The sequence below is a fragment of the Aeromonas sp. s12 genome, from assembly GCF_040907925.1.
Classification (GTDB): Bacteria; Pseudomonadota; Gammaproteobacteria; order Enterobacterales; family Aeromonadaceae; genus Aeromonas; species Aeromonas veronii.
The window spans coordinates 1-56149 of sequence record NZ_JBFOCT010000011.1; the positions used below are offsets into that span (position 1 = coordinate 1).

At 59.3% G+C, this 56149-nt stretch carries 54 protein-coding genes, 1 rRNA gene and 1 riboswitch (1 of these 56 cut by a window edge); of the genes, 28 read left to right on the top strand and 27 right to left on the bottom strand.

Annotation, left to right across the window (positions count from 1 at the left end):
* Positions 1-105 precede the first annotated feature (105 nt).
* From rrf to AB5Y67_RS03950, 5 genes are all read left to right on the top strand, one after another.
* Positions 106-220 (top strand): 5S ribosomal RNA (gene rrf, locus AB5Y67_RS03930).
* A 284-nt stretch (positions 221-504) separates the two neighbouring features.
* Positions 505-957 carry a pullulanase gene (locus tag AB5Y67_RS03935; protein ID WP_042080513.1) on the top strand — a complete coding sequence of 151 codons (453 nt, stop codon included), beginning with the start codon at positions 505-507 and terminating at the stop codon, positions 955-957.
* A 211-nt stretch (positions 958-1168) separates the two neighbouring features.
* Positions 1169-3316, top strand: a complete 2148-nt coding sequence (locus AB5Y67_RS03940) for an adenosylcobalamin-dependent ribonucleoside-diphosphate reductase (RefSeq protein ID WP_042080514.1) — start codon at positions 1169-1171, stop codon at positions 3314-3316.
* A 10-nt stretch (positions 3317-3326) separates the two neighbouring features.
* Positions 3327-4010, top strand: a complete 684-nt coding sequence (locus AB5Y67_RS03945) for an NrdJb (RefSeq protein WP_041210370.1) — start codon at positions 3327-3329, stop codon at positions 4008-4010.
* Between the two features lie 220 nt (positions 4011-4230).
* The gene (locus AB5Y67_RS03950; RefSeq protein ID WP_005358170.1) at positions 4231-5601 is read left to right on the top strand and encodes a PhoH family protein; all 1371 of its coding nucleotides are present in this window, start codon (positions 4231-4233) and stop codon (positions 5599-5601) included.
* Between the two features lie 82 nt (positions 5602-5683).
* Here the strand turns inward: AB5Y67_RS03950 and thiQ are convergent, their stop codons facing one another.
* From thiQ to thiB, 3 genes are read right to left on the bottom strand one after another with little or no spacing between them, the layout of a single operon-like run.
* Positions 5684-6379, bottom strand: a complete 696-nt coding sequence (thiQ, locus tag AB5Y67_RS03955) for a thiamine ABC transporter ATP-binding protein (protein WP_199427658.1) — start codon at positions 6377-6379, stop codon at positions 5684-5686.
* Positions 6366-7985, bottom strand: a complete 1620-nt coding sequence (gene thiP, locus AB5Y67_RS03960; protein ID WP_199427665.1) for a thiamine/thiamine pyrophosphate ABC transporter permease — start codon at positions 7983-7985, stop codon at positions 6366-6368. The genes thiQ and thiP overlap by 14 nt, the downstream gene beginning before the upstream one ends.
* A complete protein-coding gene (thiB, locus tag AB5Y67_RS03965; protein WP_199427659.1) occupies positions 7982-8962 on the bottom strand; it encodes a thiamine ABC transporter substrate binding subunit in 981 nt (326 codons plus the stop codon). Before thiB ends, thiP begins: the two co-directional genes overlap by 4 nt.
* Positions 8963-9022: 60 nt before the next feature.
* Positions 9023-9113: riboswitch (TPP riboswitch) on the bottom strand.
* An 89-nt stretch (positions 9114-9202) separates the two neighbouring features.
* Between thiB and AB5Y67_RS03970 the strand changes: the two genes are divergently transcribed.
* The gene (locus AB5Y67_RS03970; protein WP_005339160.1) at positions 9203-9493 is read left to right on the top strand and encodes a PilZ domain-containing protein; all 291 of its coding nucleotides are present in this window, start codon (positions 9203-9205) and stop codon (positions 9491-9493) included.
* Positions 9494-9523: 30 nt separating this feature from the next.
* Here the strand turns inward: AB5Y67_RS03970 and AB5Y67_RS03975 are convergent, their stop codons facing one another.
* The 5 genes from AB5Y67_RS03975 to leuA form a co-directional block, all read right to left on the bottom strand.
* Positions 9524-10453: a transglutaminase domain-containing protein gene (locus tag AB5Y67_RS03975; protein ID WP_199427666.1), complete on the bottom strand. Its 930-nt coding sequence runs from the start codon at positions 10451-10453 to the stop codon at positions 9524-9526.
* A 117-nt stretch (positions 10454-10570) separates the two neighbouring features.
* A complete protein-coding gene (gene leuD, locus AB5Y67_RS03980; RefSeq protein ID WP_199427660.1) occupies positions 10571-11170 on the bottom strand; it encodes a 3-isopropylmalate dehydratase small subunit in 600 nt (199 codons plus the stop codon).
* 12 nt (positions 11171-11182) lie between these two features.
* Positions 11183-12580 carry a 3-isopropylmalate dehydratase large subunit gene (gene leuC / locus AB5Y67_RS03985; RefSeq protein WP_199427661.1) on the bottom strand — a complete coding sequence of 466 codons (1398 nt, stop codon included), beginning with the start codon at positions 12578-12580 and terminating at the stop codon, positions 11183-11185.
* A 33-nt stretch (positions 12581-12613) separates the two neighbouring features.
* The gene (leuB, locus tag AB5Y67_RS03990) at positions 12614-13699 is read right to left on the bottom strand and encodes a 3-isopropylmalate dehydrogenase (RefSeq protein WP_199427662.1); all 1086 of its coding nucleotides are present in this window, start codon (positions 13697-13699) and stop codon (positions 12614-12616) included.
* Between the two features lie 192 nt (positions 13700-13891).
* Positions 13892-15454, bottom strand: a complete 1563-nt coding sequence (leuA, locus tag AB5Y67_RS03995; RefSeq protein ID WP_139493758.1) for a 2-isopropylmalate synthase — start codon at positions 15452-15454, stop codon at positions 13892-13894.
* 408 nt (positions 15455-15862) lie between these two features.
* Here leuA and AB5Y67_RS04000 point away from each other — a divergent pair, with 408 nt between their 5' ends.
* The 8 genes from AB5Y67_RS04000 (at position 15863) to AB5Y67_RS04035 (ending at position 22930) form a co-directional block, all read left to right on the top strand.
* Entirely contained in the window at positions 15863-16483 is a 621-nt protein-coding gene (locus AB5Y67_RS04000; RefSeq protein WP_005349170.1) for a TetR/AcrR family transcriptional regulator, read from the top strand.
* 126 nt (positions 16484-16609) lie between these two features.
* On the top strand, positions 16610-17113 hold the full coding sequence (locus AB5Y67_RS04005; RefSeq protein ID WP_005339149.1) for a phosphatase PAP2 family protein: 504 nt from the start codon (positions 16610-16612) through the stop codon (positions 17111-17113).
* Complete coding sequence (locus tag AB5Y67_RS04010) at positions 17110-18219, top strand: MJ1255/VC2487 family glycosyltransferase (RefSeq protein ID WP_005349173.1); 1110 nt, start codon at positions 17110-17112, stop codon at positions 18217-18219. Before AB5Y67_RS04005 ends, AB5Y67_RS04010 begins: the two co-directional genes overlap by 4 nt.
* A 37-nt stretch (positions 18220-18256) precedes the next feature.
* On the top strand, positions 18257-18409 hold the full coding sequence (locus AB5Y67_RS04015) for a hypothetical protein (protein WP_005341188.1): 153 nt from the start codon (positions 18257-18259) through the stop codon (positions 18407-18409).
* A 390-nt stretch (positions 18410-18799) separates the two neighbouring features.
* The gene (locus AB5Y67_RS04020; RefSeq protein ID WP_005339146.1) at positions 18800-20518 is read left to right on the top strand and encodes an acetolactate synthase 3 large subunit; all 1719 of its coding nucleotides are present in this window, start codon (positions 18800-18802) and stop codon (positions 20516-20518) included.
* A gap of 91 nt (positions 20519-20609) precedes the next feature.
* Positions 20610-21104 carry an acetolactate synthase small subunit gene (ilvN, locus tag AB5Y67_RS04025; RefSeq protein ID WP_005311605.1) on the top strand — a complete coding sequence of 165 codons (495 nt, stop codon included), beginning with the start codon at positions 20610-20612 and terminating at the stop codon, positions 21102-21104.
* A gap of 104 nt (positions 21105-21208) precedes the next feature.
* Positions 21209-21835 carry a LysE family translocator gene (locus AB5Y67_RS04030; RefSeq protein WP_150390595.1) on the top strand — a complete coding sequence of 209 codons (627 nt, stop codon included), beginning with the start codon at positions 21209-21211 and terminating at the stop codon, positions 21833-21835.
* Positions 21836-21970: 135 nt separating this feature from the next.
* The gene (locus tag AB5Y67_RS04035) at positions 21971-22930 is read left to right on the top strand and encodes a LysR substrate-binding domain-containing protein (protein ID WP_368207576.1); all 960 of its coding nucleotides are present in this window, start codon (positions 21971-21973) and stop codon (positions 22928-22930) included.
* Positions 22931-23020: 90 nt separating this feature from the next.
* On the opposite strand, the gene AB5Y67_RS04040 is transcribed toward AB5Y67_RS04035, so the two are convergent.
* The 6 genes from AB5Y67_RS04040 to dusB all read right to left on the bottom strand — a co-directional run bounded on the left by AB5Y67_RS04040 (position 23021) and on the right by dusB (position 28004).
* Positions 23021-24202: a M20 family metallopeptidase gene (locus tag AB5Y67_RS04040; RefSeq protein ID WP_005349180.1), complete on the bottom strand. Its 1182-nt coding sequence runs from the start codon at positions 24200-24202 to the stop codon at positions 23021-23023.
* Complete coding sequence (locus AB5Y67_RS04045) at positions 24202-24651, bottom strand: hypothetical protein (protein WP_005349183.1); 450 nt, start codon at positions 24649-24651, stop codon at positions 24202-24204. Before AB5Y67_RS04045 ends, AB5Y67_RS04040 begins: the two co-directional genes overlap by 1 nt.
* Entirely contained in the window at positions 24648-25466 is an 819-nt protein-coding gene (locus tag AB5Y67_RS04050; RefSeq protein ID WP_005341166.1) for a DUF3100 domain-containing protein, read from the bottom strand. The genes AB5Y67_RS04045 and AB5Y67_RS04050 overlap by 4 nt, the downstream gene beginning before the upstream one ends.
* A 258-nt stretch (positions 25467-25724) precedes the next feature.
* Entirely contained in the window at positions 25725-26603 is an 879-nt protein-coding gene (locus AB5Y67_RS04055; RefSeq protein ID WP_150390284.1) for a DMT family transporter, read from the bottom strand.
* A gap of 112 nt (positions 26604-26715) precedes the next feature.
* Entirely contained in the window at positions 26716-27012 is a 297-nt protein-coding gene (gene fis / locus AB5Y67_RS04060; RefSeq protein WP_005309538.1) for a DNA-binding transcriptional regulator Fis, read from the bottom strand.
* A gap of 26 nt (positions 27013-27038) precedes the next feature.
* Complete coding sequence (dusB, locus tag AB5Y67_RS04065) at positions 27039-28004, bottom strand: tRNA dihydrouridine synthase DusB (RefSeq protein WP_040064999.1); 966 nt, start codon at positions 28002-28004, stop codon at positions 27039-27041.
* 292 nt (positions 28005-28296) lie between these two features.
* Here dusB and AB5Y67_RS04070 point away from each other — a divergent pair, with 292 nt between their 5' ends.
* The 4 genes from AB5Y67_RS04070 to AB5Y67_RS04085 all read left to right on the top strand — a co-directional run bounded on the left by AB5Y67_RS04070 (position 28297) and on the right by AB5Y67_RS04085 (position 33122).
* Entirely contained in the window at positions 28297-29694 is a 1398-nt protein-coding gene (locus AB5Y67_RS04070; protein ID WP_042052508.1) for a TolC family protein, read from the top strand.
* Between the two features lie 73 nt (positions 29695-29767).
* Positions 29768-30772, top strand: a complete 1005-nt coding sequence (locus AB5Y67_RS04075; protein ID WP_199428726.1) for an HlyD family secretion protein — start codon at positions 29768-29770, stop codon at positions 30770-30772.
* On the top strand, positions 30772-31926 hold the full coding sequence (locus AB5Y67_RS04080; protein WP_043851817.1) for an ABC transporter permease: 1155 nt from the start codon (positions 30772-30774) through the stop codon (positions 31924-31926). Before AB5Y67_RS04075 ends, AB5Y67_RS04080 begins: the two co-directional genes overlap by 1 nt.
* Positions 31926-33122 (top strand): ABC transporter permease, encoded by a 1197-nt coding sequence (locus tag AB5Y67_RS04085; RefSeq protein ID WP_199428727.1) that lies wholly within the window; start codon positions 31926-31928, stop codon positions 33120-33122. The genes AB5Y67_RS04080 and AB5Y67_RS04085 overlap by 1 nt, the downstream gene beginning before the upstream one ends.
* Positions 33123-33232: 110 nt before the next feature.
* Here the strand turns inward: AB5Y67_RS04085 and AB5Y67_RS04090 are convergent, their stop codons facing one another.
* The 3 genes from AB5Y67_RS04090 to AB5Y67_RS04100 all read right to left on the bottom strand — a co-directional run bounded on the left by AB5Y67_RS04090 (position 33233) and on the right by AB5Y67_RS04100 (position 35626).
* Complete coding sequence (locus tag AB5Y67_RS04090) at positions 33233-33868, bottom strand: NAD(P)-dependent oxidoreductase (protein ID WP_199428728.1); 636 nt, start codon at positions 33866-33868, stop codon at positions 33233-33235.
* A gap of 133 nt (positions 33869-34001) precedes the next feature.
* Positions 34002-34856, bottom strand: a complete 855-nt coding sequence (locus AB5Y67_RS04095; protein ID WP_005349200.1) for a DnaA/Hda family protein — start codon at positions 34854-34856, stop codon at positions 34002-34004.
* A gap of 71 nt (positions 34857-34927) precedes the next feature.
* Positions 34928-35626, bottom strand: a complete 699-nt coding sequence (locus AB5Y67_RS04100; RefSeq protein WP_199428729.1) for a DnaT-like ssDNA-binding domain-containing protein — start codon at positions 35624-35626, stop codon at positions 34928-34930.
* A 240-nt stretch (positions 35627-35866) separates the two neighbouring features.
* Between AB5Y67_RS04100 and AB5Y67_RS04105 the strand changes: the two genes are divergently transcribed.
* Positions 35867-36838 carry a response regulator gene (locus AB5Y67_RS04105; protein WP_199428730.1) on the top strand — a complete coding sequence of 324 codons (972 nt, stop codon included), beginning with the start codon at positions 35867-35869 and terminating at the stop codon, positions 36836-36838.
* A gap of 74 nt (positions 36839-36912) precedes the next feature.
* Here AB5Y67_RS04105 and AB5Y67_RS04110 read toward each other — a convergent pair whose 3' ends face one another.
* From AB5Y67_RS04110 to AB5Y67_RS04130, 5 genes are all read right to left on the bottom strand, one after another.
* On the bottom strand, positions 36913-38310 hold the full coding sequence (locus AB5Y67_RS04110; RefSeq protein ID WP_021231963.1) for a peptide MFS transporter: 1398 nt from the start codon (positions 38308-38310) through the stop codon (positions 36913-36915).
* 213 nt (positions 38311-38523) lie between these two features.
* Positions 38524-39435 (bottom strand): UTP--glucose-1-phosphate uridylyltransferase GalU, encoded by a 912-nt coding sequence (galU, locus tag AB5Y67_RS04115; protein ID WP_139405564.1) that lies wholly within the window; start codon positions 39433-39435, stop codon positions 38524-38526.
* Positions 39436-39530: 95 nt separating this feature from the next.
* Positions 39531-39851 (bottom strand): ComEA family DNA-binding protein, encoded by a 321-nt coding sequence (locus AB5Y67_RS04120; protein ID WP_199415538.1) that lies wholly within the window; start codon positions 39849-39851, stop codon positions 39531-39533.
* 377 nt (positions 39852-40228) lie between these two features.
* A complete protein-coding gene (gene pta, locus AB5Y67_RS04125) occupies positions 40229-42409 on the bottom strand; it encodes a phosphate acetyltransferase (RefSeq protein WP_005339119.1) in 2181 nt (726 codons plus the stop codon).
* A gap of 55 nt (positions 42410-42464) precedes the next feature.
* Entirely contained in the window at positions 42465-43667 is a 1203-nt protein-coding gene (locus AB5Y67_RS04130; RefSeq protein ID WP_005349210.1) for an acetate kinase, read from the bottom strand.
* Positions 43668-43971: 304 nt separating this feature from the next.
* On the opposite strand from AB5Y67_RS04130, the gene yfbV reads away from it, so the two are divergent.
* Positions 43972-44412: a terminus macrodomain insulation protein YfbV gene (gene yfbV, locus AB5Y67_RS04135; protein WP_005339116.1), complete on the top strand. Its 441-nt coding sequence runs from the start codon at positions 43972-43974 to the stop codon at positions 44410-44412.
* Between the two features lie 60 nt (positions 44413-44472).
* Here the strand turns inward: yfbV and AB5Y67_RS04140 are convergent, their stop codons facing one another.
* The 3 genes from AB5Y67_RS04140 to AB5Y67_RS04150 all read right to left on the bottom strand — a co-directional run bounded on the left by AB5Y67_RS04140 (position 44473) and on the right by AB5Y67_RS04150 (position 46159).
* Positions 44473-44973: a YfbU family protein gene (locus AB5Y67_RS04140; protein ID WP_199428629.1), complete on the bottom strand. Its 501-nt coding sequence runs from the start codon at positions 44971-44973 to the stop codon at positions 44473-44475.
* 163 nt (positions 44974-45136) lie between these two features.
* The gene (gene bcp / locus AB5Y67_RS04145; protein ID WP_139732824.1) at positions 45137-45601 is read right to left on the bottom strand and encodes a thioredoxin-dependent thiol peroxidase; all 465 of its coding nucleotides are present in this window, start codon (positions 45599-45601) and stop codon (positions 45137-45139) included.
* 24 nt (positions 45602-45625) lie between these two features.
* Positions 45626-46159: a glycine cleavage system protein R gene (locus tag AB5Y67_RS04150; RefSeq protein WP_064337273.1), complete on the bottom strand. Its 534-nt coding sequence runs from the start codon at positions 46157-46159 to the stop codon at positions 45626-45628.
* Positions 46160-46364: 205 nt separating this feature from the next.
* Here AB5Y67_RS04150 and dapA point away from each other — a divergent pair, with 205 nt between their 5' ends.
* The 3 genes from dapA (at position 46365) to AB5Y67_RS04165 (ending at position 49643) form a co-directional block, all read left to right on the top strand.
* Positions 46365-47252 carry a 4-hydroxy-tetrahydrodipicolinate synthase gene (gene dapA / locus AB5Y67_RS04155; protein ID WP_005349232.1) on the top strand — a complete coding sequence of 296 codons (888 nt, stop codon included), beginning with the start codon at positions 46365-46367 and terminating at the stop codon, positions 47250-47252.
* Entirely contained in the window at positions 47245-48372 is a 1128-nt protein-coding gene (gene bamC / locus AB5Y67_RS04160; protein ID WP_042080542.1) for an outer membrane protein assembly factor BamC, read from the top strand. Before dapA ends, bamC begins: the two co-directional genes overlap by 8 nt.
* Before the next feature lie 167 nt (positions 48373-48539).
* Entirely contained in the window at positions 48540-49643 is a 1104-nt protein-coding gene (locus AB5Y67_RS04165) for a phosphoribosylaminoimidazolesuccinocarboxamide synthase (RefSeq protein WP_234915217.1), read from the top strand.
* Between the two features lie 128 nt (positions 49644-49771).
* Here AB5Y67_RS04165 and AB5Y67_RS04170 read toward each other — a convergent pair whose 3' ends face one another.
* Positions 49772-50374: a short chain dehydrogenase gene (locus tag AB5Y67_RS04170; protein ID WP_042052299.1), complete on the bottom strand. Its 603-nt coding sequence runs from the start codon at positions 50372-50374 to the stop codon at positions 49772-49774.
* 97 nt (positions 50375-50471) lie between these two features.
* Between AB5Y67_RS04170 and AB5Y67_RS04175 the strand changes: the two genes are divergently transcribed.
* The 4 genes from AB5Y67_RS04175 to AB5Y67_RS04190 all read left to right on the top strand — a co-directional run bounded on the left by AB5Y67_RS04175 (position 50472) and on the right by AB5Y67_RS04190 (position 53392).
* Positions 50472-51371, top strand: coding sequence for a LysR family transcriptional regulator (locus AB5Y67_RS04175; RefSeq protein ID WP_103250456.1), 900 nt, complete (start codon positions 50472-50474; stop codon positions 51369-51371).
* A 71-nt stretch (positions 51372-51442) separates the two neighbouring features.
* The gene (locus tag AB5Y67_RS04180; protein WP_325793966.1) at positions 51443-52084 is read left to right on the top strand and encodes a DUF2057 domain-containing protein; all 642 of its coding nucleotides are present in this window, start codon (positions 51443-51445) and stop codon (positions 52082-52084) included.
* A 73-nt stretch (positions 52085-52157) separates the two neighbouring features.
* Positions 52158-52604: an HIT domain-containing protein gene (locus AB5Y67_RS04185; RefSeq protein ID WP_199428626.1), complete on the top strand. Its 447-nt coding sequence runs from the start codon at positions 52158-52160 to the stop codon at positions 52602-52604.
* Between the two features lie 89 nt (positions 52605-52693).
* The gene (locus tag AB5Y67_RS04190; RefSeq protein WP_005339098.1) at positions 52694-53392 is read left to right on the top strand and encodes a DUF3334 family protein; all 699 of its coding nucleotides are present in this window, start codon (positions 52694-52696) and stop codon (positions 53390-53392) included.
* Between the two features lie 67 nt (positions 53393-53459).
* Here the strand turns inward: AB5Y67_RS04190 and AB5Y67_RS04195 are convergent, their stop codons facing one another.
* Complete coding sequence (locus tag AB5Y67_RS04195) at positions 53460-54446, bottom strand: DUF2860 family protein (RefSeq protein ID WP_199428625.1); 987 nt, start codon at positions 54444-54446, stop codon at positions 53460-53462.
* Positions 54447-54652: 206 nt separating this feature from the next.
* Between AB5Y67_RS04195 and arcB the strand changes: the two genes are divergently transcribed.
* On the top strand, positions 54653-56149 hold the 5' portion of the coding sequence (arcB, locus tag AB5Y67_RS04200; RefSeq protein WP_199428624.1) for an aerobic respiration two-component sensor histidine kinase ArcB. It continues 816 nt past the right edge of the window; the window shows 1497 of its 2313 coding nt (coding positions 1-1497); the start codon lies at positions 54653-54655; the stop codon falls past the right edge of the window.

The window sequence follows — 56149 nt, forward strand, 5'->3', positions numbered from 1 at the left end:
TACTAATTACCCGTGAGGCTTAACCATACAACACCCAAGAAGTGTTTCGAGCCTTGTAACGAATACGAAACTACTTACATCAGCTTTCACAGATTGAAGAATTTGCCTGGCGGCCATAGCGCCGTGGAACCACCTGATCCCATGCCGAACTCAGAAGTGAAACGCGGTAGCGCCGATGGTAGTGTGGCATTCGCCATGCGAGAGTAGGACACTGCCAGGCACCCAATACAAGAAACCCCGCTCAATGAGCGGGGTTTTTTATTGGCTGCAATTCAGCACGTCACCGAATTATTAGACTTTCCCCTTCTTGTCATTCATTGATTACCCTTCTAAAGCCCCAAAAAGACCTCTTTTCCTGTTCGATATTTGCTCACTGGTTCAATGGGTTGGATATATAAAACACAGAATGTGATGCCTCTACCTTTCTCGTGATGTTTCCTCTGGTTTAATTCTTCAGTCCATATTGATGGACCAAGGAATCACAATAATTTAAGGAATAGACCCATGTTCAAAAGAACAGTAACGATGATGCTGGCGGCGGGAACCCTGGTATTAGGCGGTTGCGCATCCAATGGTGGTGCAGAGCAGGCGGGGGCAGACAACAGCGACTTCGGTGGCAAGTCCATCTACCTGCGCGGGGAGATGAACGACTGGATGGCGACTGATGAAAGCAAGGTAGTCAAGGTGGCCGACAAGCTCTATATGGCCAAAGGCACCCTCAAGAAAGAGTGGGCCCCCTACAAGTTCAAGTTTGCTGATTCAGGCTGGAGCTGCGGTACCAACTTTGGTTACAAGAGCCCGAGTGATGGTGTTGTCGTGTTGGGTGGTGAGGCGGTGCCGGTTAACCCCTGCTCCAAGTATGAGGACATGAAGTTCTCACCGGATGCTGATGGCGTCTATGAGTTCTATCTGAATATGGCGGGTGAAACGCCGTCCGTTTACGTCAAGAAGCCCTGATCTATCTCTGAGTGTTAAATCTCTCAGCAAATTAATCAGTTAAGTGCCCTGGCGCAGAAATCTGCTGGCCGGGGCATTTTTTTAGGTTAGAATCGGCGCCCTCATGGCATCAGTTGTACTATATGTTGTGTCATTAATTTTATATGGCACTATTGGTTGTGTTTTCTGCTGTTGTCATGATGTCGATGCATTCACATAAGGTTGATTGAAAATGGCTAAATCGAACCCGGTGCTGGAGAGTGAGCTTGGCTCCCGCCTTATCCCCATGCAGGAAACGTCCCTCGAGATCTGGGATAGCAAGTATCGCCTCAAGAGCAAGGATGGCATGCCCATCGACAGCTCTATCGATGAGACTTACCAGCGGGTTGCCCGTGCGTTGGCAGAGCAGGAGCTGGAACCGGAGGCCTGGTATGAGCCGTTCCTGTGGGCGCTGCGCAATGGTGCCATTCCGGCGGGGCGCATCACCTCCAATGCGGGGGCGTTTGAGCACAAGCCTGCTACTTCAACCATCAACTGTACTGTTTCCGGTACCATCGAAGATTCGATGGACGATATCCTTGGCAAGGTGCACGAGGCCGGTCTGACCCTGAAAGCCGGGTGCGGTATCGGCTATGACTTCTCGACTCTGCGCCCGCGCGGTGCCTTTGTCTCCGGTGCCGGTGCCTACACTTCCGGCCCGCTCTCCTTCATGGATATCTATGACAAGATGTGTTTCACCGTCTCGTCAGCCGGTGGCCGTCGCGGTGCCCAGATGGGCACCATGGATATCCGCCATCCCGATGTGATCGAGTTTATTCAGGCCAAACGTGAAGATGGCCGCCTGCGTCAGTTCAACCTCTCCCTGCTCATCACCGAAGATTTCGTCAAGGCGGTGAAAGAGGATGCCCCCTGGTCGCTGATCTTCCCCTACACCGCCAAAGAGGTGGAGCAGGATGGCATTGCGCTGGACGATCCTGCTCAGGTGCTATGGGCCGACTGGCCCAACAAGGAAGGGGTTGTATTCAACGAGTTGGGGCAGGTCGCCTGCAAGGTCTACAAGACCATGCCCGCCCGCAAGCTGTGGAATGTCATCATGACCTCCACCTATGACTATGCAGAGCCCGGCTTCATCCTGATCGACAAGGTCAACCAGATGAACAACAACTGGTTCTGTGAAGAGATCCGCGCGACTAACCCCTGTGGTGAGCAGCCGTTGCCGCCTTATGGCGCCTGCCTGCTGGGCTCGGTCAATCTGACCAAGTTTGTGCGCGACCCTTTTACTGAAAACGCGGCATTCGATTGGCAGGCGTTTCGCAAGGTGGTGGCCATCTTTACTCGCATGCTCGACAACGTGGTGGAGATCAACCAACTGCCACTGGCCAAACAGCGCGAGGAGATCACAGCCAAGCGCCGGCATGGCATGGGTTTCCTGGGTCTTGGTTCGACCCTCACCATGCTGCAGATCAAGTACGGCTCTGCGGCATCCGTAGCCTTTACCGAGCAGGTATCCCAGGAGCTGGCGATGACCGGCTGGCAGGAGTCCCTGCGTCTTGCCAAGGAGAAGGGCCCAGCCCCCATCATGGAGCAGGAGTTCGAAGTGACCGGCAAGATGCTGCGTCTGCGCCCGGAAATGGCGGCTGATGGCATCAAGGTGGGCGACAAGGTGAAGGGCAAGGTGCTGCACGCACGCTACAGCCGTTACATGCAACAGGTTGCCGAGGTGGATCCTGCTCTGGTGGCCGAGCTGGCCGAAGTGGGTGGGCGTTTCACTCACCACAGCAGTATCGCGCCCACCGGCACCATCTCGCTGTCTCTGGCCAACAATGCCAGCAACGGCATCGAGCCGAGTTTTGCCCACCACTACAGCCGCAACGTCATCAAGCCGGGCAAGAAGAGCAAGGAGAGCGTGGATGTCTACTCCTTCGAGCTGCTGGCCTATCGCGAGCTGGTGAATCCGGCGGCCATGCCCTATGCCGATGTTGAGGCGAGCCGTCTGCCGGACTACTTCATTACTGCTGATGACATCACCCCGGCGCAACATGTGGACATTCAGGCTGCGGCCCAGCGCTGGATCGACTCCTCCATCTCCAAGACTGCCAACGTGCCGACCGATTTCCCGTTCGAGCAGTTCAAGGACATCTACATGTATGCCTCGGACTCTGGCCTCAAGGGCTGCACTACCTTCCGCTTCAATCCGGAGGCCTTCCAGGGCGTGCTGGTGAAGGAGAAGGATCTGGAGAACACCCTGTACGATTTCACCCTGGAGGATGGCTCCGTCATCTCCGTCAAGGGGAACGAAGAGATTGAATACGATGGTGAGCTGCACACTGCCGCCAACCTCTACGACGCCTTGAAAGAAGGCTATTACGGTAAATTCTGAGAACGACATTATGGTCAAAAAGATCGACAAGAAAATCGTCGCCTACAAGGTGCGTACCAAGGATGAGCCGCAAGAAGAGCTGGCCCCGCAGGATGACGTGGTGCACATGCACGAAACCGTGTTGCGTCCGGAGCGACTGATGGGCACCACCTACAAGCTGAAGACGCCGGAACATGTCTCCGAGCACTCGCTGTTCATCACCATTAACGACATCATTCTCAACGAGGGCACGGTGCACGAAACCCGCCGTCCGTTCGAGATCTTCATCAACTCAAAGAGCTTGGAACACTACCAGTGGATCGTGGCGCTGACCCGCATTATCTCCGCCGTATTCCGCAAGGGTGGGGATGTCACTTTCCTGGTGGAGGAGCTGCGCTCGGTGTTTGATCCCAAGGGCGGATACTGGAACAAGGGCAAGTACGTTCCATCGCTGATCGCCGAAATTGGCAACGTGATTGAGAGCCATCTCACCGAGATAGGCATGCTCAAGGCGCCGGGGTTGGACGAGCATCAGCAGGCGTTTCTGGCCGAGAAGCAGGCCGAGTTGAAGGCGGCTCAGGAGGCCGAGGAGCAACAGGCTGGCAGCGGTTTCCCGGCCAATGCCGCGCTCTGCTACAAGTGCCACACCAAGGCGCTGGTGCTGAAGGATGGCTGCATGACCTGCCTCAACTGCGGCGACTCCAAGTGCGGCTGACAGACATGCCCAAGTAGTTGAACGATAGAAAAAAGACCGGCCACAGTGCCGGTCTTTGTATTGCTGTTTTTATGCGCAATCAAATCAGGCGGCCAAGTGATTTGTTGCGCGATAGTAAAATCGGGCGTAGCGTTGAGGGTAATAAAACTGTCACGGCCGTGTGGTTTCAATGACATCTGAGATTCACACACGTGGCCCTTCAGTGCCAAGGAGGATGCTTATGGACAATACGGACCGAAAGCTGTTTATCCTGGATACCAACGTTCTGCTTCACGAACCCCTCGCTATCTACTCCTTCAAAGAGCACGACGTGCTCATCCCCATGACGGTGCTGGAAGAGCTCGATAACATCAAGGATCGCAACAAGGATGTCAGCCGCGACGCGCGGGTGGCCATTCGTGCGCTGGAAGATGTGTTCCGCGATGCAACCCCGGATCAGATCACCCAAGGCGTTCCGCTGGCTGGTGAAGCGAGCGGCAATATCTGCATCTTCAGCGATCACCATCTGCCGCAGGATGCCGAGGTGTTTACCGACAAGGAGGCCGACAACCGCATCATCAACGCGGCCCTCTATCTGCAAAAGCACGAGTTGAAGCGTCAGGTGGTGCTGGTCACCAAAGACATCAACATGCGCCTCAAGGCCAAGGGGGCCGGGCTTGCTCACGTTGAAGATTACCGCAGCGACCAGCTGATCGACGATATCCGCCTGCTGGCCAAGGGTTTTCAGGTGGTGCCCGGCAGCTTCTGGGAGCGGGTTGGCGAGTGCGAGAGCGAGACCCACGGCCGCGACACCATCCATGTGATCGATGCCAATCTGCTGGAAGGGGTTCACGTAAACCAGTATCTGGTGGATGAAGAGAATTTCTTCGCCGCCCGGGTACTCAGCCACGATGGCAACAAGATCCGCATCAAGGATCTGGGCCGCGAGCGGCTGATGTCCCGCAAGGCGTGGGGTGTGCATCCCAAGAACGTCTATCAGGGGATGGCGCTTGATGCACTGCTCGATCCGCACATCGATCTGGTGATCCTGACCGGCCCTGCGGGTTGCGGCAAGACCTTGCTGGCCATGGCTGCTGCGCTGGAGTTGGTGATTGAGAAGGGCATTTACGAGAAGGTGATCGTCACCCGGAATACCCCGGAAATTGCCGAAAGTATCGGCTTCCTGCCCGGCACCGAAGAGGAGAAGATGATGCCCTGGCTGGCGGCGGTGACCGACACCCTGGAGGTGCTGCACAAGCAGGACGAGAACATGAGCGGCTCGCTCAGCTACATCATGGAGAAGGCCAATATCCAGTTCAAATCGGTCAACTTCATGCGCGGGCGCAGCATCCAGAACACCTTCGTGCTGCTGGATGAGTGCCAGAACCTGACTGCATCCCAGATCAAGACCATCATCACCCGCTGCGGCGAGGGTACCAAGATCGTCTGCTCCGGTAACCTGGCCCAGATCGACTCCAACTATCTGAGCCCTGTGACCTCGGGTCTCACCTACATCGTCGAGCGTTTCAAGGATTTTGACGGCAGTGCCAACATTTTTCTCAATGGCGTGGTGCGCAGCCGACTGGCTTCGTTCGCCGAGGAAAATCTCTGATTTAGCTGACTATCTTCATATGAAAAAGGGAAGCCACTTGGCTTCCCTTTTTTGATCACGTCACCAGTTCTGTGTCCTTGGGTCACTGTCCAAGGTAGCGCAGCAGCCCCGGGTGGTCGCTGTTTTGCAGAATATCCGGCTTGCCTTGCAGGGCGATGCGGCCCTCGTCGACAAAGAGCACCTGATCGGCAATCAGCTGAGCATCTTCCGGATTGTGGGAGACCATCAGTACGGTAATGCCCTGTTCGCAGGCTAGCCTCGCCACTTCCGCCAGCATCTCCCGGCGCAGGGCGGGATCGAGGGCCGAGAAGGGCTCATCCAGCAGCAGCAGCGGTTTGCCGCGTACCAGCGCGCGAGCCAGCCCGACCCGCTGCTGCTGGCCGCCGGAGAGCTGTTCAGGCTGGCGGTCTAACATCTCACCAAGGCCAACCCGCCCGGCTGCATCGATCACCTGTGCCCGTTCGGCGGCACTCAGGCGCAGGCCCGGGTGCAAGCCGATGGCGATATTGTCGAACACCGACAGATGGAGGAACAGGTTGTGATCCTGAAACAGGGTGGTGACCGGTCGCTCGGCGGGGCCTAGTGGCAGCAGGTCTTCACCATCGAAACTGAGGCGGCCTGATTCCACCGGCACGAAGCCGGCGATCATCCCGAGCAGGGTCGACTTGCCCGCGCCGCTTGGGCCAATCAGCGCGGTGATCTCCCCCTTGGGCAGGGTCGCGCTGAAGCTGACGCGCCAGTCGGGGTAGCTGGTCGCAAGCGTATCAATGTTCAGCATGTTTTCCTCCAAGACCCCGCTCCACCAGCCAGAACAGGGAGAAACAGAGTGTCAGCAACAGCAGAGCGGTGGCGGCCGCCTCGGTCAATCGATAGCTGCCGAGCTGCTGGTAGAGCAGCCAGGGCAGGGTGGTGAGCTCCTGGCTGCCAAACATGGCGATGGCGCCGAGATCCCCCAACGAGAGGATCATCGACAGTGCCATCGCCAGTGCCAGCGGGCGGCGCAGCAGCGGCCACTCCACCAGCCGCAGGCGATGCAGGCCGCGTACCCCCAGGCTGTCCGCCAGCCGGTCATACTGGCGCACCGCCAGCTGCATGGGAGCGGAGAGGGTGCGCAGCACATAGGGTAGCGCCATCAGGGCGTTGACCAGCACCACCAGCCAGGGGCCGAGGGCGAACACATCGGCGAACGGCATAAACAGGATGAAGAGACCGGTGGAGAGCACCACCGCCGGGATCATCAGGATCACCGAACCGCTGGCCTCCCACAGGGCGGCAGCTCGCCGCTGGCGGGTACGTACCTTGAGGTGACGGCTGGTGAGTAGCAGGCCGCTGCCAAGCAGGGTCGCCAGGGTGCCCGCCGCCAGCGCAATCAGCAGCGACTGGCCGCTCGCCTGCCATAGCTTGCTGGAGGTGAGCGCCGTCAGCAGACCGGGGTGGAGGCCGGCGACGACGATGGCCAGCAGCGGCGGCAGAAAAATGGCGAACCCGATGCCGAGCGAGAGCAGATCCACCACGGTCGTGCCCGGCTGATGACGGTCCGGCCGCAGGCAGGGGTGACGGGGTGTCACCCGACTGGCCGGGGTGCTCTGCAGCTTGTGTTGCAGGGCGAGCAGGGCGGCGGTCAGGATCAGCTGCACCAGCGCCAGTCCGCCCGCGGTGGCGAGATCGAAGTCAAAGCGCAGCGCCTGATAGACGGCCACCTCCAGAGTGGTGGATTTGGGGCCGCCTCCCAGCGCCAGCACTGTGGTGAAGCTGGTGAAGCAGAGCATAAAGATGAGACTAGCCAGCCCCGGCAATATGCCGCGAATAAGCGGCCACTCCAGCAGCCGAAAGATGTGGGATGAGCGCATGCCGAGCTGGCTGGCGAGGCGCCAGCTCGATTCGGGGATGCTCTCTATGCTCTGCAGCATCAGGCGGGCCGCCAGCGGCATGTTGAAAAAGACATGGGCCAGCAGGATGCCGAACAGGCCGTAGAGGTAGTTGCCGGGATCCAGCCCCAGTGACCGTAGCTGTTGCGGTAGCCACCCTTGCTTACCGTGTACCGCTACTATGCCGAAGATGGCGATGATGACCGGCAGTACCAGCGAGAGACCAAACAGCTTGATCAGCAGGGTTCGGCCAATGAAACGGCGCCGCGCCAGCGCGCGGGCCACCGGAATGGCCAGCCCCAGGCTTAGCAGAGTGGAGAGCAGTGCCTGCCCCAGACTGAAGCCCAGCACATGACGCAGATAAGGATCTGCGAGCAGGGTGCGGGGGGCCAGTGAACCGGCCTGCCACAATAGGGCCGCGAGCGGGCCGAGAGATAACAGCAGGATCAACAGGGTGGCTACACTGCCCGGCAACCACCAGAGGGGACGAGCCTGTAGTTTCAGATAACGGCTCACTGGGTGACGGCTTGCAGCCACTCGCGGATCCACCCTTTGCGATTGGCGGCCACCTCATCGCTGCTGAAGGCGAGCGGCTTGGCTACGGTGATCATCTGCTCGAAGCCCTTGGGCAGCGGCGTGTCGATCACCGGATACATCCAGTTGCCGGTCGGGATTTCCTGCTGGAAGGCGGGGCTCACCATAAATTGCAGGAACTGGTCAGCCAGCTTCTCCTGTTTGGCGCTCTTCAGCTTGGCAGCCACTTCTACCTGACGGTAGTGACCCTCTTCGAAGGCGGCAGCCTGATACTGGGGCTTGTTCTCGGCAATCAGATGATAGGCCGGAGAGGTGGTGTAGGAGAGCACCATGTCCGCTTCACCATCGAGGAACATGCCATAGGCCTCTGACCACCCCTTGGTGACGGTGACGGTCTTTTTGGCAAGCTCGGTCCAGGCGGCAGGCGCCTTGTCGCCGTAGACAGACTTCATCCACAGCATCAGCCCCTGCCCCGGGGTGGAGGTACGGGGATCCTGATAGATCACTTTGAGGTCGGGGCGCTCCACCAGTTCTTTCAGGCTTTTGGGTGGCTGCTTGAGTTTGTCCTTGTCATAAACAAAGGCGAAGTAGCCGTAGTCGTAGGGGATGAAGGTGTCATCCTGCCAGCCACCCGGCACCTTGATGCCATCCAGCTTGGCAGGATGAGGGGAGAACAGGCCGCTTTGCTTGGCTTCGCTGATGAGGGCATCGTCGAGCCCCAGCACCAGATCGGCCTTGCTGTGGTTGCCCTCCAGCCGCAGCCGGTTGAGGATGGCGACCCCATCTTCGAGGGGAACCAGATTGAGGGTGCAGTCGCACGCTTTCTCGAAGGCCTGTTTGATCTTGGGCCCCGGACCCCACTCGGCAGTGAAGGAGCTGTAGGTGTAGACGGTGAGAGTATCGGCGGCGAACACATTGGCCGACAGCAGGCCGGTGGTGACCAGCAGCAGGGTCTTCATGGGTGGCACTCCCTATTACTTGTTAATAACGAGGTGCCAGCGGGTGAGGGCGCAAAAAATGAGCGCCATGCCTCAAATTCCTCCGCCAGCATTATCTGGATCAGGTACACGGGTATAATCTCAGCGGTAAACCGCACCCCGTTTGAGAAACGAACCGCATTGTATTAACGTTCTTTTGGGTAGACCAGCACAATTGTGCAATACCCATGAGATGACGCCCACCCAACAGAGGATGTTCGCGTGCTTACCAATACCAAGGAAAGGCGTGCCTTTGCGCGCATGGTCATCAATGCTCCGGTCACCGTCTATCAGCAGCAGCTGGTGCTGGAGGGGATCTGCCGAGATCTCAGTGCCAACGGCATGGGGATTGCGGTCTCTGAACACCAGCTCGACATCAATCAGCCCATCCGGATCAGTCTTGCCACCAACAACAACCTGTTGCCTCCCTTTGAAGCCCATGCCCGTATTATCCGGGTGCTGGAGGAGGAGAGCGGGTTGCTGCTGGCGGTAGAGTTTCTGCCTCAGGGTTAATCCTCTCTCCCCATCGGCAGAGGGAGGGGATTAACCTTTCTCCTGAACCGGCTGCACACTCAACTGCTTGCTATCGACCAGCGTTTTGCTGGTCGATGCTATTTGGCCCGCAGGCAAGGTGGCGGGACCGGTAGGTTCGAGCAGCAGGTAGTTCTGCCCCTGCCAGTTGATGGTCACATCCCCCGGCTTGGCGGGCAGGTCAACGGCCAGCAGGGCATGGCCGGGGACGAACACCATGGCCTGTTTCAGTTCGGGAAAGAGCTGAGCCAGCATGGCGGCCATCAGGGTTACCTTGCTGTCGCAGTCGCCCCGGTTCTGCTCCAGCACCTGACGGGGAGATAGAAATCCCTTGCCCTGCCTGCCGTTCAGGCTATCGAGCTGCTGATAGGGGATGCTCTGGATAAAGGTGAGCATATGGGCCACGGTTTTCTGGCGCGCTTCCGTTTCGGTGCTGCCCTGCTGCTTGAGTTGATCCGCCAGCGGAGCCAGCCCGCTGCGACTCTCCAGCGCGATGCGCACATGATCCTGCTTCACCGCCAGCTGCCCGTCCGGGGTGTTGAAGTACTGGAAGTAGTGTTTGGTCAGCCACGCCTGCTCCTCTTTGCTCCGCTTGGACTGCAGAAAGGCCATCGCCTCGCGCGCCTTGTCCTGATTGCGGCTTTTCAGATGCAGCTCCAGCGAGGGACGGGCGAGGGTGAACTGCACCTCGGGGTAGTTCTGGCGCACCTCCCGCAGCAACACTTGCAATACCTCCTCCTGCATTCTCGCCGGGCGATAGGCGATAAGAGGCGGCAACTTGCCCTGTTCGAGCCGGTAGGTGAGCTGTTGGGGTTTGCCTTCGCTATCCTGCCAGCCGACGCTGATCTGGCCGAGGCTGTTGTTGAAGCTGGTTTGATTGGCCCCCGCTGGCAGGGCAAGCAGCAGGGCACAGAGCAGAGGGATTGCCGTCGGTCTCTTCATCATCCTTTCCTGTGGCACGGGCCAGTTCCGGTGGCCCAAAGTGGGAAGCGTAGCGGGCAGTAAAACAGGGAGCCGAAGCTCCCTGTTGATTCTACTCGTTTTTTTGCAACTGGCGCGTTAAATCCAGCTCGGCTGCTTCGCCTCAAAGGCGCTGATGGCGGCCTCGTGCTGCAGGGTCAGACCGATGGCATCCAAGCCGTTGAGCAGACAGTAACGGCGGAATTCATCGATCTCGAAACCGAAGCAGAGGCTAGCTGCGCGCACCTTATTCGCTTCCAGATCCACCTCGATCTCGATGCCCGGCTGGGCGGCCACCAGCTGGAACAGGGCGTCGACCTCCTCCTCCTTCAGACGCACCGGTACCATGCCGTTGTTGATGGCGTTGCTGTAGAAAATGTCGGCAAAGCTTGGGGCAATGATGGTCTTGAAGCCGTAGTCCGCCAGCGCCCATGGGGCGTGCTCGCGGCTCGAGCCGCAGCCGAAGTTCTCGCGGGCCAGCAGAATGCTGGCACCGGCGAATTGCGGCTGGTTCAGTACAAACTCGGGGTTGGGCTGCTGGCCGGCATCGTCCAGGAAGCGCCAGTCATGGAACAGGTGCTTGCCAAAACCGATGCGGTTTACTTTTTGCAAAAACTGCTTCGGAATGATGGCGTCGGTGTCGACGTTGGCGCTGTCGAGGGGGACGACGATCCCTTTATGCTGTTTGAATCCTGTCATCTAAATGTCCTCTTACAGTGCGCGAATGTCGGCGAAGCGGCCGGTGACGGCGGCGGCGGCGGCCATGGCCGGGCTGACCAGATGGGTGCGGCCTGCGCGGCCCTGACGCCCTTCGAAGTTACGGTTGCTGGTGGAGGCGCAGCGCTCTCCCGGTTGCAGCCGGTCGTTGTTCATGGCCAGACACATGGAGCAGCCGGGCAGGCGCCACTCAAAACCGGCCTCGATGAAGATCTTGTCCAGCCCCTCGGCTTCGGCCTGCGCCTTCACCTGCTCGGAACCCGGCACCACCAGCGCCTGCACGCCAGTGGCCACCTTGCGACCGCGTGCGATGGCGGCGGCCGCACGCAGATCCTCGATGCGGCTGTTGGTGCACGACCCGATAAACACCTTGTCGATGGCAACGTCGGAGAGCTTCTGGCCCGGTTGCAAGTCCATGTAGGCGAGCGCCTTGCGGGCGGATTGCTGTTCCATCAGATCGCTGAAGGATTCCGGTGCCGGAATCGGCTCATTGACGGCAATCACCTGGCCCGGGTTGGTACCCCAGGTGACCTGCGGGGCGATATCGGCGGCATCCAGCACTACTTCGGCATCGAAATGGGCACCTTCATCGCTCTTGAGGCTCTGCCAGTAGGCGATGGCCTGCTCCAGTACCTCGCCCTTGGGGGCAAACTCCTTGCCACGAATGTAGTCGATGGTGGTCTGGTCGGGGGCTATCATGCCGGCCTTGGCGCCCAGCTCGATGGCCATGTTGCACACCGTCATCCGCCCTTCCATGGAGAGGCCCGCAATGGCATCGCCAGCAAACTCCACCACGTAGCCGGTACCACCGGCATGGCCGACCTTGCCGATAATGGCCAACACCACGTCCTTGGCGCTGATCCCCTCGGCCAGCTTGCCGTTGACCGAAATGCGCATGGTCTTGGCGCGGCCCTGTTTCAGGGTCTGGGTGGCCATCACATGCTCCACCTCGGAAGTGCCGATGCCGAACGCCAGCGAGCCGAAGGCGCCGTGAGTGGCGGTGTGGGAGTCGCCGCAGACGATGGTGGTGCCGGGCAGGGTGATGCCGAGCTCGGGGCCCATCACATGGACGATCCCCTGATATTTGTGGTTGAGATCGTAGAGGCGAACCCCGAACGCCTTGCAGTTATCGGCGAGCGTCTCCATCTGGATGCGGGCCATCTCGCCGGAGGCGGCGATGTCCTTGGTGGTGGTGGAGACGTTGTGATCCATGGTGGCCCAGGTCAGGTCCGGGCGGCGCAGCTGGCGGTTCATGGCGCGCAGGCCGTCAAATGCCTGCGGGCTGGTCACTTCATGCACCAGATGGCGGTCGATGTAGATGAGGGGGGTCTCCCCTTCCACTTCCCGTACCACGTGGGCGTCGAATACTTTCTGATAGAGGGTCTTGGCCATTGCTTCTCTCTTCCTTGTTTTCTGTTATGCAGCTCAGATCCGGGCGGCGATCTGGCTACCCATCTCGGACGTGCTCTGCACCGGATGGCGGGCGCTGGCCTGATGCAGGTCGGCGGTGAAGTAACCCTCGGCCAGGGTCTGGGCCACGGCCTGCTCAATGGCCTGGGCGGCAGCCTCCATCCCTAAGCTGTAACGCAGCATCAGGGCGGCGGAGAGGATCTGGGCGATGGGGTTGGCAATCCCTTTGCCGGCGATATCCGGGGCCGAACCACCGGCCGGTTCGAACAGGCCGAAACCCGATTCGTTGAGGCTGGCGGAGGGGAGCAGTCCCATGGAGCCGGTGATCATGGCGCACTCGTCGGAGAGGATGTCACCGAACAGGTTGGAGCAGAGCAGCACATCGAACTGGGACGGATCCTTGATGAGCTGCATGGTCGCGTTATCGATGTACATATGGTTGAGGGTTACGTCCGGATAGGACTTGGCGACTTGCGTCACCACCTCGCGCCACAGAATGGAAGAGGCGAGCACATTGGCCTTGTCGATGGAGGTGACCTTGCCACGGCGCACGCGAGCCGACTCAAAGGCAATCTTGGCGATGCGCTCAATCTCGAAGCGATGGTACACCTCGGTGTCGAACGCCTTTTCGTTCGCCCCTTCTCCCTCGCGCCCCTTGGGTTGGCCGAAGTAGATGCCACCGGTCAGCTCGCGCACGCAGGCGATATCAAAACCGCGATCGGAGATATCGGCGCGCAGCGGGGAGAACTGCTCGAGGCCGGTGTAGATACGGGCCGGACGCAGGTTGCAGAACAGCTTGAAGTGGGCGCGCAGGGGCAGCAGGGCGCCACGCTCAGGCTGATCGTTGGGTGGCAGATGTTCCCATTTCGGGCCGCCGACTGAGCCAAACAGCACAGCATCGGCCGCTTCACAGCCTTTGATGGTGCTTTGCGGCAGCGGGGTGCCGTGGTTGTCGATGGCGATACCGCCCACGTCATGGTGATCATACTCGAAGGCGAGGCCGAACCTGGCCTGCACCTTCTCCAGCACCTTGACGGCTTCGGCCATCACTTCCGGGCCAATGCCGTCACCCGGCAATACTGCAATCCGATAACTGCTCATACACTCTCCATCCTGATATTGTCTTTGAGATCCCTCTGCCCGTTTTTCCCGACGCTGCGCGCGGTTCCCGGTTCAGACGTTCCCCGTCCCGATGTTGTCATTCCATGCCGTCTGTGTGGCTGCGAGTCCTGCTCAGACGGTTTCCGATTTGATGCTGTCATTCCATTCCATCTGTTTGGTTCCGAGCCCTGTTCAGACGGTTTCTGATTTGATGCTGTTATTGCGCTCCATCTGCTCGGCCACCTGATCGGCGCGCCAGATGCTGTTGATCACATGGAGCAGGGCGTGGGCCGAGGATTCGATGATGTCGGTGGCCAGTCCCATGCCGTGGAATTTGCGCCCCTTGTACTCGGCGACGATATCGACCTGACCGAGGGCATCTTCCCCTTCGCCCTTGCTCTTGAGGGCATATTTGTCGATGCGGATCTCATAGCCGGTGATGCGGTTGATGCACTGGTAGACCGCATCCACCGGGCCATTGCCGGTGGCCGCTTCGCAGATCAGATCCTGCCCCACTTTCAATTTGACCGAGGCGGTGGCCAGTACCGAGCTGCCGCTCTGCACCCCGAGGTACTCCAGCTTGAAATGCTCGGGCTCCTCGTGGATCTGGCTGAAGAAGGCCAGCGCTTCGAGGTCGTAGTCGAATACCTGCCCCTTCTTGTCGGCCAGGGTCAGGAACTTGCCGTAGAGGTGGTCGAGGTCGTAGCTGCTCTCGGCGTAGCCCATGGACTCCATCCGGTGCTTGATAACGTGGCGGCCGGAGCGGGAAGTCATGTTGAGGTTGTTCTGGGTCAGGCCGATGCTCTCGGGAGTGATGATTTCGTAGGTATTTTTCGCCTTGAGCACCCCATCCTGATGGATGCCGGAGCTATGGGAGAAGGCGTTGGCCCCGACGATCGCCTTGTTGGGCTGCACCGGCATGTTGCAGAGCTGGCTGACCAGCGTGCTGGTGCGATGAATTTCGTTGTGACGGATATTGGTTTGCACCCCGAGCAGATCGGCGCGGGTTTTGAGGATCATCGCCACCTCTTCCAGCGAGCAGTTGCCCGCCCGCTCGCCGATGCCGTTGATGGTGCACTCGATCTGGCGGGCCCCCATCTGCACCGCGCCGATGGAGTTGGCCACCGAGAGCCCCAGATCATCGTGGCAGTGGACCGAGATGATCGCCTTGTCGATGTTGGGGACCCGGTTGAACAGGGTGTGGATGATGCCGGAGAACTCGGTCGGCACCGTGTAGCCCACGGTATCGGGGATATTGATGGTACGGGCCCCCGCCTTGATGGCGGCCTCCACCATGCGGCAGAGGTTATCGATCGGCGTGCGGCCCGCATCCTCGCAGGAGAACTCCACATCATCGGTGTAGCGCAGCGCGTGCTTGATGGCGCTGACCCCCATCTCCAGCACATCCTCGAAGCTCTTTTTCAGCTTGCTCTCAACATGGATGGAGGAGGTGGAGATAAAGGTGTGGATGCGAAACGCCTCGGCGACCCGCAAGGCTTCGCCGGCGGCGTCGATATCCTTGGGCAGGGCGCGGGCGAGGGCGCAGACTCGGCTGTTTTTGATGTGGCGGGCGATGGTCTGCACCGATTGAAAATCGCCGGGAGAAGAGACCGGGAAGCCCACCTCCATGACGTCGACACCGAGCCGCTCCAGTGCCTGGGCGATCTGCAGCTTCTCCTTGACTGTCAAACTGGCCGCCAGGGCCTGCTCACCATCACGCAAGGTGGTGTCGAATATGATGACCCGATCTGACATGTGACTTCCCTCTTCCTAAGTTCGGTAACGTGCATCCTGCGGCGGCATAAAAAAACCCGTGCAGGGTGCACGGGTTTTTGTAAATTCCGGCTATGCCTTAGCCCGGCTACAAGGATCCCGCGCGAGTTAACGCGATTAGGGAGATTAGTAGTAGCGGGGTGGCGATACGCATGACGTTGTTATTCCTTCCAGTCGATAACGCTTTTACCAATATCGAGATTTTTATGCTGTGTCAACACGGAAGGTCAGGGGCAATCTGCTGACGTATTTAATCGGATTGTAAAGGATTGCAAATTTCCTTGTCCCATATTCGGCCCATGACCGATTATCTGGTCATTCCTGCTGTGCTCTATTCTCTGCACAACCAGATCGACTTATCAGCATTGGCTGAATTATCTGAGGTGTTAAATGGAAAAACGTAGACCTGGTCGTCCGGTCGGACGTTCTGACATTCGTGACAAGTTGCTTGCTGCCGCCCGTGAGCGTTTTCTCAATACTCCCTATAGCAAGGTAACTACACGCGAAATCGCGGAGCTTGCTGGCTCCAATCTGGCAATGATCCACTACTACTTCGGCAGTAAAGAGGGTCTTTACAAAGCGGTGCTGGGCGATGTCGCCGAGCCCCTCGACCATGCCTGGCAAGATGAACACAGCAATCACAGCCTCAACGAGCTGCTCAACACCTACTATCAGGTGATGGCGCCCAACAGCGAGCTGACCTCGGCCATCTCCAGCGCATTGTCGACCGAGAAGAGCCCGGGCCGGGATTTTGTGCTGAACCGCCTGCTGGAACGTCAGCTGCCGCAGTTCGATGCCCTGCTGGAAACCATGAAGTCCAACGGTGAGCTGGGTGACAACCTGGATCCCGACATGCTGAAGATCTCCTTCCTCAGCATGATGTGGCAGCCATTCGTGATGAAAGATCTCTACGAGCAGGTGTTTGGCCTGAAAGTGGATGAGCACTTCATGGCCCGTCTGGCGGACCACAACTGCCGTCTGATGGAGACCGGTCTGCGCGGCAGCCACTGATTTTGCCGCAACATCGAGATTAAAAAGGGCCATTCGGCCCTTTTTTCATAAATCTGTTATCCCTTGTTCAACGTAACGTCATCCCGCTTTCTTACTCTGCAAGCAGAATTCAGGGAAGGAGGGGATATGAACAAGATCCAGCAATGGGACCTGCAGGTGTGCCGGGTCTGCCTGCTTCACGGCTACAACCGGCAGCAGGCGAGGGTGAGTCGTCTCATTTCCCGCACCGGCGATGGCCCGCTTTACGCTGTGCTGGCCGCCTTGCTCTGGTGGCAGGGGGAGGCAGAGCGGGAGCTGGTGCGACTGGCGCTGCTAGCCTTCGCCATCGAACTGCCCCTCTATCTGCTGCTGAAAAACAGCCTGAAACGGCAACGGCCGGTCGGCTTGCCAGTCTTTATCACTCCTTCCGATCGTTACAGCCTCCCCTCCGGTCACACCGCCGCCGCTTTTCTGATGGCCACCATACTGGCCACCGGCTTTCCGCTCTGGGCGCCCCTGCTGTTTGGCTGGGCGGCGCTGGTGGGGGCATCCCGGTTGCTGCTCGGGGTACACTACCTGAGTGATCTGGTGGCCGGTGCCCTGCTGGGTGGCGGTTGCGCCGTGCTGGCGCTCGGCTGGAGTCACTCATGAGGATACTGTTTGGGGTGCAAGGCACTGGCAACGGTCATATCAGTCGCAGTCGCACTTTGGCGCGAGCGCTGCGCACGGCAGGGGTCGAGGTGGATTACCTCTTCAGCGGCCGCCCTGCCGACCGCTACTTCGACATGGAGGAGTTCGGCGCCTACCGCGCCTTTCCCGGCCTCACTTTTGTCAGTCACGAGGGGCGAGTTTCTCCGTGGCGCACCCTGCAAGCTGCCTCGCCGCTCACCTTCTGGCGGGATCTGCGGTCTCTCGATTGTAGCGAATATGATCTGGTGGTGAGCGATTTTGAGCCGCTGACCGCCCACGCCGCCCGCCGCTATGGCAAGCCGAGCCTCACCGTCAGCCATCAGGCCAGCTTCAACTGGCCCATTCCGCGTTGGGGGGAGGATGGGGTCAGCCGTCAGCTGATGCGCCACTTTGCCCCGGTGGATCAGCCGCTCGGGCTGCACTGGTTTCACTTTGGTCACCCCTTGTTGCCGCCGGTGATCGACCCCATCGCCGCTGCGCCGGATAACGGCGAGATCCTGGTCTATCTGCCATTCGAGCAGACCGAGGCGATCGCCGCCCTGTTGTCGCGCTTTGGTCAGCAGCGCTTCGTCTGCTTTCACCCCGCCATTCGCACCCCGAGCCAATGGCGCAATCTGCGCTTCGAGCCGCCGTCGCGACACGGGTTTATCGCCGTGCTGGCCGGTTGTCGCGGCGTAATCTCCAACGCAGGTTTCGAGCTGGCTTCCGAGGCGCTCACTCTCGGCAAGAAGCTGCTGGTCAAACCCCTCGGCGGCCAGTTCGAGCAGCTGACCAACGGCAAGACCCTCGAGATGATGGGACTGGCGACCCTGATGGATGTGCTCGATGCCAATCTGGTGCGCACCTGGCTCGACAGCGCCTCGCCCGGGGCGGTCTGTTACCCCGATGTAGCAGGGGAGCTGGCCCGCTGGCTGGCGGCGGGCGCTGACGAGAGCGTGGCCTCTCTGTCGCGGCGGCTCTGGGCGCGCACCCTGTTTCCGGAGGAGGTGAGTGATCGCCTGAGCGAGCTGGATGGGGGCGACTGTTTATCCAGTTGCTGGTTATCGCAAGTGAGCGTTGTTGACTAGACTGAAAGGCGATCCCACCAAGGAGAGGACGGAGCAAATGCGCTTTACCAATGAAAACGGCGAAGTCATGAACCTGGCTGACAATCTCACCCTGCACGAGTTGCTCGATATGGGTGTCAGCATTTCGGTCAGTGAAGAGACCGATCCGGATCAGCAGATCTGGCTGGCGGAGCCGGATCAGGACAACTGATTCATCATTCGGCATCAAGCCCACCGCTGAGCGGTGGGCTTTTTTGTGGCTGTTTTCCCCCTCTGCGGAATGATCCGCTGGCCATTCCCCGACTTCCTTCCCTTTTGTCTCATGGTCGCTGCGGCAAGTCATTGAATGTTAATAGCCGGTTGAAATGTATGACTGTTCTGGTCAGATAAAGCCGTGGACAAGCGTTATGAAGCGGGTTAAGTTGGTTTTTCACCCTATTTTCGGGTGAATGACGGAAAAATCCTTTTTTTCTACTGTCGACGGGGCTGAATTGGACCGATCTGCATTCAGATAACAACAAGAAACGGATCGGGCCGTGCCGGGAAGCACGGCATCGTCGGCGGGATTCGCTAAACGGAGCAAAGCCTGGAGGGCTTTATCATGGAGATGTTATCAGGCGCCCAGATGGTGGTTAGAGCGCTGGAAGATCAGGGAGTTGAGCACGTCTTCGGCTACCCTGGTGGCTCAGTGCTCGACATCTATGACGCTCTCTTCGAAAACGGCAAGATGGAGCATGTCTTGGTGCGGCACGAGCAAGCCGCGGTTCACATGGCTGACGGTTACGCCCGTTCCACCGGCAAGGTGGGGACTGTGCTGGTAACGTCAGGCCCGGGAGCGACCAACTGCATTACCGGTATTGCCACCGCCTATATGGATTCCATTCCGCTGGTGATCCTCTCCGGCCAGGTGCCGACCAGCATGATCGGTGAGGATGCGTTCCAGGAGACCGACATGATCGGTATCTCCCGCCCGGTGGTGAAGCACAGTTTCCTGTGCAAGAAGGCGAGCGATATTCCCGAGGCTATCAAGAAGGCCTACTACATTGCCGCCAGCGGCCGCCCGGGGCCGGTGGTGGTGGATCTGCCCAAAGATGTGCAGAACCCGAAAGAAAAATTCCCCTACCAGTATCCCGAGACGGTCTCCCTGCGCTCCTACAACCCGACCAAGTCTGGCCATAAAGGGCAGATCAAGCGGGCAGCCAAGCTGCTGGTAGAAGCCCAGCGCCCGGTGATGTACGTGGGCGGCGGCGCTATCAATGCCAACGCGGATCATCTGGTGACCAAACTGGCGGAGCTGCTGAACCTGCCGGTGACCACCACCCTGATGGGGCTGGGGGCTTTCTCCGGTGTCCATCCGCAATTTATCGGCATGCTGGGGATGCACGGCACCTTCGAAGCCAACAAGACCATGCACAACGCGGATCTCATCTTCGCTGTCGGTGCCCGCTTCGATGACCGCGTCACCAACAACGTGGCCAAGTTCTGCCCAAATGCGACCGTGGTTCATATCGATATCGACCCCACCTCCATCTCCAAGACGGTGCAGGCCCATGTGCCTATCGTCGGCTCGGTGGAAACCGTGCTGGAGCAGATGCTGGAAGTGATCCGCGAGTGTGGCTTCGATAACGACAAGGAGGCGCTGGCGGACTGGTGGAGCCAGATCAACCAGTGGCGCTCCCGTCACTGTCTGGCCTACGAAAAGTCGGCCACCCAGATCAAGCCGCAACAGGTTATCGAGACCCTCTACAAGGTGACCCAGGGTCAGGCGTTCGTCGCCTCCGACGTGGGCCAGCACCAGATGTTTGCTGCCCTCTACTACCCGTTTGCCAAACCGCGCCAGTGGATCAACTCAGGGGGCCTCGGCACCATGGGCTTCGGTATTCCGGCTGCCATGGGGGCCCAGTTTGCCAACCCGGATGCGGTGGTCTGCTGCGTCACCGGCGATGGCTCGGTGCAGATGAACATTCAGGAGCTCTCTACCTGCATGCAGTACGGGGTGCCCATCAAGATCATCTCCATCAACAACCGTGCGCTGGGCATGGTCAAGCAGTGGCAGAAGATGTTCTACGGCGGTCGTCACAGCCACTCCTACATGGAGTCCCTGCCGGACTTCGTCAAACTGGCGGAAGCCTACGGCCACGTCGGCATCGCGGTGAGCGATCCGGCAGAACTGGAGAGCGCCATGGAGAAGGCCTTCGCCATGAAGGATCGGCTGGTGTTCATGGATATCTCGGTCGACCCGGATGAGCACGTCTATCCGATGCAGATCAAGTTTGGTGCCATGGATGAGATGTGGCTGAGCAAGACGGAGAGGACCTGACGATGGAGCATATTATTTCGGTCGTGCTCAAGGAGCTCAAGTTTGGTTCCATCAAAGACGAGATGTGGCTGAGCAAGGCGGGAGAAATATCATGAGGCATATCATTTCGGTACTGCTGGAGAACGAATCCGGCGCCCTGAGCCGGGTGGTGGGCCTCTTCTCCCAGCGCGGCTACAACATCGAGACCCTGACGGTGGCACCGACCGAGGATCCCACCCTGTCACGCATGACCATAGTCACCATGGGTGACGAGCGGGTGCTGGAGCAGATCCAGAAGCAGCTGCACAAGCTGGTGGATGTGCTCAAGGTGTGCGACCTGAGTGAAGGGGAGCATATCGAGCGGGAGATCGCGCTGGTCAAGGCGCGTGCCGCCGGTGGGGCCCGTGACGAGCTGAAACGGCTGGCAGATATCTTCCGTGGCCAGATTGTCGACGTCACCCCCGAGCAGTACACGGTACAGCTGGTGGGCACCAGCGAGAAGCTGGATGCCTTTATCAAGACTGCCGCCCAGACCAACGAGATCATCGAAGTGGTGCGCTCCGGCGTCTGCGGTATCTCCCGGGCGGACAAGGCGCTGCGGCCCTGATGGCTGGCGGGACAGCTGATGACGCGTCAGCTGCCGCAGAGTGAAAGTAAAGAGGGCTCTGCGGAGCCCTTTTTGTTGGGTTTTGCTTTACGAGGGGAGGGGTAATGTTCGGTATTCATGATCTTGCACTGTTTATGGTCTCGGGCTTGCTGCTCAATATCATGCCGGGGCCGGACTCCCTGCTGGTCATGCTGCGCAGCGGCTCGCAAGGGTGGCGTGCCGGTTCGGTCGCGACGTTGGGTATCGGCACAGGTGTCATGGTGCATGTGCTGGCTGCGGCCCTCGGTCTGTCGGCCCTGCTCAGTGCCTCGGCCGAGTTGTTTGCCCTTATCAAGCTGGCTGGCGCCATCTACCTCATCTATCTGGGGTTCTCCCTGCTGTGCCAGCAAGCAACGGGTTCCATGGAGAGAGGGATCACCTTGCCCGCCCTCTCCTATGGCCAGATTTACCGGCAGGGTGTGCTGACCAATGTGCTCAACCCCAAGGTGGCGCTCTTTTTCCTCGCCTTCGTGCCCCAGTTCATTGCACCGGATGCCCCCGACAAGGCGCTCGCCTTTATCCTGCTCGGCTGCATCTTCAATCTGGGCGGCATCATCTGGTGTCACCTGCTGGTCTTTACCACCGTCTATGCCAGCCACAAGGTTCGGTTGTCGCAGCGTCTCGGTCGCTGGCTCAACCGGGGCATCGGCACCCTGTTTGTCGGACTCGGGATCAAGCTCGCCAGCGACTAGCTCGCCGCTTTCTGACCTGGGGCAGGTTATCGTGCGCGGCGCTGTGGTATGGTCGGCGGTTAGCTGCGGGGTCTCTCCCGCGCTCTCTTATCAACGCCAGCATTGTTGGCCGCAGCAGCGAGATCCCTTGCCCAGATGAACATCGCCCGGCTCAAGAACTTTACCGAGATCGTGAAGAACAACTTCAACATCTCGGCGACGGCGGAGAAGCTCTATACCTCCCAGCCCACCCTCAGCAAGCAGATGAAGATGCTGGAAGATGAGCTCGGGCTCGCCCTCTTTACCCGCAAGGGAAAGAATCTGGTCGGCTTGACCAGCGCAGGCGAGCAGGTGATGGAGTTGGCCAAGGGGGTAGTGGCGCAGGTGGAGCAGATCAACCAGCTGTCGTTGGGGGAGCAACTGGCCACCAGCGGGGTGCTGCGTATCGCCACCACCCACACCCAGGCTCGCTACAAGCTGCCAGCGGTGATCACCGAGTTCAGCCGTCGTTATCCCGATGTGGCGATCCAGCTCCATCAGGGGGCGCCTGCCCAACTGGCCCAGATGGTGCAAAGCGGCGATGTGGATATGGCGATCGCCACCGAGTCCATGTACCTATTCGACGAGCTGGCCGCCGTCCCCTGTTATCGTTGGGGGCGCAGTGTGGTGGTGCCGCACGCTCATCCGCTGCTTGACTGCCAGCCGCTGTCAATGGCGGATCTGGCTCGCTATCCCCTCATCACCTATGTGTTCGGTTTTACCGGCCGCTCGAAGATGGACAAGGCTTTCAGCCGCCACGGCCTCTCGCCGAAAACCGTGCTGACCGCCACCGATACCGATGTGATCAAGCACTACGTTCGGCTCGGGATGGGGGTCGGGGTGATTGCCAGCGTGGCCTTCGACGAGGGGGACAGGGAGGATCTGGTGAGCCTCAACATCGACCACCTGATCGCCTCGAGCGCCACCCATATCTGCCTGCGCAAGCATGCCCATCTGCGCGACTACATGTACGACTTTATCCACCTCTACGCCCCCCATATCAGCCGGGAGACGGTGCAACTTCATCTGATCAATCAGCCGCCCGTCGCCAATATGGTAGAGTTGCCGTGGCACTAGCCGCGGGTTGTTTGTCGTACACAGAGCAAAAATACAGAGACAAAAAAAGAGAGGCCTTGGCCTCTCTTCTGGTTTTATCGGTATGCGGGATTAAGCGCTGCGTGTCGCCAGATTGATAAAAATCTGGGCTCCGACCAGCAGGCAGTCGTCATCGAGGTAGTAGGGGTTGGCATGCAGGTAGTTGCAGATCCCTTTGGCCTGACAGCCGCTGCCGAGGAAGAACATGGCCCCCTTGCGGCCACGGCAGGCGTTGACCATATAGCTGAAATCTTCGCTGCCGGTCATCGGCTGACCCTGAGCGTTGATCCCCTCAGAGGGCAATACATCGGCGGCAGCTTGCAGCAGACGGGCGCAGGCATCGGCGTGGTTCTCAACCGCCGGATACCCGGCATAGACCATCTTGGTCTTGAAGCCGCGCAGTTCGCTCTGGGCCACGATCTCCTTGAAGCTGTTCTTCAGGATCTGGTCGGTCTCGGCATCCATGGCACGGATGGTGCCGCGCGCCTGCACATGGTCGGCGATGGCGTTGGGGATGGTGCCGCCGTTGATCATGCCGCAGCCAAATACCGCCGGGCTGAACGGGCTGGTGCGCTTGGCGACGATGTAGTCCATGTCCTCGATGATCCGCACCGCTTCGCGGATGGCATCCAGCCCCTTGTGGGGGGTGGATCCGTGGGCGGAGATACCGTGCACATCCAGCGTCCAGGCTGAGCCCCAGGAGGACATGACACCGTGGTTGAACTTGATGGTGCCGGTTTCCATGGCGCCGTCGTTATGGAGGGCATAGACCTCGTCTACCCCCTTCATGCAGCCCAGTTCGACCATCTTCTCGGCGCCCGGCACCCGCATATCCTCTTCCGCCATCTGGAAGATAAAGCGGACGTTGTACAGCAGGCGATCGCGGTTGGCGGCCAGAAACTTGGCCGCGGTCAGGGCGATCGCCATATGGGAGTCGTGACCACAGTTGTGAGCCATTCCCTCGTGGGTTGACTTGAACGCAACGTCGCTCATGTCGTGCATCTCGAGGCCATCCATATCGGCACGGAAGGCGATGGTCGGCAGCACAGGATCAACTACCAGATCGCCGTGGAAACCGGTGAAGCCCGGGTAGTCGGTGAGGCGATAGTCAAAGCCTGTCATCAGCTCGCGGCAGTAGGCCGAGGTCTTGAACTCGACGCCGGAGGCTTCCGGAATGGTGTGCAGATGGTGGCGTACTTCGTGGCTGAAGTCGCGCAGGGCCAGCAGGGCCGGTTCAATGTGGATGTTGTTCATCAGATGATCCCTTGAATGGAGAAGCCGAGCTGGGCCACCAGCGAGGCGCCGAAGAAGCAGCAGGTGGAGACGATCATGAAGATCAGGATCACTTTCCAGGACATCTTCTTCAGCTCTTCCAGCTGACCGCCCACCGAGAGACCGGCGAAGGCCAGCAGCGGTACGCAGCAGGAGAGGAAGGAGATCTTGGCGACGGCGTCGATAAAGAGACCGCGCACCGGGGTTTCCGGCAGGCAGATGAGAATGCCGATGATGGTGGCATAGGCAAATGCCGGCAGGGAGGAGGGCAGATAGCGCTTGGCAATCAGCGAAGCGAACACCACCAGTGACATGGCGACGAAGCTGTCACCCATCAGCCAGAGCGGAGTGCCGGTAGTCAGGGTCTGGGTAAACATGGCCAGCAGGATCGCCAGAAAGACGAACCGCATATCCATTACGATGCTTTTCATGCTTTCTCTCCTTTGGCAGTCAGGGCATAGATTTTTTCAGCGAGCGGCAAACCCAGATAGGTGAGGGACAGCGCCCCGAGGGCAGACGAGAGCAGGTTCGAGGCTGCCGCGATACTCAGCACCTGCTGAGCCAGCGCTTCGTCGAGACCGTTGATCAGAGCACCGGAAGCGGCGCTCAGCATGGAGCCTGAGCCCACGCCGGAGCCGGCAGCCAGCGCCAGCGGGTGCAGGCCGGTGAGCGGAGCGATACTGCCCAGCACGCTGAACCAGAGGGTGCCGATGACGGAGCCGCACAGGTAGATGGCCAGCACGCCGATGTACTCCTGGGAGCCGGTGCCGAACTTGCCCTGAATCACTGCGACGGACGGCTCACGGCTGATGGAGGAGCAGGCCCCGATGGCGCGACGGCCAAAGCCGAACTTCACCGCCAGCGGGATGGCGATCAGGATTGGCAGCAGGTTGCCAATCTCCTGCAGGAACAGCGGCACGCCGACGCTCAGGATCATCTTCAGGTTGGGGATGATCATCCCCGCGTACTGGGTGCCCAGGATCAGCAGGCTGAAGCCCACCATCTTGCCGCAGAAACCCTCTTCTTTTTCGGTGAAGAGCTGTTTCCAGCCGGGGATGCGATCCTTGACCGGTTTGGCGGAGACAATCATGCCGATGATGACGGCAAAGAGCATCGGCAGGATCGGGATGATGGCGATGCCGATCCTGATCTCCTGTTTGCCTATCAGGTACTGGGCCACAAAGATCAGCATGGCGGTTGCCAATATGCTGACCGTGACCGTCTTGAGGGGGCTGGTTTGCTGCATAGTTTTTTCTCTTGTTATTCCCATGTGTGGCCATCGTCAGGATTGTCCAGACCGATGATGGGGGCATCATAGGGAGCGAAGAGGGGCAGGAATGTGACCTTCATCAAGCTGGCCATATGGCATTTTTTCATGGGGTATGCCCTTTAACCCTCTGGATACCAAGGGTTAAATGTCGTTAACAGAGCGTCAGCATTGGCAGGACAAGATAAGCAAACAGGAGGGAAATGGTGACACCGCCCTGCAGGGCGGTGACGCGTATCATGGCGTTTTGAGGCGGGCACTGCGCAGCAGCAGGGGCAGTTGGTAGAGCACAAGGGCGCCGAGCACCAGTCCGGCACCGGCCAGTTTGGCGCCGCCGAGGGGTTCGCTATAGAAGAGGGTGCTCAGGATCAGCGTCCAGACCGGTTCCAGCAGCATCATCAGGGCGGCGTGGGCGGTAGTCATCTTGCTCAATGCATGGGTGAGCAGCCAGTAGCGCAATGTGGTGGCGATCAAGACGCTCGCCACAAACCACCCCCAGATGCCGTGGCTAACTCCAGCCTCGGGCCACTGTTCGGTCAGCAGTGAGAGCAGAGTGCCGAGTAGGCCGGTCATCGCCAGCTGGATGCAGGTGAGCCAGGTGGGGGCAATGGATTGGGCGAAGTGGCGATGGACGGCAAGCTGGATGCCGAGAGTGGTGGCCGCCGCCAGAAACCAGAACAGCGAGAGAGACACGCCCCAGTGGGTACTGCTGGAGAGCAGCAGCAAACCGGCGATGGCGATGGGCAGGGTGAGCCAGTAGTGGCGGCCGGGCTTGGCTCGAAAGGCTCCCCAGGCGGCCAGCGGGGCCATCAGGGTGGCGACGCTCATGATAAAGGCGCCGCTGCCCAGTGCATCGCTCTGGCTGATGGCGGTGACCCACAGCAGCAGGCTGGCACCGAGCAATGTGCCGCAGCCGGCGGCGCGCAGCAGTTGGGCGCGAGTCGGCGGCGGTTCACGCAGCCAGGCGAGGGGCAGCAACAGCAGCGCCGCCAGCAGGAAGCGGCTGCCGATAAAGGCAGCAGGGGGCAGTTCGCGGATCGCCTCTTTCGAGAAGAGCCAGCCAGCGGCGGCCAGCAGGGTGACCAGTACCATCAGCAGCAGGGGAGTGCGGTTCATCGGGGTCGTCATTGTGAAATGGAGGGGAGAGCATAAAGGAAAGGCGCCAGGTATTGCTACCTGGCGCCTTTCGCATCTGCCTTGAACCGCCGTCGCGGCTCGCGGCCAGCAATCAGTTCATGCCGTAACGCTTGAGCTTCTTGCGCAGGGTGCCACGGTTGATACCCATCATCACGGCAGCGCGAGTCTGGTTACCACGGGTGTACTGCATGATCACGTCCAGCATCGGCGCTTCGACTTCGGAGAGAACCATATCGTACAGATCAATCACTTCCTGACCGTTCAACTGGGCCAGGTAGTTACGCAGGGCCTGTTGCACAGAGTCACGCAGGGGGCGCTGGGTCGGCTCGGCAGCGTGATTGTGAGTAGTTGTTACCAATGCATCAGAAGTCAGGGTTTGTTCGAACATATTCGGTCGGCTCTTTAGTTATCTTGTTAACCTAATCCATCGAAATACGCTTCGAGTGCCTCAAGTTGCGCGTCTGCGCAATCCAGGGCATTGAAGTGCTTACGGAATTCTCGGCCCGTCTCTTCTTCATCCAGATACCAGCCCACGTGTTTACGGGCTATGCGCGCTCCCAGATATGCACCATAAAACCGGTGCAGGTTGGTTACATGCTCGTTCATCAGGGTGCGAACCTCTTCCCTCTCGGGAGGCGGCAGCTTGGTGCCCGTCTCAAGAAAATGACGGATTTCCCGGAAAATCCAGGGTCGTCCTTGCGCAGCTCGGCCGATCATCACGGCGTCAACACCGGTATAGTCGAGGACATACCGGGCTTTCTCCGGGCTGTTGATGTCACCATTGGCGACAACAGGAATCGATACGGCCTGCTTAATCGCCCTGATCGTGTCGTACTCCGCTTCGCCCTTGTAGAGGCAGGCACGGGTACGACCATGCACGGCAAGGGCCGCGATACCGCAATCTTCGGCGATTCGGGCGATCTCCACGCCATTGCGGTTATCCGGATCCCATCCTGTGCGGATCTTCAAGGTGACAGGCACCTCCACTGCATCCACCACGGCCTGGCAAATTGCTTTGACCTGATCGGGGGCACGCAGCAGGGCAGAACCTGCCAACTTCTTATTCACTTTTTTTGCCGGACATCCCATGTTGATGTCGACGATCTGTGCGCCCTGCTCCACGTTGTAGCGGGCAGCAAACGCCATCATCTCGGGGTCGGCTCCGGCAATCTGGACCGATCGCAATCCGCCTTCTGCAGAGTGATCCATCCTCATCCGGGTTTTCTGGGTATCCCAGACATCCGGGTTGGCCAGCAGCATCTCGGAAACGGCCATGCCAGCCCCCAATCGCAAACAAAGTTCACGGAATGGTCGGTCAGTTACACCGGCCATGGGAGCCACAATCAAGGGAGTTTCAAGCGTGTGGGGACCTATCTGCATTCCACGGTTACCATCGGCTTAGGGCGGCGTATATTACGCATTTTTTAGGCAGGAGAAAAGGTTAGTATTTGAGCGTCAGCCATTTTTTTCTGAAAAAAACGTCGCGCCAAGGCTTGCAAATTCTGGAGTTATTGAAAAACGGCCAGATTGCCGGAGACTGATCGCTGTACCATTCGGGTCGGACGCCTGCATAATTGTCAGTCCACTTGCAGGCCCGCTTTGCGTTATGATAGCGGGCTTAAGTCGAGCAAATGCTCCAAACATTTATGCAACAAAAGCGGATTGGGGATCTATGACGTCAAGGTTCATTAAATCACTCTGGCCGTGTCTGATGGGTGCCGTGCTGGGGTCGGCGCAGGCGCAAACCATCAGTTTTGGCGAAGCCTGGACCCGGGTCATCCAGCAGGATGAAGGGCTGGCTGCCGAGCAGGCCGGGGTCGATCGGGCCAAGCAGCTGCGCGAGGCGGCCAAGGACATGTATCTGCCCAAAGTGGATCTGGGGGCCAGCTATACCCACCTCGATCAGCCGATTGAACTTGATGCCCTCGATCTCAATCCGCTGGCCAAGCAGAAAGATCTGATCCTGGCGCTCGGCAGCCTGTTCGGGGTCGGGGCCAACGCATTTGTCACCCCCCTGACCAAACAGAATGTGGTGACCAGCTCGGTCAAGATGCTCTGGCCGCTGTTTGCCGGTGGTCGCATCGATGCGGCGCAGGATATCCGCCAGGCGCAGGTGAGCGAGGCGCAGCAACTGCTGGTGCTCAAGCAGCAATCCACCTTCGAGAGCCTCTCCCAAACCTATTTCGGCGTGGTGCTGGCTGCTCAGGTGGTGCAGACCAAACAGGAGATCGAAGAGGGGCTGGCCCACCATCTGGATCACGCCAAGAAGCTCGAAGCGCAGGGGCAGATAGCCAGGGTGGAGCGCCTCTCCGCCCAGTCGGCCTATGACAGAGCGCGCATCGATACCCAGAAGGCGCGCCGCAGCCTCGAGATCGCCGAGCTGGCCCTTGGCCGCATGCTGAAGTTGCCAAATGCCCAGCCGGGCAGCGGCCTGTTCGTCAACAAGGAGCTGCCGCGCCTTGAGGGGTTGGTGAGCCAGACCCTGGAGGTGCACCCCGGTCTCAAGCTGCTCACTGCCAAGAAGGAGCAGGCCAAGGGGCTGATCCGGGTCGAGCAGGGCAAATATGCCCCCGAGGTGTTCCTGTTCGGCAACTACAACCTCTATGAAGATGATTCGCTCGCCTCCAAGACAGCGCCGGACTGGCTGGTAGGGGTGGGTGTCAGCATGCCGCTGGTGAGCCGCGATGGCCGCTCCGAGACGGTACAGGCCGCCAAGAGCGCCGAGTTGCAGGTCAATCTGCTGCAGGCCAAGACCCGTCAGGATCTGGAGTTGCTGGTAGAGAAGACCTGGCGCGAAGCGGCGCAGGGGCTAGAGGAGTATCAATCCCTCTCTTCCACCCAGGCGTTGGCAGAGGAGAACGTGCTACTGCGGGACAAGGCCTTCGGTCAGGGACTCTCTACCTCCCTTGATGTGGTGGATGCCCAGAACCAGCTGGCGGGGGTCAAGACCCAGCGCGCGGCGGCGGCCTATCAATATGTGGTGTCGCTGGCCCGCCTGCTGGCGCTCTCCGGCCAGATGAACAGTTTCAATCAATATCAGCATGGTCAGGTGATCGAGGTGAACTCATGATCCCGGTCCTGTCTGTTCCTTTTTTCATGTCTTTTCCGACCGTCAAGGGTCGCCCGTTTGTCGAGGTGAAGTGATGAGCCATCCCCCCATCAAAAAGAAGATGAGCCAGGGTAAACCGCTGTTGTTGCCATTGGCGCTGGTGATCCTGGTGGTGTGGCTCGGCTGGCGCTTCTGGCTGGCCTATCAGCCGGAGCCGGTGCACCTGCAAGGGCAGATTGAAGCGCAGCAGTACTCGGTCTCCTCCAAGGTGCCGGGTCGTATCGACGAAGTGTTGGTGAAAAAGGGCGATCAGCTGACCAAGGATCAGCTGGTCTTTACCCTGGCGAGCCCCGAGATCGAAGCCAAGCTGAGCCAGGCCAAGGCCGGTGAGGCAGCTGCGGGGGCGCTGGCGCAAGAGGCAGAAAAAGGGGCCCGAGCCCAACAGATCGCTGCCGCCAAGGATCAGTGGCAAAAAGCCAAGGCTGCCGCCCAACTGCGTGGCAAGACCTATGAGCGGGTCGCCAGCCTGCACCGCGACGGTGTAATGCCGCTGCAAAAACGCGACGAGGCCTGGACTGCCTGGCAAGCCGCCCGCTACAGCGAAGGGATGGCGTGGCAGCAGTACCAGATGGCGTTGGAAGGGGCGCGGGAAGAGACCAAGATCGCCGCTCGCGAGAAGGCCAAGATGGCGGCGGGTTCTGTTGCCGAGGTTGAGGCCTATCTGGCCGATACCCGTATCGTCAGCCCCCACTCAGGCGAGGTAAGCCAAGTGCTGCTGCGCAGCGGCGAGCTGGCGCCGCAAGGCTTCCCGGTGGTGACTTTGCTCGACATGAGCGATGCCTGGGCCCAGTTCCACGTGCGCGAAGATCTGCTGCCCCGCTTCCCGGTCGGTACCGAGTTCGATGCCCGCATCCCGGGCCTTGGCGACCAGATGATGCGCTTCAAGGTGACCCATGTGGCCGTGATGGGGGATTTCGCCACCTGGCGTGCTACCGATACCCGTCAGGGCTTCGACATGAAGAGCTTCCAGGTAGAGGCTCGCCCGCTGCAACCGGTTGAGGGGCTGCGGGTTGGCATGAGTGTGCTGGTTGAACTCTGATGGGACGTGAATTTCGGCTGCTGTGGCAGGACCCGTTCAGTCGTGCCCTGATGAGCTGGGTGCCGCTGCTGCTGATGGGGATCCTCTGCTGGATCTTCTCAGCAGGGCTGGCCCGCGACCTCAAGGTGGGGCTGGTGGATCTCGACCACAGCATGCTCTCGCGCCAGCTCGCCTTCTCGCTGGATGGCTCGGCCGGGCTCAAGGTCGCGCAACAGTTTGACTCCATCGATGCCGGGGCGCACGCCCTGCGCGGTGGCGACATCTATGCGCTGGTGGTGATCCCCAACCATCTGGAGCGGGATGCCCGTCAGGGCACCCAGCCGCAGGTGACGGTGTTCAACAACGGCCAGTTCATCCTCATCGCCAAGCTGGTCAACTCTGCGCTGGCGCAGGTGGTCGGGACTCTCAATGGTCAGGTGGGCGTGCTGGAGGCGATGGCTGACGGCAAGGCGCTACCCGGCGCACTCGGGCAGTCGGTGCCCATCAGCAGTCAGGTGACTGCGCTCTATAACCTCAACTCCAGCTACGCCCAGTTTCTGCTGAGTGCCATTCTGCCTGCGGTGTGGCAGATCCTGGTGGTGCTGTTCGGCCTCAATGCGCTGGCCCGTACCGATCGGCTGGGGCTGGACTGGACCACTCGCGGTGTCTGGTTTGGTCTCTGGCGCACCCTGCTGCCCCACGTGCTGATTGGCTGGGGCTGGGGGATTGTCTGGACGCTGCTGCTGTTCAAGGGCTTCTCCTACCCCATGCACGGTAGCTGGCTGGTATTGCTGGTGGGGCTGGGGCTCGCCTCGGCCGCCTGCGTCACCATGGGGGCCTTCTTTTACGGCATCATCCGGGATCCGGCCCGCGCTCTGTCGCTGGCGGGGGCTTACACTGCGCCCGGTTTCGCCTTTATGGGGGTCACCTTTCCGGTGAGTGCCATGGGGGATTTCGCCCGCTTCTGGCGCAGCCTGTTGCCGGTCTCTCACTATGTGGAGCTGCAGATTGGTCAGAGCAACTACGGTCTGCCGCTCGCATCGGCGCTGCCGCAACTGGGGGCTCTGCTGCTGTTTCTGCTTCCCCTGCTGCTGGTGGTGCGCCGTTACAAGCAGCAGGCCGAGCTGGCCCGTCAATCAGCCGCAGTGGCAGTCGCCGAAAAGGAGCCTGAGTGATGCTGGGATTTGTCGATCTGTTGCGCCTCGAGTTGCGCACCCTGCTGGCGGATCGCGCCATCATGCTGACCCTGTTTGGCGGAGTGTTTTTCTACTCCTTCCTCTACCCCCAACCCTATCTGCATCAGTTGCCGCGGGAAGAGGCGGTGGTGGTGGTCAACGAAGATGGCAGTCAGCTGTCGCGCCAGCTGGAGTTTATGGCCGATGCCACGCCGCAGGTGAAGCTGGTAGCGCGGGCCAATTCGCTGGATGAAGCGCGGCAGCTGATGATGGCCGGGAAGGCGAGCGGGATCCTGCATATCCCCAACCACTTCTATCGGGATCTGATGCTGGGCCAGAGCGTCACCCTGAGTTATGCCGGTGATGCCTCCTACTTTCTGGTCTACGGTACCATTGCCGAGGGGCTGGCGCAGGCCGGCGGCACACTCGCCGCGCAGGTGAAGGTGGCGCGGCTGTTGAGCCATGGCGAGGCGCTGCCACAAGCGGCCATGGGTTGGAATGCGGTGGCCCTCAACGTGGTGCCGGTGTTCAACCCAACCATGGGCTACGTCAACTACGTGGTGCCGGCGGTGTTCGTGCTGATCCTCCATCAGGTGTTGCTGATGGGGGCGGGGATCCTGGGGGCGACCCAGAACCAGCGTAGCTGTCGCGGCGAGCATGGTTACTGGCAAAGCGCGCCGGTGTTGCCGCTGCTGCTGGCCAGAACCTTGGTGCTGGCGGGGTTGTTCCTGCTGCCGGTGAGCTACTTCCTCGGCTTCTGCTTCGATCACTACAACATCGCTCGTCATGCAGATCCGGTGCAGCTTTGGCTGTTTGCCCTGCCGTTCCTGCTGGCGACCTGCTGGTTCGGGATTGTACTGGGAGCGATCTTTACCCGACGAGATCTGCCAACCCAGGTGGTGCTGATCTCCTCCCTGCCGCTGGTCTTTCTGGCGGGCTTTATCTGGCCGCTGGAGCTGATCCCAGCCCCCCTCAACTGGCTGGCTCAGTGGGTGCCCACTATCCCCGGTATCGAGGGTTTTCTGCGCCTCAACCAGATGGGGGCTGACTTCGCGCAGGTTGCCCGCTACTGGTGGCAGCTATGGGGACTGGCGCTGCTCTACGGCGTGCTGGCTTGCCTGTTGCTGCGTTGGCGGCAGCAGTCACTGCCGGTGGCCAGTCAGCCGGTCGTACAGAGTGAGACGACTGCCGGTTAAGCGGGATAGGGCAAGCGCCCGTGAGATAGCGTGTGCGGTAAAGCGAAAACGGTCAGCCCTTGGGCTGACCGTTTTGGTATGTGGTGGGTATGAGCGATTTTACTGCTGCTTTAGCCGCGCTGGAGCGTGGGATCGCCGATGGCGTAGATCTGCCCCACAGCTGTCTCATCCGCCAGCAGGCACAAGCCTTGGACGGCCACATCGGCGCGGCGTACCAGTCCGTGCACCTCCTTGTCCTGACTGAGCGTGGCGCGGTCGGTGGCATCGCCATCCTGCAGGCCCGCCGGGCGCAGAATGGTCCACGCGAGGGAGCTGGTCTGCAGCCAGCTCTCCGCCAGACTCTTGAGACGCACCTCGTGACCGAAGGCGGCGCGTGCCCGCTCCGGCAGATACTGCCAGCTGTCGCCACAGCCGAGGGAGGTGACCAGCAGCAGCCGTTTCAGGCCTGCCTGCTCCATGGCATCGATCACATGTCGGTTGCCCTGATAGTCCACCGGCGCCGTCTGACGGAAGCTGCCGAGGGTAGAGACGACCTGTGCATCTTGCCCTGCACGGACACATGCCTGCTGCACCGCAGCCAGATCCAGCGCATCCCCCTCGATCACCTCAACTCCCAGCGCACCTAGTTCTGTGGCCATCTCGGGGTTGCGTACCAGCGCAACGACCCGGTGACCCTGGCTCAGGGCGTGATGAGTAAAGGCGCGGCCCAGCCCGCGGCTGGCTCCGAAAATCAGTGTGGTTGGCATAGCTGAGCTCCCTTGGCAAAAGGGGCTAGCCTAGTTGCTTGTTCGCCTGCTGTAAATGAGAGTTGTTTTTATTTGTGAGTCAGCAAGGAGGAGAAGGTGCGAGCCGTCAGCGACTCGCACTCTTTGAGAGGGATCAGCCGTTGTAGTTGCCGATGCTGGGGCGACGGCTTGGGCCGCTCAGGTGGATATCCACCGGATTGAATGCCTTGATCGCCTCATAGCTGAAATCACCGATCGCCTGATGCAGGCTCTGGGGCGTGTGGTTGGTGATGATGATGACGCTCTTTGACAGGTTGCGACGGCGGCGCAGCAGGTGGCCGAGGAAGCTGGACTGGCTCTCCGCCATCTTGGCGCGGTTGGCCGATACCTCATCGATGATCAGCAGATCCACCTCTTCCAGCGCGCGGCGGTACTGGTTGCGCTCGTCCTGATCGGGGATCACGTTGAAGAACAGCCGATCGACGATGGAGGCCCACTGCTGGAAGATCACCGATTTCTGGTGACGGGCGATCAGCTCATGCGCCACCGCCCCCGCCAGGGTCGACTTGCCGGTGCCGTAGTCGCCGTAGATCAGCATGCAGCCGCCACCGCTCTTCTCCCAGTGCTCGAAGCCGCTGATAAAGTAACGGGCGGTTTCGATGGGGTATTGCAGCGCCGGGTCACCAGCATCCATTTTGTCAAATACCCAGTCGGGGTTGAGGTCGGCCTGGGCGATCAGCTTCTGGATCCGCTCCTGACGGGCCGCCTTCTGCAGCTCGCGCACCTCGGCGTTGGCCTTGGCGTCATACTCCTTGCGCAGAGTCTCGTAGTCATACTGGCCGCCACCGGTCTCTTGTTGCAGGCGACGAATGCGCTCCAGCAGGCCACCCACATGGCGGCTCAATTCCGGGTCGTGAATACGGTGATCCTGCTTGGCCTTGGCGATCTTCTGGCGCTTGGCTTCGATCTCTTCCAGCTCCTGGCGCAGGGGATCTTGCGGGTCAGTCATGGAATGCTCCTTCTGCTCGATCAGGGATGGGTAGACAAGGGGTTGATTCTGCCTGCAGGCGGGGGCCGCTATCAATCATTATCCGGCTCCTGCTGCGCTGCGGGTTCTTGCGTCTGCTGTTGGGCCAGTCGCTTGGCCTCTTCGATCATCTGCTGTGCCCGTTTGCTGGGGCCCGACTCTGCCGGGGTAGGGGTCACCTGCTGGTAGCCCTGCACCTCCATCGGCTTGCGACGGGTGTAGCGGCGGGTCTTGAGGGCGCGAATAAACTTGAGCATCCATTGATGCTGGGAGTCGAACACCTCGGGTCGCCCCAGCCAGTAGGCGATAAACTCCCCCAGATCCTCTTCGCTATAGCTGGCATCGATCACCCCGCACAGGCGGGCGAGGGCAGGCAGCTCTTCGTCCGGTCGCCACTGCAGGTGCATCTGGAAGGGGCGCTCCGGCAGCGGGCTGCGCAATTTCTGGGTCAGCAGTGGCAATTGGAACAGGCACTGATGGTAGTGCTCACTCTCGGGCTGGGCCTCGACCTGCAGCAGGCCCGCCTCCATCAGTTCATCGAACAGCTCGGTGAGCTGGCGGGCATTGACCTGAAACGAGAAGCCGCAGGGCTCGCCCGGGTCGACCACTGCCAGCGCCCGACCCAGCTCGGGATAGTTGAGCCTTGCCGCCTGATTTTCCAGCACCAGTCGGCGCAGCTGCAGGGTATAGAGACTGCGAGCCGGATGGGACAATCTTGGGTGGGCAAGGGCGCTGTATTCGGCTGGGGTCATGGTCTTCTTCACGAGCTGGAGTGGGGGGCATTATCCCTTATGGCGCCCACTTGCACAATTCGGATGGAGGTCGTAGTCGTGGGGCCTCCCGAGTGAATAGAGCTGCGCGGACGGATGGGGTTCTCTTGATGCCATCGTATGATCGAGGTCTACTTTTGACGCAGGGTTTCCGCGCTGACCGCACTTTTGAGCTAGTCTTAATACCTAAATAACCAATTGACTAATAAGAGCTTTATCAAGATGTCAAAAGCCGGGCTACGGATCCTGGTGGTGGAGGACGAGGCCGTTTTTCGCCACTCGTTAGTAAGTTACCTCGCACGGGACGGGGCAACGGTGTTTCAGGCCGAAGATGGTATTGAGGGGCTATCGGCGGCGGCCCTCTACCATCCCGATGTGGTGTTGTGCGATCTCAATATGCCCAATATGGATGGCCACGAGGTGATCGCCTGCCTCTCTGCGCGCTATCCCCATATTCCGGTTATCGTTATTTCGGCCCAGAGCACCATGGAGGCGGTCGCCAGCGCCTTGCGTGCCGGTGCGCGGGATTATCTGCTCAAACCCCTCGAGGATTATGCGCTGGTCGAGCGCAGCATCGAACAGTGTCTCAACGGCAGCGTCAACCGGGCGCAGCAGCTGGAGCTGATGGATCACATCGACTATTTCAGTGCCCACGACAAGGCGGCCAGCCGCCTGCTGGCGGGGCTCAAGCCGCCGGGCTTGCAGGAGTGGGGCCCCTGGCAGGTCACGTTCAAGGGGCTGGGGCAGTTGTTTATTCCAGATACCTTCAAGGTGAAAGACAAGCTGCTGGTGCTGGTGATGGAGCTTCCGATCATGGGTACGGATGCGGCATTTTGTGGTGCGCTGGTGCGATCCTTGATGAATGTCCCCTACCGCCAGTTTCAGCAGAACGAGAGCCGGTTGCTGAGCCAGCCGCACCGGTTGCTCGACTACCTCAACCATCAGTTGATGGCATCCGGGCTTCGCCACTCCTTTGCCATGGCGGCGCTGCTGTTTGATCAGCATGATGGGTTGGTTTTTGCCAACGCAGGGCTCACCTCTCCCCACTGGCTGATGCGCTCAGGCGGCCTACCCCTTGGTCTGATGCGCAGCAGCCACTACGCCCTGCACAAACGCAGCTGGCATGAACCGTTCGCCCTGCAGTTTCGCAGCGACAGCGGCGGCTCGCTGGATGTGCAGGTTCGTCATCACTGATGCCGCCTGATAAACAGACTAAAACAAACAGGGCGCCGATGGGCGCCCTGTTTATTGTTTACAATCCTGACCGTTTAGACGGTGGCGGATTGCAGTTTCTTCTCTTGAGCTTGCGGCTCTTTGGCCGGGCCTTCGGCACCGTGCATCCAGTAAACCAGACGGTTGGCCATGGTCAGCAGGATCAGGGCGCTCAGTACTGCAGCCAGGGCGATGCCACCGAAGATGGCGATCGGACCGGCTTCACCCACGAAGGAGCCGATAAAGCCCGCAGCGTAGTTAGCCAGGGCAACGAAGCCAAACCAGGCACCCATCATCAGGGAAGCCAGACGCAGCGGAGCCAGTTTGGTCACCATGGAGAGGCCGATCGGGGAGAGGCAGAGCTCGCCCAGGGTGTGGAACAGGTATGCGCCAACCAGCCAGAACATGGAGGTCTTGACGGTGTTGTCACCACCCTGCTGCAGCACGGCACCGACCATGAACAGGAAGCCGATAGCCAGGAACAGCAGACCCATGGCGAATTTCACCGGAGAGTTCGGCTCTTTCTTGCCGAGCTTGATCCAGATAGCCGCAACGACCGGTGCTAGGGTGATAATGAAGAAGGGGTTCAGGGACTGGAACCAGGCGGTCGGCACTTCGAAGCTGCCGATCATGCGGTCGGTATACTCCTGGGTGTAGAGGTTCATCAGACCACCGGCCTGCTCGAAACCGGCCCAGAAGATGATGGTGAACAGACCCAGTACCAGAATAACCTTGATGCGATCCACTTCCTGCTTGGTTAGCGGTGCTTTCTGTTCGGTAGTACGCAGGGCGGCTGCGCGCTGGGCGGCAGTGACGCGACCGATGTCGCCCAGGAAACGCTGGGCCATGGTGGCCTGGATCACCAGAGAGAGCAGCATACCGATACCGGCGCCGACGAAGGCAGCTTGCCAGCCGTAGGCTGTAGCGGCAGCACCACAGATCACACCTGCCAGCAGGGAACCCAGGTTGATACCCATGTAGAAGATGGTGAAAGCACCATCACGGCGGTGATCGCCCTCTTCATAGAGGTCACCCACCATGGTGGAGATGTTCGGTTTGAACAGGCCGTTACCCACGATCAGCAGCGCGAGGCCCGCGTAGAACATGGTGTTGACCATATCCGGGAACATGGCGTGGGGCAGTGCCAGAGTGAACTGACCTGCGGCCATCAGCACGGCACCGATCAGGATGGCGCGACGTTGACCCAGGAAGGTGTCAGCCAGCCAGCCGCCGATCAGCGGAGTGATATAAACCAGACCGGTATAGATACCGTAGAGTTTGAGGGCATCTGCCTGACTCCAGCCCAGGCCGCCGTTGGCAGTCAGGTCGGTCAGATAGAGCACCAGCACGGCACGCATGCCGTAATAGGAGAATCTCTCCCACAGTTCGGTACTAAAGAGCAAAAAAAGCCCTTTAGGGTGACCTAAAAAGGTCCCTTTTGACGGGTTATTCATTGGAACTTCCACCTGTGTCTTATATTTTTTTGAGTTTTTTATGCAAGGGCGAGAAACACGCCTCAATCCTTATAGAGCATGTGTGAATAAATTACAACATTATGATTTGCTGAGATTTTATTTACTCTTGATTGATTTTTTGTTGCAAAAATGAAAAAGGAGCATCATTTGATGCCCCTTAAATACGTCTATAAAAAACAGATTTATCAGCGATTACAACTGCTTGACGAACTGCTTCAGCCAGCCGATGAATTCACCATTCAGCTCGTGATGGCGCACACCATATTCCACATTGGCTTTCATGTAACCGAGCTTGCTGCCGCAATCGTGGCTCTTGCCCTTCATGAAGTAGGCGTTGACCTGCTCCTGCTCCATCAGCATGGCGATGGCGTCAGTCAGCTGGATCTCGTCACCGGCACCGGCCGGGGTCTTCTCCAGCAGCGGCCAGATATTGGAGGAGAGGACGTAACGACCCACCACCGCCAGATTGGAGGGGGCTTCATCACGGGGCGGCTTCTCGACAATGGCCTGCATCGGCAGGGACATCCCCTCGCTCAGGGCCTCGCCCTTGATGTCGGCGATGCCGTACTTGTCCACTTCGCTCTCGGGAACCGCTTCCACCATGATCTGGCTGATCTGGTTCTCTTCGTACATGTGCACCATCTCGGCCAGGTTGTCCTGCTTGGGGTTGCTGGCAACGTCGTCGATCAGCACATCCGGCAGCAGCACGGCAAACGGGTTGTCACCGATCAGCGGGCGGGCGCAGAGCACAGCGTGGCCCAGACCTTTGGCCTCACCCTGACGGACGTGCATGATGGTGACGTCTTTCGGGCAGATCTGTTGTACCTCTTCCAGCAACTGACGCTTGACTCGCTTCTCGAGGGTCGCTTCCAGTTCGAAACTCTTGTCGAAGTGGTTTTCGATGGAGTTCTTGCTCGAGTGGGTGACCAGCACGATCTCTTTGATACCGGCGGCGATGGCTTCGCGCACTACGTACTGGATCAGTGGTTTGTCGACCACCGGCAACATCTCTTTCGGGATGGCCTTGGTGGCTGGCAGCATACGGGTACCCAGACCGGCTACCGGGAGCACGGCCTTACGAACAACAAGAGGAGTCTTTTTCATGGAAAACTATCCAGCGGGATTAAAGTGCGGCAATCATACCCCAAGAAAAATGGGGCAGCCACAGGCTGCCCCATTTGCAACTGATCCATTCGACTTTATTTGACTATTATCATGTCCCTGTTGGCTTCCAGCGTGGCCGGGCCAATGCCATTGACATCCGCCAGCTGATCGACCGAGGTGAACTTTCCCTGTTTTTCCCGATAGTCGACGATGGCTTGTGCCTTCTTGTCACCAATCCCTTTCAGGCTGGTGAGTTCGGCAAGGGTGGCGGTATTGATATTCAGCTTGCCGGACTCCTTGGCAACCGCGGTTGTGGTTGTTTGCTTGGGCGCTGCCTTATCTGCGGCCAACGCGGGTTGGCTGAACAGTGGCAAGCAGGTCAGCAGCATGACTGCAGAGAGCTTCTTCATCAGCATTTCCATTCCTCCATGATGTGGATATTGCCGAGTGGCACATTGATGAATAGCGTATCAAACGGGTCTTTTTCACTGCTATTTCTAACAGGTCAAATCCTCATGCCGATGGCGAAATATTTGCTATAAGCGCTTCGCTATGAATGCCCTCATATATCTAAGAGTATGATCTTGAATCTATTTTAGATGCATCTTTAAGGTGGCGGACACGCTTTCCCGCAGAGTTACGCTCGAAACATTTCTTGCACATCACATGGCATTATTCTACATAACACTGTGCTGATGGCATGTTTCACTGGTCTTCAAAAAAGAACCAATAAAAAAGGCTGCTCACCTGGGGTGAGCAGCCTTTGTGATCGGTTTTTTCAGACTAAAGCTGATTAGGCTTGTTCGTCAGCCTGGGCAGCCTGGATACCGGTCAGGGCGATGGTGTAGACGATGTCGTCAACCAGGGCGCCACGGGAGAGGTCGTTGACCGGCTTGCGCATGCCTTGCAGCATGGGGCCGATGGAGACCAGGTCAGCGGAACGCTGCACCGCTTTGTAAGTGGTGTTACCCGTGTTCAGGTCAGGGAAGACGAACACGGTGGCTTTACCTGCAACCGGTGAGTTCGGTGCCTTGGACTTGGCCACGTTCTCCATGATGGCCGCGTCGTACTGCAGCGGGCCGTCGATGATGAGGTCGGGGCGCTTGGCCTTGGCCAGCTCGGTCGCTTCACGCACTTTCTCTACATCGGCACCGGCGCCAGAGGTACCGGTAGAGTAGGAGATCATGGCGACGCGCGGCTCGATGCCGAAAGCGGCAGCGGAGTCGGCGGACTGGATGGCGATCTCGGCCAGCTGCTCGGCGGTGGGATCCGGGTTGATCGCGCAGTCACCGTAGACCAGCACCTGGTCAGGCAGCAGCATGAAGAAGATGGAGGAGATCAGGGAAGAGCCCGGAGCTGTCTTGATGATCTGCATCGGCGGACGGATGGTGTTGGCAGTGGTGTGGACCGCGCCGGATACCAGGCCGTCAACTTCATTGCGCTCCAGCATCATGGTACCCAGTACCACGTTGTCTTCCAGCTGCTCGCGGGCAACCACTTCGGTCATGCCCTTGTTCTTGCGCAGCTCGACCAGACGCGGCACATAGCGCTCGCGCACAACGGCCGGATCGATGATTTCGACGCGATCGGTCAGTACCACACCCTGCTGTTCGGCAACGCGACGGATCTCTTCCGGATTACCCAGCAGTACCGGACGGGCAATGCCACGCTCGGCACAGATGGCGGCAGCCTTGATGGTGCGCGGCTCGTCGCCTTCCGGCAGCACGACTCGCTTGTTGGCCTGACGGGCCAGCTCGGTCAGCTGATAACGGAATGCTGGCGGGCTCAGGCGACGGGAACGGGTAGAGCTGACAGTCAGCGACTCGATCCAGTGCTTGTCGATGTGGCCAGCGACGTAGTCCTGTACCAGCTCGATACGCTCGCGGTCATCTTCCGGAATATCGACGTTGAAGTTCTGCAAGCTGACTGCGGTCTGCCAGGTGTTGGTACCGGTCATCATGATCGGCAGGCCGGTGGCCATGGCCTGTTGGCACAGCGCCATGACCTGCGGCTCCGGATGATAGTTACCAGTCAGCAGCAGGGCGCCCAGCTTGACGCCGTTCATGGCGGAGAGGCAGGCGGAGACGATGACGTCAGAGCGGTCGCCGGAGGTCACCAGCAGGCTACCCGGACGGAAGTGCTCGACCATGTTGTGGATGGAGCGGGCGCAGAAGGTCACGGTCTGCAGGCGACGGCTGTCCAGCTCGCCTTTGTGCAGGATCTTGGCGGCCAGATGCTTGGCAAGATCCTTGGCGCGCGGGGCGATCAGCTGGGTGTTCCAGGGGATGCAACCCAGGATGCGCAGGGGGCTCTTGCCGAACACTTGCAGCACTTCCAGGTTGTGAGCCGCGTCAGAAGCGTGGTGATGGGCTTCGAACATCTCGGTCAGGTCAGGGCGGGTTACGCCATGCTCGTCAACCGGTGCGCCCACCTTGTTGATCACGCAACCAACGATGCGGGGGTTGTTGACACCACCGAAGTTGGAGCAGGCCAGCTCGATGCGCTCTTTCAGCTTCTGGCTGGAGTCATGGCCCGGGTGGGTCACGAATACCATATCAGCATCCAGCGCCTTGGCCACGTCGTAGTTCAGCTTGTTGGCAAAGGGCTGCTTGTCGGTCGGCACCATACCTTCGACAACCAGCACTTCGGCACCACTGGATTTCACGTGCTCTTCGAAGCGGGCAACGATCTCTTCCAGCAGGATATCGGTGTTGCTGGAGCTGATCATGTTCTCGGCGTAGGAGAGGGTGAACGGCTCGGGCGGGTTGATGTTGGCAGCAGCGCGGATAACGGCGGTTGAGCGCTCGGCACCGGTTTCACCCGGACGCGGCTGGGCAACCGGTTTGAAGAAGCTGACATTGACACCGTGACGCTCCATGGCGCGAACAACGCCCAGACTCACGGAAGTTACGCCGACACCAGTGCCGACCGGGATAAGCATAATAGTGCGTGCCACTTTATACCCCTTGTTCATTTTTTGGGATCAGGAAAAGGCCGCCCTGGTGGGCGGCCTCGAGTTACTGCGTCAATTAAGCGCCGACCAGTTCCAGCGCGTCGTGGGCGATAACCCACTCTTCGTTGGTCGGGATAACCAGAGCCTTGGTAGAACCAGCCTTGGTGATCTCGCCACCCTTGCCGAAACGAGCCTTCAGGTTGGCGTCGTGATCAACGTCAAAGCCCAGCAGACCCAGCTTGTTCAGGGTGATTTCACGGATCGGGGCAGAGTTTTCACCGATACCACCGGTGAAAACAACGGCGTCCAGACGACCGTCCATGGCGGCAGCGTAGGCGCCGATGTACTTGGCCAGGCGATAGCAGTAAACGTCCATAGCACGCTTGGCTTCTTCTTTGCTGTCGTAGTTGTCTTCAACGAAACGGCAGTCGGAGGTCACTTCGGTCAGACCCTGCAGGCCGGACTCTTTGGTCAGCATGGTGTTGATATCAGCAACGCTCATGCCCAGCTTGTCGTGCAGGAAGAAGATGATGGCCGGGTCCAGATCGCCGGAGCGGGTACCCATCACCAGGCCTTCCAGCGGGGTCAGACCCATGGAGGTATCAACAGACTTGCCGTTCTTGATAGCGCAGACGGAACCGCCGTTGCCCAAGTGGCAGTTGATGATGTTCAGCTCTTCAACCGGCTTGTTCAGCTGCTTGGCAGCTTCCAGGCTGATGTAGTAGTGGCTGGTGCCGTGAGCGCCGTAGCGACGGATGCCGTTCTCTTTGTAGAGCTTGTACGGCAGAGCGTACAGGAAGGCTTCTTCCGGCATGGTCTGGTGGAACGCGGTATCGAATACGGCCACGTTCTTGTCAGCCAGCGCCGGGAATACGCGGCGAGCTTCACGGATACCGATCAGGTGAGCCGGGTTGTGCAGCGGTGCGTACGGAACAGCGGCTTCGATGCCGGCAATCACGTCTTCGCAGATGACAACGGAAGAGGTGAAGCGCTCGCCGCCGTGAACAACACGGTGACCGATGGCGATCAGGTTCTTGGACAGTTCCGGATTGAGCGGCAGGATCTTGTTGACGATGAAGTCCAGCGCTTCCTGGTGAGCGGCACCCGCGCCCAGATCGGCACTGCCTTTCTCGCCATTCAGTTTCCACTTGATGCGGGCATCGTCGAGGTTGAAGCACTCGGCCAGGCCGGACAGCAGGTCATCACCGGTGGTTGCGTCAATGACGGCAAACTTCAGGGAAGAGCTGCCACAGTTAAGAACAAGAACCAGCTTACTCATGAATAAATCCTATCGCAGATTGGGTTGTGTAGGCGGATGCGTTGGACGCGGTGCGGCCAAAAACTTTCAACTTATCCTTATGAGGGTTGGCAATCTGTTGCTTGCCCCTTGTATAGTGATACAAGACCCGAAATCCAGACGTCCCTGACAGGTCAATAGCAAGAAGCTTTTGACGCAAAAATGGGCGTACAAAGGATAACCCGATTGTTGAAAAATAACAAAGTCATCCTCAACCTTTGTTACTTTGCATCAAATTTTGTCGAGGTTTTGCCGTTAGTACGTTCAAAAAGCGCTCGGAGGTAGTATGAGCATGAACATTTTTGGAACTAAGTTACAGCAAGGCCGCCATTATATGACGCTTTGGCCGCGCCGTCCCGAGCTCAATTCGATGTTTCCTGAAAATCGGGTGATCAAGGCGACCGAATTCGCTCTCAAGGTGATCCCCGCGCTGGCGGTGTTGAGCGTGATGCTGCAGTTCCAGTTTGGCGAGCTGCACTACTGGCCCTCCGTCATCACTTCCGTGCTGTTTCTGCTCAGTTTGCCGCTGCAGGGTTACTACTGGCTCGGTCAGCGGGCCGACACCCGTTTGCCCCCGTCGCTGGCGAGCTGGTATCGGGAGATCAACGGCAAGATGAACGAGCAGGGCGGCCGCCGTCAGCTGGTTTCCCAGCCGCGCTATGAAGAGCTGGCCGATACCCTCAAGGCTGCCTTCCAGCAGCTCGATAAATCCTTTCTCTACGAATAACCCGTATCAGATGCAAAAAAGGCGCCAGTGGCGCCTTTTTTGTTGCGGTCGGTGTGTGGATCACGCTGCCAGTATCTTGCGGATTTCCTGGATGGAGAGCTTGTACTGACGTGGACACTGACGCCACACCTGCAGCATCCGCTGGTACTTGTCGTGCATGGCGATGTCGCTGGAGAGCTCGTCGCACGGGCACTTGAGCTCGGGGAAGCGCTTGTCCACCTCCAGCAGGAAGCAGACGTAGTCAGCCAGCTCACGCTCCTGGCTGCGGCTGTAGCCGTTGAACTCCAGCCGACTGGCGTTGATCTCGCCCTGATCGGCGGCATCCAGATTGCCCCATGAGATGGCCAGTGCGTGGTGCAGCTCCAGGGTGTCGATCACCTCCTGGCAGGTCGCCAGATCCAGATGGCCGAAGCTCTTCTCCAGCTCGAGGATCTGCAGGCAGTAGCCGCGCTCGATGATGGTGCTGGCGCGCTGGTAGATGTCCGCTTTCTCCGGATTGAGTTTCGCCAGAATTTCGTACTGGTTGCTCAGGATCAAACGCTCAGTGTTGCTCATGTTCATGGGATATCTCGCTGGAAGATGATTCTGGGGCCACGTTAACCCATATATAAAATGAATTTTTTGATCTGGGCGGGGGAGTTGGTGAGAAAAATCCGCTGGCAAGGGGCGGCTGACCAGACAAAAAAGGCCTGCATGGCAGGCCTTTCAATGATGCTGGGGAGGGTTACCCCTTGAGGAAATCCAGTACCACCTGATGGTGATCGCTGGTTTTGAACTTGTCGAAGTGGTGGGCAATCTTGCCCTCTTCGTCGATCAGGAAGCTCTGGCGGTGAATGCCGTCATACTCCTTGCCCATGAACTTCTTCGGGCCCCAGACGCCAAAGGCATCGGCGACGGCGTGGTTCTCATCGGCCAGCAGAGTGAAGTTGAGCTGGTCCCGCTCTTCGAACTTTTTCAGCCGTTTGGCCGGGTCCGGGCTGATGCCAAGCACCACCACATTGAGGGCGGCCAGCTCGGCGTTCACATCGCGCAGGCTGCAGGCCTGGGTGGTGCAGCCGGGGGTCATCGCCTTGGGGTAGAAATAGACCAGCACCTTCTTGCCGCGCAGGCCAGCGAGGCTGACCTGATTGCCATTCTGGTCGGGCAGGGAGAAATCGGGGGCGGGGCTGCCAGCTTGTAGTGGTTGCATGGGGTCTCCTCGGGTAAAACGCCCTCAGGCGTGTTTGCGATTGACGATAAACTCGAACGATTCGGCACCCAGTTGACGACAGAATTCGGCGAAGGCGGTTTGCGAACCTTCCACTTCACCCTCTCTGGCCAGATTGAGCTGAAAACTGATCTTGAGCAGGTTGAACGGCTGCTGCTCCAGGGTCATGGATTGCATCGCCTGAATGTTCCAGCCATGTTCGCTGAAGAACTGGGTGCACTGGCTTACGATGCCGGGCTCGTCGCGGATCAACAGGTCGGCACTGGCGCGGATGTCATACTGCAGGGACTGGTGGCGTTCGGTGCGTTTCATCATGGTGATGAGATCCCACTCCTGGCTACGCAGGGGCAGGCTGATTTCGAGTTGCATCATGCTGTTCCAGTCGCCCGAGAGCAGCATGATAAAGGTAAATTCATTGCCGAAGATGCCAAGGCGGCTGTCCACAATGTTGCAACCACAGCCACTGACGTGGCGGGTAACTTCATTGACGATGCCAGGCCTGTCCGTGCCGATGGCCGTTACGACCAGGTAGTGAGTCATAAATCTTCTCTCGTCCGTTATTTCGTTGCGAAAGCCGCGCTGGCAAGCCAACCCTCCGGCGCTGATGGCCACTCCCTGAGGGACGCTGCCGACTTTCGTTCATTACTTTTTGTTCCGGATGGTATCACGGCTTGCCCCCTCTCTCCCTTGTTTTTCAAAGGGGGCAGCTTTACCATTACGCCCCTGAAAATCGGGAGAAAAGTCCATGTTACGCGGTAGTATTGTTGCGCTCGTTACCCCCATGCTGGCTTCAGGTGAAGTCGATTGGGCCAGTCTGGCCAAACTGGTCGACTATCATGTCAGCGCCGGGACCAGCGCCATTGTTGCGGTGGGTACCACGGGGGAATCGGTGACCCTGAGCGAGCAGGAGCATATCGCCGTCGTTGAAAAGACCGTTGAGTATGCCGCCGGACGCATTCCCGTCATCGCCGGTTGCGGCTCCAACAATACCGCCCATGCCATTGAATTGGCAAAGCGACTGGCCAAAACCGGCGTGGTAGCGGGCCTCTCGGTGACTCCTTACTACAACAAGCCCACTCAGGAAGGTCTCTATCGCCACTATTGTGCGATCGCCGAGGCTAGTGGTCTGCCCCAAATTCTTTATAATGTGCCCGGTCGCACCTGTTGCGATCTCAAACCGGAGACCGTGGCCCGTCTGGCCAAGGTCCCCGGCATTATCGGTTTGAAAGAGGCAACCGGCGATTTGAGCCGCACCCCGCTGCTGCGCGAGCTGTGCGGGCCGGAGTTTGCTCTCTACAGTGGTGACGATGCCACTGGTTGTGATTTTATGCTGCAAGGTGGCGATGGCGTGATTTCGGTCACCACCAATATTGCAGCGGCCCAGATGGCCGACATGTGTCGTGCTGCGCTGGCCGGTGATGCCGGGCAGGCGCATGACATCAACAATCTCTTGATGCCGTTGCACAAGACTCTGTTCTGCGAACCGAGCCCCACCCCGGTGAAATGGGCCTGTGCCCAACTGGGGTTGATTGCAACAGCCACCTTGCGTCTGCCGCTGGTTGACCTCACCCCCGAGGGCGAACAGCTGATGGCGCGAGCACTGACCACAGCGGAGTTGATGGCGAGTGTTTAAATCTAATGGAAAGGGAAATAGAGCCCGTCTGGTGCTGAGCGTTGCGACTGTGGCCGTATTGGCCGGTTGCAGCACCCCCCAGGATCGCAAAATGGCCAACCGCGACTTCGGTTATGAAGATGCCCGCCTCGAGGGCCGCGCGTTCTTGATCCCCGCAGGATTGAGTGCCCCCACCTTCAACAGCCAGTACGATATCCCGCCGCTTCCCGAGAGCAGCCGTGAAGGTGCCCTCGGCGCCCAGGTCGATGTGCGCCCACCCGCTCAACTGCTGACCGTGGTACCGGGCAGTCAGGTGGTGCAGACCGCAACCGAACCGACCGTTGCCTTCTATGCCCTGAGCACCAGCCAGAGCGTGGAGCGCGATACTTGGTCGTTCCTGATGAACTTCCTGGCCAAGTACAAGGTCACCACCGAGAAGCTGGATCAGCAGGATGGCGTATTGCAGACCGGCTGGTTTGACAACACGGTCGCCCTCGATGGCTGGGGTGAAGATGACGAAGACTTCAAAATCCGTCAGCGTTACCAGTTCACCGTACGCAACGATGCCCAGCGCCACGCCGTCAACATGTCGGTCCGGGTGCTGGATCACGAAGAGACCATCGACGGCGAGACCAGCAACAAGCTGACCCCTGCCGATGCCCAGCGCTATGCCGCGCGAGTGCTGAACCAGTTCTCTCTCTATTACGACAGCCAGCTGAAAGCCCGCGAGCAGCACAAGTCCAACGATGGCATGGGTCTGCAACTGGGTCTGGACAACAACGAACTCAGCGCCTGGATTGCCGAAGGCTCCTTTGATCAGGTGTGGCGTCGCCTCAACCAGGTACTGCCCGCTTACGGTTTCACTATCAAGGATACCCAGCAGTCTCTGGGCTGGATCGACGTCGAGTACGAAGAGCCGGGTGCCGAGTTCTGGAAGGCGAAAGGGAGCGAACCGTTCAAACTGGAGGAGGAGAAATACCGCTTCCAGCTTGGCGAAATGGCGGGAGGCAAGACCTCCATCACCCTGTTCGACAAGGACAAGAAGCCGGTATCGTCCGGGGTTATCTCCCAGATGTATATCAGCCTGTCCGAGGCGTTTGCCAAGGGGCTGGCCGATCAGGCAGCAGCAAAAGCAGAATAAATACAGGGGCCTTGTGCCCCTGTTTTGTTATCAGAATCCCCCTGAAAACGCGGGGATTCCGAGTGGTTTTCGATGATGCGAGCCCCCTTGCCAGCCCGTTGCAAACAGAGCGTGCAGGTGAGGAACTCGCGATGTTTACCCCCCACAAACAGGAAGTGTTATTAGCCATGAGTCTTGCAGATCAAGTATTGGCGGTGAATGACGATTTACCGATCCGTACCGATAAACCTGTCCATTCCGGCAAAGTGCGCAGCGTCTACTGGTTGACCCCCGAAGACAGTGCCCGGCTCATAAAAGAGAAAGGCTATGATGTGCCGGCCGATGCGCCCCTCGCCCTCATGGTGATCAGCGATCGCATCTCTGCCTTCGATTGCATCTGGCAAGGTGTGGATGGCCTGAACGGCGTACCGGGCAAAGGAGCTGCGCTCAATGCCATCTCCAGCCACTGGTTCAAGCTGTTCAAGGGGAAGGGACTGGCCGACAGCCACATTCTGGATATTCCGCACCCCTTCGTCTGGATCGTGCAAAAAGCCCGTCCGGTGATGATCGAGGCGATTGCCCGCCAGTACATCACCGGCTCCATGTGGCGTGCCTACAAGGATGGCGAGCGCGAGTTCTGCGGCATCACCCTGCCGGAAGGGCTCAAAAAGGATCAGAAACTGCCGGAGATCCTCATCACCCCTTCCACCAAGGGCGTGCTGAAAGGGCTGGATGGCGTGCCGGAAGCCGATGACGTCAACGTCTCCCGTGCCGATATCGAGCGCCACTATAAAGGCTTCAACTTCAGCAAACCGGCCGACATCGACCGCTACGAAGTGCTGCTCAAAGAGGGCTTTAACGTTATCAGCGACGCGCTGGCCGGGCTGGATCAGATCTTCGTCGATACCAAGTTCGAGTTTGGTTACGTCCACGATGCCGCCGGCAACGAGAAGCTGATCTACATGGACGAAGTGGGCACCCCCGACAGCTCCCGTATCTGGGATGGCGCGGCCCTGCGCGACGGTCAGATTGTCGAGAAGTCCAAAGAGGGTTTCCGTCAGTGGCTGCTCAACCACTTCCCGGATCCGGACATCCTGCTCAACAAGAACCGTATGCCGGAACGTTTTGCCCTGGCCCGCGACAACAAGCTGCCTACCGAAGTGATGATGGATATCTCCAACACCTATGTCGGGATCGCCGAGAAGATCATCGGCCACAAGCTGGCGCGTTCTGCCAATCCCAAGCAGGAGATCATCGAGGTGCTGCGCGATCAGTACGGTCTGATCGACTAAGGGTTGCGCTCTTTTTTTGTCGTCAACAAACAAACGTTTGCCGATGGCGAAGGAGATAGGCAGAGAAACAGACGGGCCCCGCTACGGGGCCCGTTTTTATTGCTGGTCTGGCGGCAAGCGTGCGGCGATCAGCCGTTGACCCTGAACACCTGACCTGTCTGGATGCCCAACACCGACTTCTTGTAAGCCTGCGCCACCTTGGCGGCTGGCACCGGCACGAACCCCGGGAAGAAGTCGGCGTATTTGTCCATCGACTCCGCCAGCACGGTGGGGCTCACCACGTTGATGCGAATGCCCCTTGGCAGCTCGCAGGCGGCCGCTTTCACAAAGTGATCGATGGCGCCGTTGACGGTGCTGGCGCTCACGCCCCAGTTGATCGGCTCCTCGCTCAGAATACCGCTGATCAAAGTGATGGAACCCTTGTCAGTCAGATAGGGAATGGCGGCTCGGGTCAGGTTGATCTGGCCCATCAGCTTGCTCTCCAGTCCCACCTGCCACTGCTCGTCGGTCATCTCGGTCAGGCCGTTGAAGGCCACGCTGCCGCTGGCGACAACCAGTGCATCAAACTGGCCCACCTGGGCAAACAGCGCCTTGATGGAGGCGGGATCGCGCATGTCGACCGTGGCATCACCACGGCTGTGGCCGACCCGGATCACCTGATGATCTTTGGCAAGCAGTTCACTGACAGCGGAGCCGACGGTGCCGGAGGCACCCACAATCACAATTTTCATCTGCATCACTCCTGGTTGGGATGTATCGATTCTAGCGCAACAGAAAATGCGAAAAAGCGCGTAAAATAAACCCATTGTTTCCATATTGGAGCTAATGATGGATATCGCCCATCTGGCCAGCTTTTACGAAGTGGTGCTGCGCGGCAGTTTCTCGGCTGCTGCCGATACGCTGGGGGTCAGCAAGGGGATGCTGAGCCGCCATGTCAGCGCGCTGGAGACCTCCCTCAATGCACAACTGTTGCAGCGCACCACCCGCCGCCTCAGTCTGACCGAGGCGGGCAAGACCCTCTATCAGCAGGCGGGGGAGATCTTCGCGCTGGCTCGGCAGGCGGAGCAGGATATTCAGGCTCTGACCGAAGAGGATTGCGGACGACTGCGCTTTACCTGCCCGGTCAGCACCGGCGATCGCATGGTGAGCGAACTGCTGACCAGCTTTGCCGCGCTCTGCCCGGGAGTGGAGGTGGAACTCAATTTCACCAACCAGATGGTCGACATGAGTCAGGGAGAAAACGACATCGCCCTGCGCGCCATGAGCGAGGTGCCGGACAATCTGGTGGCCCTGCCGCTGGGGCGGCTCAAGGATGTGGTGGTGGCCAGCCCCGCGCTGGTGGCGCGAGAGGGGTATCCTGCCACTCCCTATGAGCTGAGCGGGCGCAGCTGCCTGTTGCAGGGGCACAATCCGGCCTGGGAGCAGTGGCACTTTATCCGTGAGGGGGAGGAGGCCCACATTCTGGTGCAGGGCAAGGTGCGAGCCAACCACTACAGCACAGTGTTGCAACTGGCGCGCGCCGGTATGGGCTATGCCAAGTGCCCGCTGATGCTGGTGGAATCGCTGCTGACGGCGGGGGAGCTGGTGACCGTGCTAGATGAGTGGCAGAGCGGGCTGCATCAGCTCCATGTGCTGCATGCCCAGCAGCGACGGGTGCCACGCAAGATCCGGTTGTTCAAGCAGGTGCTGGCCCAGTGGTTTGCCGAGCGACCCCACTACCTGCTCTGAGCGGCGTTATTTTTCTGTCATCTTCGGCTGCTACCCTGCGCCCATCATCGGCATCAGGAAGATCAGCGGGAATGAAGAGTAATAGAGGGTTGACCGGTTTTGTGCTGCTCTGTGCAGTGTTGGGGGCTGGCAGTGTGCAGGCCATGGTGGAAGTGAAGGTGCCGGAGAATTTCCGCATCCTCGCGGTGAGCAACGGCACCTTGCAGGATGAGCAGCATGCCACCCTGGCGGATGGCGAGCAGCAACTGCTGGTGCGCTTCGAGGGGGTGATCCCCAGTCGCAGCAGCAGCGAGAATGATCGGCAGGTACGCTCCGAGCCGCAGGTGGTGCGCTATCAGGGCAGCAATCAGCATTTGCAGCTGACGGCCAGCGTACCGGGAGACGAGCGGGGGATGCAGGCCTATGCCAAGGATCCGGTGGTGGCATTGCAGGAGAATGGCCGTGCGCTTGCCATCCAGCAGGATGCGCTGGTGACCAGCGGCATGCTGCTTGGGGTGGATTGGAACGGCAAACTGGCTGAATACAACCGCAGCGGCGGCAAGGCGGCGCTGACGGCCGTCGCTGTGACTACACAACCAACGGCTACGTTCTCCGGTGGGGGGCAACCCGTTGTGGCTGCCAGCGAGCTGGAAGAGCAGTTGCAGCAGCTGTTCCTCCAGGCAGATCCGGCCCTGCGCAAGCGCTTTATCGGTTGGGCCGTGCCGCAGCTTTAAGTTTTCTGCCCGTTGCAGTAACGTGGACACTCCTTTTTCAGGCGCTCTGTTCATCGTACTCAACGAGGTTTTCATGTTTGAATTGCATTCACGCCTGCAGGCAGATACCCGGTGGCTCGGGGATCTGCCCCTCAGCCGTGTCTTGCTGGCCAAAGACAGCCAGTATCCCTGGCTGATCCTGGTACCGCGAGTAGCCAACTTGCGGGAAATTCACCATCTGGCTCCGGAGCAGCAGCAACAGCTGATGCAGGAGTCCTGCGCTGTCGCCAACCTGATGGAACAGGCCCTCAGCCCGGATAAGATCAACATCGGCGCGCTCGGCAATCTGGTGCCGCAACTCCATCTTCACCATGTAGCCCGCTTTGCGACGGATCGCGCCTGGCCCGGCCCCATCTGGGGGGCTCATCCGGTCTTGCCTTATGAGCCACAAGTTTTGGCCCAGCAGGCCGATATATGGCGTGCCCGGCTCGCCAAGCTGAGCGGTTTCATCCCTGTGGCTGCTGATAACGGAGTCAACTGAGAGGCGTGTCGCTATTTCAGTCTCCGGGCCGCGCCATCTGTTAGAGTTATGGTATAGATAAGCCCATTTTCGATGTTCAGGAAGGTCCCATGATAGTGACAAGATCCGATGACGATGCCGTATTGACCACAGAGGATGTGCTGCTCAGCCTGTGCAACTCGGTGACGGACGTTTTGAGTGCCGCGACCATGAGTCAGGTGCGGTTTTCCGGCATGGTGCAGCGGATCAGCAAGACCTGCCTCAAGCCGGATATCGGCTGCTTCGTGCTGTTCGATGGCGGTTTTTCCGGTCTGGTGGTGATCAACTTCTCCGCCGCCGCCGCCATGGAGCTGTACGAGAGCTACATGCTGAGCATGGGGCTCTCCAAGGAGGATCTCGCCATCTCCCACACCTCTGACGAGGTGAGCAACGTGATGGGTGAGCTGATGAACCAGATCGTCGGCAGCTTTACCGTCAAGGTGGGCCGGGATCTGCAGACCCACATCACCCAGAACCAACCGAAGATGCTGGCGCTCAACAAGCAGGTGATGCTGAGCGTCGATACCAATCTCGACAGCCCGGAGTCCCGCCGCGTCACCTTCTTCACCGCCCGCAACAACATCTTCTATCTGGAGCTGGCGATGGACAAAACCGAGTTCATTCGCATCCACAATGAGGGGATGGAGCATGAAGAGCTGGATCCCGATGCGCTGATCGCCCAGGCCAAGCAGGATGCCGCCAAGCCGGCTCAGGCTGCGGCCCCGGTTGCCAACGATCACGACGATCTGCTCGACTCTCTGGGTATTTGAGGCAAATGCCGGATAGCAACAAGGCCACCTTCGGGTGGCCTTGTTGTATCGGTGCGCACAACTGTTGTTAGAAGTTGTAGAGCAGGCCGGTGTTGAACATTACGGATTCAGAATCGTAGAAGTTGATGTCGGAATCGGACTTGGCATAGCCAGCGGTAAAGGTTGCGGAGAGCGGCGCAATACCGAACAGGCGGTGCCAGAAGAAGGTACCGGTCAGGGCAAACTCGTCGGAGTCGGCGTTTTGGCCAAAGATCGGGTTGGCCTCATCATATTTGGTCTGGCCCAGATAGGCGTTGCTGACGAAAGACCACTGGGAAGCGCGCATGCCGTAGGTCAACTGGAGGCCGTTGCTCTTGTAGCTTTGGGCGCTGCCATCCAGATCGGCTTGGCGGTAGATAAAGGCTGGCTCCAGCATCTGACCGGGTGCCAGCTGCCATTTGTAGGAGAGGTCGAGGGCGTGGATCTTGCCGTTGCGATCCAGTTTGGCGGCAGTATCGGCGCCGTACTGGCTGCCGCTACGCTCCTCATCCACCTCGATGTTGCGGGTGGTCAGGCTGCCATTGAAGTTGCTCCCCCAGATGCTGTCCCAGGCGAAGCGAACCCCTTTTGACTTGATATCGGTCGACTGGCGATCAACGCCTACGGCGAAGGGATCGCTCCACTGCTCGGTCGGCATGGCATTAAAGACCACGGAGCCAGCTACGATGCCCTTGTCGCTCATCTCCTGACGGATACCGAGCTGCTGGGTGAAGTCGAAACGGATGGCATCCTGGATCAGGTTACCGAGGAAGACCTGGGTGCGGGTATCGGCAAAGGTGTAGCGGATATCGGCGTTGAGCAGCGGGGCAACGGCGGAGCTGCTCTCGGCACTGCCCAGTCCGCTCAGGCGGCGGTTTTCATCATCACCACTATAAAAATTCGATTCGTAATTGATGACATTGACCCCGCCAAGCAGGAAACCGGACCAGCCAGACTCCTTGGGAATTTCGCCCAAATCAGCATAAGCACTATTTGCGACCAGCAGGCCCAGGCCCAGCAAGGTGGTATTGCGCATCGGATAACTCCTAAATTAAATGGTGGTGAATTTTTTCGGCCGGTGAGTATAAAGAAAAAACCTTAATGGCAACTGACTCAATATTGCCAATTATCCTAACCCACTCATTTCATTCGGCGAATCGTTAATTAATTGTGCGAGATTAAGAAGAGTTCACTCGGTTGTGCTGGTATTCTGTACCGCGAATATCGGGGGAAAACAATAAGATGAAACAGATTAAATCCTGGGCGCAATATTATGTCGATCTGATGACCAAGCTGGGACTGGTGCGCTTTAGCATGTTCCTGGCGGCGGGCATTATCGTGCTGGCGGTCGCCATCCAGATGGGGGTGACCCTGTTCCTGCGCGGCAATATCGATGTGATCGACTTCGTTCGCTCGGTCTTCTTTGGCCTGCTGGTGACTCCCTGGGCGGTCTATTTTCTCTCCATCGTGGTGGATCAGCTGGAGGATTCCCGTCAGCGACTGAGCCGGATGGTGCGCAAGCTGCAAGATATGCGCGAGCGGGATCTGGAGCTCAATACCCAGCTGCAGGAGAATATCAGCCGCCTCAACGCCCAGATTGCCGAGACCAACCGGGCCGAGAGCCTGCGTCTGCAGGCCATCGAGGATCTCGAGAACGAGGTGTTCCAGCGGGAGAAAGCCCAGCTCCATCTGGGGGAGCGCACCGCGCTGCTGCGCTCCTTTATCGACTGCTCCCCGGATCTGGTCTACTACCGCAACGAGGATGAGCAGTTCTCCGGCTGCAACCGCGCCATGGAAGAGCTGACCGGCAAGGTGGAGGCCGAGCTGATCGGTCTGACCCCGTTCGATGTCTACAAGCAGGAGATCGCCAACAAGGTGGTGGAGACCGACAAGCAGGTCTTTGCCAGCAACGAGCCGCTCACCTACGAGCAGTGGCTGGAGTATCCTGATGGCCGCAAGGCCTACTTCGAGCTGCGCAAGGTGCCCTTCTTCGACCGCTTCGGCAAGCGACTCGGCTTGCTCGGTTTTGGCCGCGATATCACCGAGCGCAAGCAGTATCAGGACAAGCTGGAGAAGGCGAGCCGCGACAAGACCACCTTCATCTCCACCATCAGCCACGAGCTGCGTACTCCGCTCAACGGCATCGTGGGCTTAAGCCGGATGCTGATGGATACCCCCCTCGATCCCAAGCAGCATCAGCAGCTCAAGACCATTCACCTGAGTGCGGTAACCCTTGGCAATATCTTCAACGACATCATCGACTTGGACAAACTGGATCGCCGTCGTCTCGAAATTGCACCGACCCGCATCGATCTGCCCGCCTTCCTCGATGAGCTGGAGACCCTGTCGCGCATTCAGGCGGAGCAGAAGGGGCTCTATCTCCATTTCGATCGCGATGGCGACATGCCGCAATTCGTGATGGCTGACGGTACCCGCCTGCGTCAGGTGCTGTGGAATCTGGTGGGCAACGCGGTCAAGTTTACCGATGAGGGGGGCGTCACCGTGCGTTGCCTATCCCATCCCGCCGACGAGCCGGGCAAGCTGGCCCTGCACTTCGAGGTGGAGGATACCGGTATCGGTATCCCGCGCGCTCAGCAGGAGAAGATCTTCGCCATGTACTATCAGGTGCAGGGCAAGAAGCACGCCACCGGCACCGGCATTGGCCTCGCGGTCTCCCGTCAGCTGGTGCAGGCGATGGGCGGCCAGCTCTATGTGGACAGCGATCCGGGCGAAGGTTCC

Coding starts and splice junctions, on each gene's coding strand:
- AB5Y67_RS03935 (WP_042080513.1), top strand. CDS start 505: ATGTTCAAAAGAACAGTAACGATGATGCTGGCGGCGGGAACCCTGGTA.
- AB5Y67_RS03940 (WP_042080514.1), top strand. CDS start 1,169: ATGGCTAAATCGAACCCGGTGCTGGAGAGTGAGCTTGGCTCCCGCCTT.
- AB5Y67_RS03945 (WP_041210370.1), top strand. CDS start 3,327: ATGGTCAAAAAGATCGACAAGAAAATCGTCGCCTACAAGGTGCGTACC.
- AB5Y67_RS03950 (WP_005358170.1), top strand. CDS start 4,231: ATGGACAATACGGACCGAAAGCTGTTTATCCTGGATACCAACGTTCTG.
- thiQ (WP_199427658.1), bottom strand. CDS start 6,379: ATGCTGAACATTGATACGCTTGCGACCAGCTACCCCGACTGGCGCGTC.
- thiB (WP_199427659.1), bottom strand. CDS start 8,962: ATGAAGACCCTGCTGCTGGTCACCACCGGCCTGCTGTCGGCCAATGTG.
- AB5Y67_RS03975 (WP_199427666.1), bottom strand. CDS start 10,453: ATGAAGAGACCGACGGCAATCCCTCTGCTCTGTGCCCTGCTGCTTGCC.
- leuD (WP_199427660.1), bottom strand. CDS start 11,170: ATGACAGGATTCAAACAGCATAAAGGGATCGTCGTCCCCCTCGACAGC.
- leuC (WP_199427661.1), bottom strand. CDS start 12,580: ATGGCCAAGACCCTCTATCAGAAAGTATTCGACGCCCACGTGGTACGG.
- leuB (WP_199427662.1), bottom strand. CDS start 13,699: ATGAGCAGTTATCGGATTGCAGTATTGCCGGGTGACGGCATTGGCCCG.
- leuA (WP_139493758.1), bottom strand. CDS start 15,454: ATGTCAGATCGGGTCATCATATTCGACACCACCTTGCGTGATGGTGAG.
- AB5Y67_RS04000 (WP_005349170.1), top strand. CDS start 15,863: ATGGAAAAACGTAGACCTGGTCGTCCGGTCGGACGTTCTGACATTCGT.
- AB5Y67_RS04005 (WP_005339149.1), top strand. CDS start 16,610: ATGAACAAGATCCAGCAATGGGACCTGCAGGTGTGCCGGGTCTGCCTG.
- AB5Y67_RS04010 (WP_005349173.1), top strand. CDS start 17,110: ATGAGGATACTGTTTGGGGTGCAAGGCACTGGCAACGGTCATATCAGT.
- AB5Y67_RS04015 (WP_005341188.1), top strand. CDS start 18,257: ATGCGCTTTACCAATGAAAACGGCGAAGTCATGAACCTGGCTGACAAT.
- AB5Y67_RS04020 (WP_005339146.1), top strand. CDS start 18,800: ATGGAGATGTTATCAGGCGCCCAGATGGTGGTTAGAGCGCTGGAAGAT.
- ilvN (WP_005311605.1), top strand. CDS start 20,610: ATGAGGCATATCATTTCGGTACTGCTGGAGAACGAATCCGGCGCCCTG.
- AB5Y67_RS04030 (WP_150390595.1), top strand. CDS start 21,209: ATGTTCGGTATTCATGATCTTGCACTGTTTATGGTCTCGGGCTTGCTG.
- AB5Y67_RS04035 (WP_368207576.1), top strand. CDS start 21,971: ATGAACATCGCCCGGCTCAAGAACTTTACCGAGATCGTGAAGAACAAC.
- AB5Y67_RS04040 (WP_005349180.1), bottom strand. CDS start 24,202: ATGAACAACATCCACATTGAACCGGCCCTGCTGGCCCTGCGCGACTTC.
- AB5Y67_RS04045 (WP_005349183.1), bottom strand. CDS start 24,651: ATGAAAAGCATCGTAATGGATATGCGGTTCGTCTTTCTGGCGATCCTG.
- AB5Y67_RS04050 (WP_005341166.1), bottom strand. CDS start 25,466: ATGCAGCAAACCAGCCCCCTCAAGACGGTCACGGTCAGCATATTGGCA.
- AB5Y67_RS04055 (WP_150390284.1), bottom strand. CDS start 26,603: ATGAACCGCACTCCCCTGCTGCTGATGGTACTGGTCACCCTGCTGGCC.
- fis (WP_005309538.1), bottom strand. CDS start 27,012: ATGTTCGAACAAACCCTGACTTCTGATGCATTGGTAACAACTACTCAC.
- dusB (WP_040064999.1), bottom strand. CDS start 28,004: ATGCAGATAGGTCCCCACACGCTTGAAACTCCCTTGATTGTGGCTCCC.
- AB5Y67_RS04070 (WP_042052508.1), top strand. CDS start 28,297: ATGACGTCAAGGTTCATTAAATCACTCTGGCCGTGTCTGATGGGTGCC.
- AB5Y67_RS04075 (WP_199428726.1), top strand. CDS start 29,768: ATGAGCCATCCCCCCATCAAAAAGAAGATGAGCCAGGGTAAACCGCTG.
- AB5Y67_RS04080 (WP_043851817.1), top strand. CDS start 30,772: ATGGGACGTGAATTTCGGCTGCTGTGGCAGGACCCGTTCAGTCGTGCC.
- AB5Y67_RS04085 (WP_199428727.1), top strand. CDS start 31,926: ATGCTGGGATTTGTCGATCTGTTGCGCCTCGAGTTGCGCACCCTGCTG.
- AB5Y67_RS04090 (WP_199428728.1), bottom strand. CDS start 33,868: ATGCCAACCACACTGATTTTCGGAGCCAGCCGCGGGCTGGGCCGCGCC.
- AB5Y67_RS04095 (WP_005349200.1), bottom strand. CDS start 34,856: ATGACTGACCCGCAAGATCCCCTGCGCCAGGAGCTGGAAGAGATCGAA.
- AB5Y67_RS04100 (WP_199428729.1), bottom strand. CDS start 35,626: ATGACCCCAGCCGAATACAGCGCCCTTGCCCACCCAAGATTGTCCCAT.
- AB5Y67_RS04105 (WP_199428730.1), top strand. CDS start 35,867: ATGTCAAAAGCCGGGCTACGGATCCTGGTGGTGGAGGACGAGGCCGTT.
- AB5Y67_RS04110 (WP_021231963.1), bottom strand. CDS start 38,310: ATGAATAACCCGTCAAAAGGGACCTTTTTAGGTCACCCTAAAGGGCTT.
- galU (WP_139405564.1), bottom strand. CDS start 39,435: ATGAAAAAGACTCCTCTTGTTGTTCGTAAGGCCGTGCTCCCGGTAGCC.
- AB5Y67_RS04120 (WP_199415538.1), bottom strand. CDS start 39,851: ATGCTGATGAAGAAGCTCTCTGCAGTCATGCTGCTGACCTGCTTGCCA.
- pta (WP_005339119.1), bottom strand. CDS start 42,409: ATGAACAAGGGGTATAAAGTGGCACGCACTATTATGCTTATCCCGGTC.
- AB5Y67_RS04130 (WP_005349210.1), bottom strand. CDS start 43,667: ATGAGTAAGCTGGTTCTTGTTCTTAACTGTGGCAGCTCTTCCCTGAAG.
- yfbV (WP_005339116.1), top strand. CDS start 43,972: ATGAGCATGAACATTTTTGGAACTAAGTTACAGCAAGGCCGCCATTAT.
- AB5Y67_RS04140 (WP_199428629.1), bottom strand. CDS start 44,973: ATGAACATGAGCAACACTGAGCGTTTGATCCTGAGCAACCAGTACGAA.
- bcp (WP_139732824.1), bottom strand. CDS start 45,601: ATGCAACCACTACAAGCTGGCAGCCCCGCCCCCGATTTCTCCCTGCCC.
- AB5Y67_RS04150 (WP_064337273.1), bottom strand. CDS start 46,159: ATGACTCACTACCTGGTCGTAACGGCCATCGGCACGGACAGGCCTGGC.
- dapA (WP_005349232.1), top strand. CDS start 46,365: ATGTTACGCGGTAGTATTGTTGCGCTCGTTACCCCCATGCTGGCTTCA.
- AB5Y67_RS04165 (WP_234915217.1), top strand. CDS start 48,540: ATGAGTCTTGCAGATCAAGTATTGGCGGTGAATGACGATTTACCGATC.
- AB5Y67_RS04170 (WP_042052299.1), bottom strand. CDS start 50,374: ATGAAAATTGTGATTGTGGGTGCCTCCGGCACCGTCGGCTCCGCTGTC.
- AB5Y67_RS04175 (WP_103250456.1), top strand. CDS start 50,472: ATGGATATCGCCCATCTGGCCAGCTTTTACGAAGTGGTGCTGCGCGGC.
- AB5Y67_RS04180 (WP_325793966.1), top strand. CDS start 51,443: ATGAAGAGTAATAGAGGGTTGACCGGTTTTGTGCTGCTCTGTGCAGTG.
- AB5Y67_RS04185 (WP_199428626.1), top strand. CDS start 52,158: ATGTTTGAATTGCATTCACGCCTGCAGGCAGATACCCGGTGGCTCGGG.
- AB5Y67_RS04190 (WP_005339098.1), top strand. CDS start 52,694: ATGATAGTGACAAGATCCGATGACGATGCCGTATTGACCACAGAGGAT.
- AB5Y67_RS04195 (WP_199428625.1), bottom strand. CDS start 54,446: ATGCGCAATACCACCTTGCTGGGCCTGGGCCTGCTGGTCGCAAATAGT.